We start from the raw sequence: 45,711 nt of genomic DNA, 5'->3' as shown, positions 1-45,711 counted from the left end.
GTGTTAATGTTCGGTAATAACTCGCCACGAGTTATTCTGAACATTAATACTGTTGCTCTAAAACAAAAAATGTAACTTTAAACTCTAAACCAAAAATCGCCTTGTTGCGCTAAGGCCTTGAATGCACCCTAACTCATTTTCACTAATCTTGCGAAAGTCCTACAATTTAAGAATGCCTGCAACATGAGGAAAAAAATCTGCAAAGTTAGAGAACACTACTTTTGCTTTTATGCGCAAGTGCGCATAATTTGAATTGAAAATTTGTTATACGCCAGGAACAAGAAAAAAAACAAGCGCTGAGCAGAGCGTGTGGCTCAGTTTGTTTTTGCATACAAAAAAAGTTATCCTACATTTGCCGAAATCTTTTTATGAAAACAATTTTCAGAACCTTATCCCTTATATCTCTATTCCTTATCCCTTTTTATTTTCTTTCTTCCTGCTGCAAGCCCGGAACCGGAGGCGATGCCACGCTGGTGGTTTTTCTGCAGCATCACACCAAGCCGATTATCAACCATGTTGGCTGGCCCGATACTGTTTTTGTTAAGTTCAAAGCGAAAGATTCTCCCGGCACAAGCCCCGGCAATTACGATACTTATTTTATTGGCGAACAAGGCGAAGACCATGTGCACTGCAAAGGATTGAAATGCGGAGATTATTTTCTCTTTGGCGCGGGTTATGACAGCATCAATCACGAGCGCGTTACGGGCGGGCTGCATGTGAAAATTAAACATAAAGAGCGCAAGCAGGAAACAGATGTTGATTTGCCTGTGTCAGAATAACAACTGCCTTCAGGAATTTTTTATCTTTAGCAAATAAATTTCTTTATGCGAAAAAGTTTTTCTCTTTCTGTTTTCCTCCTGATGGTTTTTTCATCTGTTATTTTTTTCACCTGCCGTAAGGATAAAGGGCTGCTTGATTATACTCCCTCCGGCTATCCGCAGGAAGTGGGAAAAATACTAATTGCCAAATGCGCCACGCAGGGCTGCCACAACAAACAAAGCAAAGACGTGTGTGCCGGGCTCTCGCTTGAAACATGGGACGATTTATTTGCAGGCGACCGCGGAGGCGCAGTATGCATTCCCTACAGCCACCAGTACAGCCCGTTGTTTTTATTTACCAACACCGATTCCACTCTTTCGCCTGTGAACAAACCCACCATGCCTTATAATCAACCGGCTCTTTCTGCCGAAGAACAAAGAACCCTTATGCAGTGGATTGACGCAGGCGCGCCCGATGCCAAAGGAAAAATCATGTGGAGCGATAATCCCAGCCGCAAAAAGTTTTATGTTACCAACCAGGGCTGCGATGTGGTAACGGTGTTTGATGCCGCCACGCTTTTGCAGATGCGGTATATTCCGGTAGGTTCTGCTGTTGATGCCGCACCGCACATGCTTAAACTTTCACCTGATAATAAATACTGGTATGTTTGCTTTGCTGCAGGAGGTGTATTGCAGAAATTCAGAACATCAGATGATTCTAAAGTCGGAGAAGCATTTATTACGAGTGGTCTTTGGAACACATTTGCTATTTCCAATGATTCCAAATATGCTTATGTAACGGATTGGAGTGCCAATGGCAGAGTAACACCGGTGAATTTATCCAACATGGCTCCGCTTGGTTCATGGTCGGGAATATTTGACACTCCGCACGGCACAGCAATAAATTCTAAGGGCGATACTCTTTATATAGGGGCAAGCCAGTCGAATTATATTTATAAAGTACCGATTAACGATCCGGGAAGCGAAATCAATATTTCTATTGACCAGCCCAATCCTCCATTTACGGTGGGTCCAAAACCTATTCAACCGCACGATATTATATGGTCGCCAGACAGCACGCTCTATTTTGTGTCGTGCGACAGTGCAAAGAGCGTGCGTGTTTTGCGAAGAAGCGATGATGTGCAGATAGCAACTATTCCAACGGGCGATTATCCTGTTGAGATGAGCTTATCAACCCATTCTTCTACTCCTTACCTTTTTGTCACTTGCATGAAAGATGCGCCTACTACTCAATATCCTTACAATGGCAGTGTAACTGTAATTAATTATCAAACCCTCTCCTTTATAAAAAATATTAAAGGAGTCAACATATCTGATCCGCATGGAATCGGAGTTGATGATGGAACTGGTTTGGTATATGTTGCAAATAGAAATTTATCAGGACCTTTGCCCCATCATACAACAACTTGCGGAGGAAAAATTGGATTTGTCAGTTTTATAGATCTGCACACACTTGAGTTGCTTCCGCAAAAGAGAGAAATCGCAAGAGACCCCTACTCCATTGCGGTGAGGCATTAAAAACTGCTCAATTTCTGCTTTCCGGAACGGTTGACCTGCTCCTCCGTTCACCTCTTTTTCTTTTACAAAATATTCTTTCCCTGCCAAACCCTGCCAAAAAGTCGCGGAAAGTGCAAAAATTGAAAGAGTGATTAAGACGGATGAAAGAGTTGTTCGGTCGGGTGAATTTTCCGTTCGTCCGGATGAAAGAGTTGTTCGGTCGGATGAAAGAGTTGTTCGGTCGGATGAATTTTCCGTTCGGTCGGATGAAAGAGTTGTTCGGTCGGGTGAATTTTCCGTTCGTCCGGATGAAAGAGTGGTTCGGTCGGATGAATTTTCCGTTCGGTCGGATGAAAGAGTGATTCTGCCGGGTGAATTTTCCGTTCGGTCGGATGAAAGAATGATTCTGCCTGCATGAACTCCCCCGTTCTCCTTTTCGATGGCGTTTGCAACTACTGCAACGCGTGGGTGAATTTCATTATCAGGCATGATACGGAAAAGAAGTTCCGCTTTGCCGCGCTGCAATCACAAGCGGGAAAAAAAATAATGCAGCAGTATAACATTCCTGCTGAAACCGACTCTGCCGCGCTCATTGATAACGGAAAGGTTTATACTAAGTCCTACCTGCTGAGAGAGTTTTAACAATTTACCCCGGAAGCAAATGATTATCAAAAGAAAAAAATAGTTTTAGTTGAAACCTTTCCGGAGCAAGTCCGTAAAAAAGAGGTTAGGTAAGTGAAAAATATATACCGCTAATCACTTTGCCGATGAAAAAAGTTTCTACTTCTTATTTATTTGCATTTGTCTTCGGAAGTTTTCTTTTCCCCGATTTTATTTTTTCTCAAACTGAAACGCAAAGCACGCATGATAATGTTGGTGGCGGCACCGGCACGCAAATAAGTGCGGCAACTGTTAGTTCAGGAACTACACAGGTTCCTATATATGGTTTGGGTTTTAATGTAACCTCAGGAAGTCCAAGTTTTTCGGCAGTCACATTTTCAACATCAGGTTCTTATGTTGCCACTGACATCGTCAACTTTAAATTCTGGGAGTGTAACTTCGATGTTTTCCCTTCAGGATCTCAGGTTCAGCGCGGCTCCACCATAACTACAACTCTGGGACCCGGTTCTCATACCTTCAGCGCATTGGGTATTAGTATAGCTACGGGTTCATCCCATGCCTTTTATATAACTGTAGATATTGCTGCAGGAGCTGTTAACGGTCATACTATCATCTGTAACCAAATCACTCAAGCCAATACAACCATTACCGGAACAAATACGTATGGAACAAATCTCGTAGGTGGCACACAGACGATTTCAGCACTTCCGATCGAAATGCTTTCCTTCACCGGAAAAAAATCAGAAACAGGAAATATTCTTGACTGGATAACCGCATCGGAAATCGGCAATGACTTCTTCACACTCGAACGCTCTGCCGATGGAATTTCATTTACAGAACTTACCAGAATAAAAGGAGCAGGCAACAGCAGCGCCTTTTTACATTACTCGGCAACTGATGCCAAGCCGTATCCGTCAATTACTTATTACCGGTTGAAACAAACCGATTTCAATGGCGACTTCACGTATTCATCTGTTATTTCCATTTCCGATAATTTGCATCCGCCTGATATTTTTATTTCGCCCAACCCTGCAGAAAATGAGTTGTTCCTGAATTTTTACAGCGATGAGGAAAAAGATATGCAGGTGGAAATATTCAATTTATTCGCGCAGCGTGTGGTAGCCCGGGCAGTTCATATTATTAAAGGAGAAGGATATTGGGTTTTTGATGTAGGCGCTCTTCCGCAGGGAGTGTATTTGTTCAACCTGAATTCTTCTTCTTTTAAAAAGCAAATTAAATTTATCAAACTCTGAATTTTTATTTGAGTAGTTTTACCTCTTCCTAATTTATATGATTCACAGCAGAAATTTATTTTTATTTTTCATCGCTCTTATTTCTGCTCATTGCTTTTCACAAAAACAAACTAACCAATGGCATTTCGGCACGCTGGCGGGAATTGATTTTAACAGCGGTGCACCAGTGGCTTTAACCGGAAGCGCGCTGAATACAAATGAAGGATGTTCTTCTGCTTCTGATGCGAGCGGCAATTTACTTTTCTATACGGATGGAGTGAGCGTTTGGGATAAAACAAATACGCAGATGCCCAATGGAAATAATCTTGACGGTGATATTTCTTCCACTGAGTCCGCATTGGTAGTACCTGTGCCGGGAAGCGCTACGCTCTATTATATTTTTACTGTGGATTATGTTGTCGGTCCAAAAGGATTTGAATATTCAATCGTTGATATGACACAGAACGCAGGCAAAGGAGATGTCACGACAAAAAATACTTTGATTCAAAATAATGTAACTGAAAAACAGGCGGCAGTTTATCATTGCAACGGCACCGACATCTGGGTGATGGTGCACGAATGGAATAATAATAAGTTTTACGCTTACCTTGTTACAAGTTCAGGAATTAACCTTCCTGTAATAAGCAGCGTGGGCACATTGCACAACGGAAGCAGCACAAACAATTCCATCGGGTACATGAAATTCAGCAATGACGGAAGCCGTGTTGCATGCGCGATTGGCTACAAAGACACGGTAGATGTTTTTGATTTCGATAACAAGACGGGAGTTGTTTCCAACCCTGTGAGTTTGTCATTCGGGATTAATCATGTGTATGGCGTGGAGTTCTCACCCGACAATTCAAAATTATATGTCAGTTATTATGAGATAGGAAATGCCGGATGGGTTTCGCAGTTTGATTTAACTGCGAGTAATGTTGCGGCTTCTCAAACTGTTTTGGGAACTTCGTTCGACCCGAATTATATTTATGCTCTTCAACTTGCTTCGGATGGAAAAATTTATTGTGCCACGGAAGTGACTCCGTGGATTGGTGTAATCAATTCTCCAAATACATTGGGAGCGGGATGCAATTATGTGGTGCAGGGGTTCAATGTTGACCCGAACGCTAACGGCTATTACTGCATGCTGGGTTTGCCGAATTTTATTGCCAGTTATTTTTACCCGGGCTTTCCTTCTATTCCCGCGTGCGCAGCATTAGTTGGAATTTTTTCCATCAGCGATACGGTGCTTTGCAAAAACGATTGCATCAGTTTCACCGACCAATCCACAGGAGGTCCGCCCACCAGTTGGCAATGGTCTTTTCCGGGAGCAAATACAACTTCCTCAACAGCGCAGGATCCAACTAACATTTGTTATTCCAGCGCAGGAACATATACTGCCACGCTTATTGTTTCTGACGGGACGACTACAGATACCGTCACGCATACAATCACCGTTCTGTCCGGACCAACAGCAAATGCCGGAACAAACGTAACAATTACAATTGGCTCTAACACTACATTGAACGCCACGGGCGGAGGAACGTATGCATGGAGCCCTTCGGCAGGATTAAGCTGCACCACCTGCCCCAACCCGGTTGCCAATCCAACCATCACTACAACTTATTCCGTGACTGTGACTGATAGCAATGGCTGCACTAACACCGATTCAGTTACCGTTTATGTTACAGCGAAAATAATTGCGGCATTCCAGGCGAGCGATACGCTGCTTTGCAAAAACCAATGCATCAGTTTCACAGATAATTCTTCCGGCACGCCTACTAACTGGCAATGGTCTTTCCCGGGAGCAAGCCCAGCCGCTTCAACTGCGCAGAATCCGTTGAACATTTGTTACTCTTCTGCGGGAAATTATACGGTCACATTAATTGCATCGAACACCCTATCCTCTGATACCATTATTCATTCGATTACGGTTGCACCCGGTCCAACTGCAAATGCCGGAACAGATATAACAATTACGATTGGCTCCAACACCACTCTCAACGCTTCGGGAGGCGGAACGTATTCATGGAATCCTTCAACGGGGCTAAGCTGCATAAACTGTCCTGATCCTATTGCTGCACCAAATCTTACCACAACTTATTTTGTCACAGTTACTGATGCTAACGGCTGCACTTCTGTGGCGCTGGTAACAGTGTTTGTTGAACCGCCTTCTGTAAGCTGCTTTGAACCTTCCGTTGCAGATGCGTTCTCTCCGAATGATGACGGAATGAACGATGTGCTTTATGTTCATGCAGCCGACCTCCAGAGTTTGTTCTTTGCCGTTTACGACCGCTGGGGAGAAAAGGTCTTTGAAACGGATAAACCGGCAAATGGATGGGATGGAAAATATAAAGGCAGAACACTTGACCCGGGAGTTTTTGTCTATTATCTGAAAGCGGTTTGCTCTTCGGGAGACAAAGAATATAACATGAAAGGAAATATTACTTTATTTAGGTAACAGAATACACACATGAAGATATCTTCGCAAAACGAAATGGTGCGAACAATACGAAAACAGGAAAACTGGAAAGTGAGAAAGTGTGCAGACGCACGTCTCTGGTTGCTCACTTTCTCATTCTCTCACCTGCTCACCTGCGCTTTTGCTCAGGATGTTCATTTCTCACAGTTCAACCTCTCCCCTCTCACGCTGAATCCCGCCCTTGCGTCTGTGGGATGTGATATGCGCGGCACGCTGAATTACAAAGACCAGTGGAAAAGCGTTACCACTCCCTTCCGCACCGCTGCTTTCTCCTATGAAATGGCATTCATGAAACGAAAATGGAAAAAAGGATACATAGGAGCAGGCATCTCCGATTTCAACGACAAGGCGGGAGATTCAAAAATGGGAACCAACCAGTTGAACCTTTCTCTTTCCAGCGTCATTAAATTAAATCAAAAGAATTTCTTTTCTGCAGGATTGGAGGCGGGCTTTGCACAGCGCCACGTCAGCACCGAAGGGCTTCACTGGGACAACCAGTTCATTGGAACTGCATTCGACCCTTCGCTTCCCTCGGGCGAAAATTTTTCTTCCACTAATATTTCCTATGGAGATTTTGCCGCTGGTCTTTTGTGGACATACGGAAAAGGAGAAATGTATTCCACTGCGAATGATGAAGTGAAAGCAAACATGGGCATATCGGCATTCCATGTATCGGCTCCGAACATATCTTTCTATGGCAATGACATTCGCCTCAGTCCGCGCATCGTATTTCACGGGGGCATGTCGTACGGAATTAAAAATTCGAACACGTCCATCGTTCCTTCTTATATGTTTGCGAAGCAGGGCGCACAGCAGGAATTCATCCTCGGCTCCATGGCGAGGTTCAGGTTAAAGGAAGATTCAAAATACACAGGGTTTGTCAAAGGTTCTGCCGTTTCATTCGGGGGATATTACAGGATGCAGGATGCCGTTATTATCTCATCCCTGATAGAGGTTGCGCAGTATGCCATCGGCATCAGTTATGATGTTAATACATCTCCGCTCACTGCGGCAAGTTCCGGCAAAGGCGGCTTGGAGCTTTCTCTCCGCTTTATTTCTCCCGGTCCGTTCTCTCATTCTGTACTGTCGGGACCTACGCCAAGTTTCGGGAAGTAGTTTTAGTTAAACCGTACTCTTTATTCTAATCTTATCTTTATACGATGAACTCCCCCGTTCTTCTTTTCGATGGCGTTTGCAATTACTGCAACGCGTGGGTGAATTTCGTCATCAGGCATGACAAGAAAAAGAAGTTCCGCTTTGCCGCGCTGCAATCAGAAGCGGGGAAAAAAATAATGCAGCAACACAATATTCCTGCTGAAACCGACTCTGCCGCGCTCATTGATAACGGAAAGGTTTATACTAAATCCTCCCTGCTGAGAGTGATGAAACATGTGGGCGGAATTTATTTCAGTGTTTATCTTTTAATTATCGTTCCAAAATTCATCCGCGATTTTGCGTATGATATAATCGCCCGCAACCGCTACAAGTGGTGGGGGAAAAAAAACGAGTGCATGATTCCAATGAAAGAGGTGCGGGAAAGGTTTTTATAATTTTATTCACACGCCCGTGTGGCTATCTTTTTTTGCCAAAATAAATAATCTCTCTATGTTTGCTTAACAAATACCTGTTAATGCCCGGTAAAAAAAATGTATTCGTCCTGCTCCTGCTGGCGCTTTTAGCAGAAGCAAAAATCTTTTCACAGCAAAAAGATTCTTCTAAAATAGAAATCAGCGGATATGTGGATGCGTATTATGCGTTCTATACTGATTCCGTGGGGACAGGAAATTTTCAAAAGTTCCCATCCGTTTCTCCGCGCAGCAATCATTTCGGATTGAATGTTGCCATGCTCACCGCAAAATATTCTGCAGAGAAAGTGCGCGGTGTCGCCACCGTTCATTTCGGAGATATTCCGCTCAGCGCCTGGTCGGCAAAATATAATTTCATCCAGGAAGCGAATGCAGGAATCCGTTTGCACAAAAAACTCTGGCTTGATGGAGGATTTTTCCGTACGCACTTCGGCACCGAAGCGCTTTTCCCCAGAGAGAATTACACGAGTTCGGTTACCGTGGGAACTTATTTCGAACCGTATTACGAAGCGGGCTTTCGTTTGAACTATAATCCGGATGAAAAACTTTCCATCTTTCTTTATGCGCTGAACGGCTATGGAATTTATGAAGACAACAACAAACAAAAATCTGCAGGGCTTCTCATCACGTATGTTTTCAGCGATAAATTTAATATTGGTTATAGCGGATATTACGGAGATGATTCGCCCGATAGCGTCTCATTATCCTATTTTCGGCAAGCGCATAATGTGTTTCTGAATTTTAAAGGCAAGAAATTTAAATACACGGTTGGCGGAGATGTTTGCTGGCAACAACATTCTTATCTTGCCGATAACACAAAACCGGCAACCATGTGGAGCGCGGTAAGCGTTTTAAGTTATCTGCCTGCAAATAAATTTCGCATTTACACGCGGCAGGAAATATTTAATGACCCGAATGGAATAGTGTCTGGCGCATTCAAAGATATAAACGGCAATCTCACAGGCTATAAACTTTGGGGAATAACGGCAGGCGTGGAATACAAACCCACAGATAATTCCTATATTCGCCTGGAAGGACGACAAATTGAAACCGATGCAGCGCAGGAGATTTTTCATTGGAAAGGAGAAGGAGAAGACAGCCGCACAGAAGTAATGCTCAACGTTGGAGTTTCGTTTTAGTTTAAGTTAATAAGTTATTCAAAAAATAAGCTAATAGGCAATGCAGACATTTGAAGAATTAGAAGTTTGGAAAACAGCAAGAGATTTAAGAAAGGATATTTCTCAATTCACAAAATCATTGCCTGCTGAAGAAAAATATAGTTTATGCTCCCAATTAAAAAGAGCATCAAGGTCAGTTACAGCAAACATTGCTGAAGGGTTCGGAAGATTCCACTATCAGGAAAATATTCAATTCTGCCGCCAATCACGAGGTTCTTTAATGGAGGTGCTGGATCATTTAATTTGTGCACGCGATGAAAACTACATGGATGAAACCATGTTAAGTAGTTTTAAAACAAAAATTCTTCTTTGCAATAAAATACTAAACGGATACATTTCTTATCTTAAAAAAGCAAAACAAAACGAAAAAAAACCCGCACTAACTGATTAACTTAATAACTCATTAACCAATAACTAAAATCTAAATCACATGTTTGACACAGGAACCACCGCTTTCATGCTCGTAGCCGCAGCGCTCGTCATGCTCATGACACCCGGTCTCGCTTTCTTTTACGGAGGGCTTGCCGGCAAAAAAAATGTAGTGGGCATCATGTACCAGAGTTTTGTTTCGCTCGGAATCACCACAGTGATGTGGTTCATCTGCGGCTATTCGCTCTGCTTCAGCGGAGATGCGCTCGGAGGAATCATCGGAAACCTCGACAAAGCGTTTATGCATAACGTGAATTTGAATTCTCCTTTTCCGGGGAATCCGAAAATGCCCGAGTTTGTTTTCATCGCGTATCAATTAATGTTTGCCATCATCACGCCCGCGCTTATCACAGGCGCATTCGCAAACAGAAAAACATTCAGAAGTTACCTCGTGTTTCTGATTCTATGGCAACTGCTCGTGTATTATCCCTTCGCGCACATGATTTGGGGCGGAGGGCTGCTCGCAAAATGGGGCGTACTTGATTTCGCAGGAGGAATTGTGGTGCATGTGAGTGCCGGTTTTGCCGCGCTTGCTTCGGTGTTTTACATCAAGCACCGCAGAGATAAACATTCCGCTAATCATAATATTCCCCTCATTGCAATCGGAACAGGGTTACTTTGGTTTGGCTGGTACGGATTCAATGCAGGAAGCGCGCTCGATGTAAATGCAATTACAGGACAAGCATTCATGAACACTCACTTTGCAGCAGCATTTGCGGCAGTAACGTGGATGATGATTGAATGGTTCATGGTGAAAAAACCAAAGATGGTCGGCTTCATGACAGGTGCCGTTGCAGGATTGGCAACCATCACTCCTGCCGCAGGATATGTTTCGCTCACTGCCGCCTGCGCCATCGGAGTTGCAGCAAGTTTAGTTTGCTATATGGCAGTGATGCTGAAAAATAAAATGAACTGGGACGATGCGCTCGATGTTTGGGGCGTTCATGGAATGGGCGGCATGACAGGAATTATTTTACTGGGAGTGTTCGGCTCAAAGTTTATAAATGCTACCGGAGCAGACGGTTTGCTGCATGGCGGAACAGAATTCTTCACTCACCAGTTGATTGCGGTATTCGGCTGTGCCGTGTATGCCTTTGTGCTCACCTACTTAATGCTGGGCGCAATCAATCTTCTTACAAAAGTGAGAGTATCGGAATCCCATGAAGATGCCGGGCTGGATGAATCGCTTCACGGAGAAAAAGCATACGCGGAAGGAGCGTTTTAAAAAAAGAGGCGAAAACCAAGAAGAATGGAAGAATGGGTTTCCCCCAACATTCCATTATTATTCCAACCTTCTATCTTCTGCTTTCTTTTATGGCATAGTGTTTGCTGCATACAGATGTATTTGTCAAACACAACTTGGAATGAAAAAAATTTACACTTCATTCGTTCTTCTCTTCCCTCTTCTTCTGCTCAGCGGCTGCACAAGCACAAACAGCATTGGCTATTATGAGTATGATGACGATTTGTATAACACCGGCAGAACCTATCATCTCCGCAACGAAAATGATTCTCTTGCGCAGGACAGCGCCTATCCCTACTCGCCTCCTTACCGCGCGCAGTACCACATTTTTTACCACTGGAATTATTCTCCGTACTATTCCTGCTGCTCTCCTTTTGGCTGCTATCACGGCTGGTGGTGGCATTGCTGGCACTCACCGTATTATTACGATGGTCCGTATTATGGTCATCATTGGAACAACATGTATTACGGCCACCGCAGGGAATTCGCTTTGCACCGCAAGCGCATGGACACTCCGCACAGCAAGCCGTTTTCCGCGCGCGGTGGCTTCGGCTCCACCGGAAGAGGGCATTCTTTTTCTTCCGCCTCATGATTCGTGAAAAACTGATTCCGCGTCCACACTGGCAGCAGCAAGTGGAAGAACTCGGCTTCAGTTTTCATACGCTGAACGGAATTCCTTACTGGGATGAATCGGCTTGCTATAAATTTACTGCGGAGCAAATAATTTTTCTGGAAGCATCCTCAAAAGAAATTTATTCTCTTTGCCTGAAAGCGGTACGGAAGATTCTTGATGAAAACTTATTTGAACACTTCCACATTCCCGAAGAATATATTTACCTGGTGAAAAAAAGCTGGGAAGAAAATTTTCCTTCCATCTACGGGCGGTTTGATTTATGGTGGAACGGAAACCTGCGCGAGCCGCCAAAACTTTTAGAGTTCAATGCCGACACGCCTACTTCTCTCTTTGAAGCAAGCATTGTGCAATGGCAGTGGCAAAAGGAATTGCATCCGCAAAAAGACCAGTTCAACAGCATTCACGAAAAACTGATTGCGCAATGGAAGCGGCTGAAGAAAAAATTTCATGCGCAGCCGCTCTACTTTTCCTGCCTCGATGAATTTCCCGAAGATTATGTTACCGCCAGTTACCTGCAAGATTGCGCCAGCGAAGCGGGAATAGAAACGGAATTTATTTCCCTGCCTGAAATCGGCTGGAACGGAAATTATTTTACCGATACATTCGAGAATAGGATTTACAACCTTTTCAAACTTTATCCGTGGGAATGGCTGGTGAACGAGGACTTTGGAATTCACTTGCACGAAAGCGACACCGTTTGGCTTGAGCCGATGTGGAAAATGCTGCTGAGCAACAAAGCCATTCTTGCGCTTCTCTGGAAATTATTTCCCCGTCATCCCAATCTTCTCGAATGTTATTTCGATGAGCCGCACTCCATGAAAAACTTTGTCATCAAACCCCTGCTCTCGCGCGAAGGAGCGAACATAAAGATTGTGGAGAACGGAAATCTTCTCGAAGAAACGGCTGGCGATTACGGAGAAGAAGGATTTATTTACCAGCAACTCTGCAAACTTCCCGAACATGACGGTAACTTTCCGGTGATTGGCTCGTGGGTAATCGGAGGAAAGCCCGCAGGAATCGGCATCAGGGAAGCATCATCGCTTGTCACCAATAATACCAGCAGGTTTCTTCCGCACTATTTTATTTAGAAGAATTATTTTTTATCGGGCAGAAAGTCCAGCACAATGGAGTTCATGCAATACCTGTTATGGGTTGGCGGAGGACCATCATCAAAAATATGCCCGAGATGCGAGTTGCATCTTCCGCATAAAACTTCCGTGCGTTCCATTCCGAAGGAAGAATCTTTTTTATACACCGTGCTGTTCTTGCGGATGGATTCAAAAAAACTGGGCCAGCCGCATCCGCTCGCAAACTTTGAATCGGAACGGAAGAGCGGGTTGCCGCATACTGCGCAATAGTAAGTGCCGATGCCTTCGTAGTTCCAGTATTTTCCTGTGAAGGCGCGTTCGGTATTTGCTTCGCGCGCCACCGCATACACATCGGGCGAAAGAATTTTTTTCCATTCGGCATTTGAAACATTTAAGGGAGTTGTATCGGAATGCGAGTAGTATGGATTATTTGCATGCTGCGGGTCAGCCGGTTTTTTTTCTTCGTTGCTCATGTTTTTATCAGAGTTAGTTTGACAACTTACATTTAAAAAAATTGAAGTGAACAGAAACAAAAAAAATATTATTGTTTTCTTTTCGCAGGTTCGTACAATTTCGCTTTTCGAAGATTTCATTTTCCTCCTATTAATTTTTTTATTTCATTCAGTTTCATCAGTGCTTCCACCGGAGTTAGCGTATTAATATCGGTTTTCAGAATTTCATCTTTGATTTGTTCCAGCACCGGGTCGTTCAGTTGAAAAAAAGAAAGTTGAAAATCGTTTGTGGTTTGTTGTTTGTCGTTTGTAGTTTTCACTTCTGACTTCTCACTTCTGACTTCTAACTTTTCTAAAATCTCATTTGCTCTCTCCACTACTCGCTTCGGCACGCCCGCCATTTTCGCTACGTGAATTCCAAAACTATGCTCGGTTCCTCCGGGAATTAATTTTCGGAGAAATAAAACTTTGTTTCCAACTTCTTTCACCGCCACATGAAAGTTTTTTATGCGCGGCATTGTCTTTTCCATTTCGTTCAACTCGTGGTAATGCGTGGCGAATAAAACTTTGGGATGGGTTGGATGATGATGTAAAAATTCTGCAATCGCCCATGCAATTGAAATTCCATCATACGTGCTCGTGCCTCTTCCGATTTCATCAAGCAGAATCAAACTGCGTTCGGAAAGATTATTCAGAATGCTTGCCGTTTCATTCATCTCCACCATGAAGGTGGATTCACCGAGCGAAAGATTATCCGAAGCGCCCACGCGCGTAAAAATTTTATCCACGATTCCGATGTCAGCATGTTGTGCCGGAACAAAACTTCCCATCTGCGCAAGAATTACGATAAGCGCGGTTTGCCGAAGCAAAGCAGATTTGCCGGACATATTCGGACCGGTGATAATAATTATTTGCTGATGTTCGTTATCGAGATAAATATCGTTGGCAATGTATTCTTCACCCACCGGCAATTGCGTTTCAATCACCGGATGTCTTCCCGCTTTTATATCAATGATTTTTGAATCGTTGCTATGCGGGCGCGTGTAATTATTTTTCTGCGCGAGTTTTGCGAAGGAAAGAAGACAATCCAATCTCGCGATGAGCGAAGCATTCAGTTGAATGGGCGGAATAAAATCAACAAGAGAAAGAACAAGGTCGTTAAACAATTGTGTTTCTAAAGCAAGGATTTTTTCTTCCGCGCCAAGAATTTTTTCTTCGTATTGTTTTAATTCCTCGGTGATATAACGTTCGCAGTTGCTCAGTGTTTGTTTGCGAATCCAATCGGAAGGAACTTTATTCTTATTCGCATTAGTAACTTCCAGATAATATCCGAATACATTATTGAATGCAACTTTTAATGAACCGATTTTCGTTCGTTCGCTTTCCCGCTGCTGAATTTCCAATAAATAATTTTTTCCGGACGACATTATTTTCCGCAGTTCATACAGTTCAGCAGAAATTCCATCGGCAATCACTTTTCCTTTTCCAACTGCATGCGGAGGATCGGGAACAAGTGAACGTTCAATTCTTTCGCTGATAGTGTGGCAAGGATTTAATTGTTCAGCGATTGATTGTAAAACTTTATTCTGCTGAATAATTTTCTTTATCTCATCCGTAGCAAAAAGAGCGCGTTTCAATTGCACGACTTCCCTCGGAGAAATTCTTCCGGTGGCAACTTTTGAAATCAATCTTTCCAAGTCACCGATGAGATGAATTTGTTTTGAAACTGCTTCTGCGAGTTCAGAATTTTTCAGAAAGAGTTCAACACTATTTAATCGCTCCTCAATCGGCTGCCTTTCTTTCAGCGGCATGCTGAGCCAGCGCTTCATCATGCGCGAGCCCATAGGCGAAATGGTGATGTCAAGAACTTCGATTAAAGTTTTTGCTCTCTCATTCGGGCTCCAGAATAATTCAAGATTGCGGATTGTAAATTTATCAAGCCAGACAAAATGTTCTTCTTCTATTCGTGAAATGGATTGAATGTGCTGAACGCGGTCGTGCTGCGTGGCGGCAAGATAATGCAGCGCAGCGCCTGCTGCGACAATTCCAAAATCAAAATTTTCTATTCCAAATCCTTTGAGCGAAGAAGTGGCAAAATGTTTCAGCAAAGTTTCATTGGAAAATTCAGAAGTGAAAACCCAATCGTCTAATCCATAGGTGTAAAATTTCTCTCCGAAAAATTCAGCAAACTGTTTCTTCTTATTTTTCTGAAAAAGAATTTCGCTCGGTTTGAAGTTCTGTAAAAGTTTTTCAATGTAATCAATCGTTCCCTGCGCCACTAAAAATTCTCCGGTGGAAACATCCAGAAAAGAAATGCCTCCGTTTTTATTATCGAAATGAACTGATGCAAGAAAATTATTCGCCTTGTGGTCGAGAATTTTATCGTTGTAAGAAACTCCGGGCGTAACGAGTTCCGTTATTCCGCGCTTCACAATTTTCTTTGCGAACTTGGGATCTTCAAGCTGATCACATATTGCAACGCGATGTCCGGCACGAACAAGTTTCGGCAAATAAGTATCGAGCGCGTGATGAGGAAATCCAGCAAGTTCCACTTCCGAAGCAGCACCGTTTCTTCTTTTCGTGAGCGTGATTCCAAGTGCGGAAGAAGTTTGAATAGCATCTTCTCCAAAAGTTTCATAAAAATCTCCAATGCGGAAAAGTAAAATTGCATCAGGATATTTTGATTTGATGCTCGCATACTGCTGCATGAGCGGAGTTTCAGAATCGCTCGCGCTTCCAACTTTTGCAGGACGATATTTGTATAGAGTAGACAAGGTACGTATAACTGATTTTTTCGAATATGCGAATATACTGATGTACGGATAACAAATCAATTTCAAATCTGCGAATAAATATTAACAATACCAGATGCTAAATCCATGTGAATGATTCTTGCTATCATTCGTAGATTCGCAGAAGATTCGTTACCCGCATCATGAAGAAACTAACCAACGCTGAACTGGGAAGAAAATCTCCGGAAGAATTTCGCTCTGCAAAAAAACTTCCGGTAATAATTGTATTGGATAATGTGCGAAGCGCGTATAATGTCGGTTCCGTTTTCCGCACGGCTGATGCATTTCCTGTGGAAGCAATTTATCTCTGCGGAATCACTTGTCATCCTCCGCATAAAGAAATTGCAAAGACAGCGCTGGGCGCAGAAGAAACAGTGAAGTGGAAATATTTTAAAACAACTACGGAAGCAATAAAGGAAATAAAAGAAATAAAATATAAAATCTATGCTGTTGAACAAGCTGAGAAAAGTATTAAACTAAGTCAGTGGTCAGTGGTCAGTAGTCAGTTGCCAACTAACAACGGGCAACTAACAACTGACAGCAAACTCGCTTTAATTTTTGGCCACGAAGTAAACGGAGTTCAGCAGGAAATAATTGATTTATGCGATGGCTGCATTGAAATTCCTCAGGAAGGAACTAAACACTCTCTGAATATTGCAGTAAGCGTGGGAGTTGTGCTCTGGGAATTTTTCAGGGAAAGAAAAAATTATTTCTGAGTTGCTTCTTCCAATGGAATTTTTTTTCCTTCCTTAAAAGCAATGATGCGCGCTGTCGGAAAAAAGCCGAGAATATCCTCTTTCATTTTTTCCGCTTCCCTGGAAGTGGCATATTCTCCTATATAATATTTATAAAGTTCATCCTCAAAATATTCTTTCGCATTTACTATTCCCTTTAACAAGGAAGAATTTTTAGGAATCTGTTCGCTGGACGATAATACTTCCACAGAAAATATTACAGAAGGTTTTTTAGGTGTATCGGCTTTTACATCTGCATTTTTTACTGTGTCCGGAAAAACTTCTGTTTTTGTTTCTTCGGTTTTTTCAAAGACCTGAACCTTGCCCTGCTTCTTCAGCAACTGATAATTGCTGTAAAGTTTTTTTACATCGTTATTTATTTTTGCAGTATAGTTATAATCGTAATCAAATTTTTTTGTGAAGGTATTGAAGAATATTTTTGCCACCGGCTCCTTCAGCAGCGAAACATCCAGCCCTTCTATTTCTTCAAACAAATCAACTGAAAATTCAAAATAATAATCTCCTTTTTCAAGCGACTTAGGCATGGCGGCATCCACCGTAATAATTTTTGTAACGTATCCGTATTTGGAAATTTTAACTGTATAAAATTTTTGCAGCGGCAATTGAAATGCCACCCACCCCGAAGCATCGGATTCAATTTTCTGCAATAAGGCGGAAGAGTTTTCAGCATACACTCGGACAAAAGATTTATCCAATGTTTTTTTTTCGAACATGACCTTTCCTTTCATGTCGAGAGAAAATTTATGCAGAGAATCTCCCCGGTGAAAACCAAATACAGCAGCAGGAAAAAAAAGCAGGAAGAACAAAAAACTATTTATAGGCAAGTGTTTCACCGGAAAATTATTCAGGGAACAAAAATAAAATAAAAAAGCCCTCTGAATTTTAATTATGAGAAAGGAAAATTATTTTCTGAACTCAATGGCTTCTCTGGCAGGAATTCTTTTCCCGTCTTTGAATACAATTATAAATGCATCTGCTTTCGGAATCTGCGGACGGATGCTGTCAAGCATTTTTTTTGCGTCTTCGTAATTGCTGAATTCTCCTATGTAATATTTGTACAGGTTGTCTGATTTATCTTTATAATCTTTTACATTTTTAAATTGCCTGAACAGTTTCCCGTTTTTTGAAGCCGGCTGCGTAACTGCCAACACCTGCACTGAAAATATAATTTTTGAAAAATGATATTTCTCTGCCGTATCAGCAACCATCATGCGGGATGTATCTGCCACCAATGTATCTGGAATACGAGGAGCGATGGGAGTTGCTGCTGTATCCGGCTGCGAAACTTTTGCCTGAATTCCTTTGCCTTCTTTTTTCAGAAGAAAATATTTGCGATACATTTCTTTTACCCGTTCATTTATTTTAGCAGTGTAGTTGTAATCGTAATCAAATTTTTTTGTAAACGTGTTAAAGAAAATTTTGGCTATGGGATGCTTGAGAACAGAAACATCCAGTTCCGGAATTTCTTCAAACAAGTCAATGGAAAATCCGAAAAAATAATTTCCTTTGCTTGTCTTGGGAACATGCGTGTCAATGGTGATAATTTTAGTTACATAACCGGGCTTGGTAAACTTCACCACAAAAAATCTTTTCAGCGGAATAGCAAATGCCACCCAGCCCTTTACATCGGATGTAATTTGTGTTACGATGGTGGAAGTGGTATCATCGTATACATACACAGTGGTGGAATCAAGATTTTGTTTTCCGAATTTAATCTGCCCTTTGAGGTCGAGGGAAAATTTTTGCGCGCTGTCCTGCGCTTGTGAGAAAACTTTTGAAAACGAAAACAGAAAAAGAAGAATAAAAATCTTTTTCAAGACATAAATTTTTTATTTACACAAAATTAGGAGAATGATAAATAAAAAAACCCTCCGTAGTGGAGGGTTTTTAACACGCTTTAGTTAACAGAACTTTTATCCTACCAGCGCTTTGAAGTCAGCGTTATCGCGGAACTTAAAAAATTCCAAATCCTCTTTCGCTTTGCTCTTGAAGGAAGCATCTTTGTTAATTGCAATCTTTAGATTGTTGATGAGCAAATCTGCTTTTCCCTGGCGTGCGCCAACAATTGCTTTCAGGTAATAGGAAAGCGCGTCTTCTTTTTCCATGCTGGCATCAAGGGTGGTGAGCGCGCCATCTCCGTTTCCGGCAAGAACTTTTGCAAGCGCGGCATTGAAAGAATTTTCTGCACCAAAGTTTCCAAGGGCATCGGTATATTTTCCATCGCGGATGTTTACGATTCCTTTGTTGTGATTCACTTCCATTCCTGAACCGGCTTTGTTATACATTTCCATAGCCGCTTTCCGGTCACCACTCCAGCGTTTCAGAATTCCCGCATTGTCCATCACTTCATTTCCCTGGTTCATTCCTTTCGCTTTATCAATGGCAGTTTGCGCATCGGAAGGTTTGTTGAGCATGATGTTACAATAGGCAACGTTGTTGGATGGCCTCCAGTCATCGGAGCCATACATGCGGTCGGCATTTTTGTAAATGTTCAGTTTTGTGTTGATGTCGGTTGAAAGAGTTGCTGCATAAAGAATTTCTTCTTTCGCCAAACTATCGGGGGTGGTGGAAGCGAGTTTAGAAATTTCTTCATCGCTCCGGCTTTGCTGTTCGCAGTTCCATGTCATCACGCTTCTGCGGAGTTTGGGAAGAATCTGTTCGCGGATTTCGTTGTAAGTGGCAGAAAGATTTTTGATTTCCTTCTCGCGCTTTTCTCCGTCAGGATACATTTCCAGAACGCGCAGCACAAGTTCTTTATCTTTTATTCCCGATGCCTGCATAGCGGTTTTGAATCCATCCCAATCTTCTGCGGTGGTTACAACGGTATAGAAAGTTTCCGCATCGGCACCGGGAAGCGTTTGTGTTTTATCTTTTTGTTTTCCTTTTGCAAGATTCATGTAATACTTTGAAGTGGATTTCGCGCGGTCTTTAGCAAGGTGGTCGTTAAGCGAAAGTTCTCCATCGGGAGAAGCATAAGCAGAAATATTTGCATTCTTGAAAACAAATCTTTTCGCCACACGTTTTTCTTCAATGAATTTTTGAGTAGCCGTCATGCTTTCGCCTTTCACTTCGGAAGAGCGGATGTCAGACATATTCACCAGAAAGAAAATCTGAGTTTGCTGAGTTACAGGATAGGTTTTCTGAAAATTATCTTTGCCGAGCAAAGGTTTTTCATCGTTCTTCACCAGAAGAGGAGTAATAATTGTTCCGTCTCCAACTTTTTTCTCAGGAAAATCTTTTTCCTTGCTTTTTTGCTTGCCTTTAATTTTCAAAACGAGGTCGCAGTTTTTCATTTCGGGCATGTAAGCAGTTCTGTCGGTGTAAGAAAAACTTCCGCCATCTTTAAACACAACAGTGGTTCCGCTTCCCTCGGTTACTTTTTCTCCTTTTACGGTTACGGGTTTCAGTGCTTTTTCTCCGCCATTCCATTTAAGAGTTGGGGTGATGGTGAGTTCAACTTTTTTTGCAAAATATTTCGGGTCATATTTTCCGCTAACATTCACCGCAACAGTATCTCCATGCATTTCAAGCGGGTTAGGTTTCACTTCATACTTTACCATTTTATCATATTTCTTCATCATGGAACCCAAGCCGGCACACGAGGCAAGACCTGCAACAGCGAGCATTGACAAAGCAATGTTTTGTAATTGGTTTTTCATATTGAATGAATTGGTTTTGGTTTCAGGGGATTGATTTTTGTAAGAATTGAGACAAAAGTAATTATTTTTTGAACAAAGCAAATTTTTTTATCAGTAGGTCTTGTTAACAACTCAATGTTCGTTCTATCCTAGAAACCAGGGTTTCAATAGGATCTTTTTCAAGCAAGTTGAAGGAGTGGCAATCTAAAATTAAAACCCGTTTTCTGTTCTTTCCTCTAATGTAAGATTCATATCCTTTTTGAATTTTATTAAGATAATTGAATGAAATTTTTTTCTCGTAAGTTCTTCCGCGCTTCTGAATATTTTTTCTGAGTTGATTTAGATTTTGGTGAAGATAAATCAAAAGATTGGGTTGTGGAATCAATGGCTGAATGATTTCAAAAAACTTTTTATAAATCAGAAAATCTTCTTTTGAAAGATTTGCTTTTGCAAAGATGAGGCATTTGTCAATGTTGTAATCGGAAATCAGGATTTGAGATTTGAGATTTGAGATTTGAGATTTCATTTGTTCAAACCTTTCCGCCAGAAACCAGAGTTCAACCGGCAACGCATGCTGTTTGGGGTTTTTATAAAACTTTTCGAGATGAGGATTTTGTTCGAACTTTTCCAAAAGTAATGAAGCGTTTAATTCCTTCGCAAGAATTTTTGCCAGCGTGGTTTTTCCTGCGCCAATGTTTCCTTCTATGGAAATAAAAAAAGGAAGTCGTTTCATTTTATGATTGGGAGGATTTTTACTTCAAGGTTGTCCTTGCATTCTCGCAAAAGAGATTTGATAGATTTTTTTAAAACAGGATGAATAAAATCTGCGGCAATTTCCGCCAGCGGAACAAGCGCAAATCTTCTTTCGTGCAAATGCGGATGTGGAACGGTGAGGTTTTTTGTTCGAATGATTTCATCATTGAAAAACAAAATATCAATATCAATAATCCGCGCCTCCCATTTTTTATTCCGCTCCCTTCCCATTTTTTTTTCAATGGAAAGAATTGCTTCCAAAAGTTTTTCAGCCGGTAAATTTGTTTCGACAGAAATTACCTGGTTCAGAAAATCATTTTGACTTTCTTTTCCCCATGCGGCTGTATTATATAAGGAAGATTCAGAAATTATCTTGCCAATATTTTTTTTAACCTGCGCTTTCGCATCAAGCAAATAATTTTCTCTTTCTCCAAGATTGCTTCCCAGCAGAAGGTATGCCTTGTTCATAAATCTTCGAAAAACTAATTGATACGAAATTACGAAACAGGTGCAGACAGTAGGGAAATTGTTCAAATCATTTGCCCGTTATTCATTGCTGACTGCCAATTGTTTTTTAATAAGTTTGCAACTCAAATAATAAATATTCATTAATCATTCATCAATGAAAAACTTCTGGGGTTCATTTCTAGGCACGCTGCTTGGCGTTTTCGTTACTTTTCTTTTTATTTTTTTGGTAATTGTAGCCGTATTTGTTAAATCGGTTTCGACTATTGCAACGCACGAAGAAAAACCGCTGCGGATAAAATCCAATTCCATTCTTCACCTGAAATTTGATTCTGAAATCCGCGAGCGCGCGCCAAAAAACCCTTTTGAAGATTTTGATTTTGGCGGCATGGATAGAATGCCTATTGGCTTGAACACCATTCTCGCCAACATTGAAAAAGCAAAAGAAGATAACAACATTAAAGGAATTTATCTCGACATTTCGTCCATTCCCGCAGGCATTGCCACGCTCGAAGAAATCCGAAATGCATTAATAGAATTCAAAGCGTCCCCGAAGGGGCAGGCAAAAAAATTTATTGTCGCATACAGCGAAGGATATTCTCAGGGCGCGTATTATCTTGCAACCGTTGCCGATAAAATTTATCTCAACCCCGAAGGAATGGTTGACTTCAAAGGATTGAGCCGGCAAATCATGTTCTTCAAAAAAATGCTGGACAAACTGGAAGTGGATGTGCAGATTTACCGTCACGGAAAATTCAAAAGCGCCACCGAGCCGTACTTCCTCGATAAAATGAGCAAAGAGAACCGCGAGCAAACGGAAACGTATCTGAAGTCAATCTGGAAGTATGTGGAAGAAGGAATTTCCAAAGAGCGGAATATTTCCGTGGAAGAACTGAACCGCTATGCAAACAACATGCTGATTACCGATGGAAAAAGCGCGCTCACTTATAAATTAGTTGACCAACTCATTTACAAAGATGAAATGCTCGACATACTAAAAAAACTTTCGGGCGCTTCTTCGCTTGACAAAGTAAATTACGTGGAGTTCAGAAAATATTCCCGCGTTCCGAAGAAGAGTGAAACTTTCAGCAGCAATAAAATTGCAGTGGTGTACGCGCAAGGCGATATTATGGGTGGAGAAGGAGAGGAAACTTCCATCGGCTCCGAGCGGCTCTCAAAAGCAATCCGCCAGGCGCGCACGGATGAAAATGTGAAAGCCATTGTGCTCCGCATAAATTCTCCGGGCGGAAGTTCACTTGCTTCCGATGTAATCTGGCGCGAAGTTGCGCTCGCCAAAAAAGCAAAACCCGTGGTGGTTTCCATGGGAGATGTTGCCGCTTCGGGCGGATATTATATTTCCTGCGCGGCCGATGCAATTGTCGCTCATCCCAATACTATCACCGGTTCCATAGGAGTTTTCGGAGTTGTGCCGAATGGAAAAGGTTTGTTTGAAAATAAATTCGGAATTACCATTGACACCGTGAACACAAACAAACATGCCGACATTATGTCTTTTTACCGTCCTGTAAAAAAAGAAGAAGGCGAAGTGATTCAGAAGTGGATTGAAAATGTTTACACCGATTTCATCACGAAAGTTGGCGAAGGAAGAAATATGACCAGCGCGCAAGTGGACAGCATTGGGCAGGGAAGAGTGTGGAGCGGCATTGACGGAAAAAGAATTGGGCTGGTGGATGAATTTGGCGGAATGAAAGATGCCATTGCGCTTGCCGCGAAGAAAGCCAACCTGAAAAAATATGAAATCATGGAACTGCCCAAACAAAAAGACCCGTTCTCAGAAATCTTCGGAAATATTTTAGACGAAGAAGAATCTTATGTACGAATCCCGAATATGCTGCGAATCTGCGAATGGTTATTTGGATTTTCCTATTCGTTTAATCCCATCAGCCATCAGCCATCAACCATTAACCATCAACTCGAAACTATTTTCAAATACCAGGGCGTGCAAATGAGATTGCCCTATGATGTGGTGATTTACTAACTCTCTTCCTTAATTTCAAAACCCATTTGCTTTAAATCATTCCAGTAATCGGGATACGATTTATTTACAATGGCGGGGTTTTCAATTTTCACTTCATCGTATACAAGCGCCAGCGGGGCAAACGCCATTGCCATGCGGTGGTCTGAGTACGTTTTAAATTCCAACTCGGAAGAAACGCCTTCGCTTTTTTTATTTTTATCCGGGAAATTAATTTCAAGTGCGGCTTCTCCGGTTTCTTTCGCCTCCACTCCTGTTTTTTTCAGTTCATTCTTCAATGCCTGAATGCGGTCGGTTTCCTTTAAGCGAAGCGTATGCAGGCCGTTCAACTGCATGGGAATTTTTAAAACCGAAGCGGTGACGGCAGCCGTTTGTGCAATGTCAGGATAATCGGAGAAATCAAATCCCAAAAGTTCAGGTATATAATTTGTTTTTGAAAGTTTGACTCCCTCTTCGGTAAATTCCGTGCTCACACCAAAAAACCGGAACAACTCTGCCACCACCGAGTCGCCCTGAATAGATTTTCTTCTCAGTCCTTTAATCGTCAGGTTGGCATCTTTTGCAATGGCAGCCATTTCATACCAGTAGGAAGCAGAACTCCAGTCGCCCTCCACGTGATAATCCCATCCCTGGTATTCCTGGTGAGGAATGGAAATAATATTTCCTTCCCATGTAAATTTTATTCCGAAGTGTTCGAGCACTTTCAGCGTCATCATAATATAGGAACGCGAAACAATTCTTCCTTTGAGATGAATGTTCAACCCTTTTTCCAAACTTGGCGCAATGAGCAGCAGCGCGGTGATGAACTGGCTGCTCACGCCCGCATCCATGTCAATGTTTCCGCCTTTTAATTTTTTGCCTTCAATTTTTATTGGAGGGCATCCTTCTGTTCCGAGATAAGAAATTTTTGCTCCGAGTTTGACGAGCGCATCCACCAATGGTTTGATGGGGCGCTGGTTCATTCTGTCGGAGCCGGAAAGAATTCTTGTTCCCTCGCGCGATGCAAAAAATGCAGTGAGAAAACGCATGGTGGTTCCTCCGGGACCGGTGTAATAACTTACTTCTACATTTAATTTCTTCAGCGTGTTCGCGTGCTCGCCTGAAGTTTCATTTTTTAAAATCTCCGCAAGAATTTGTGTGTCGAGTGAATCGGCAAGATTGGTGGTGCGAAAACGCTGCGTGCTCAATGCCTGCACAAGAAGCACGCGGTTGCTTTCACTTTTTGAAGCGGTTAGATAAATTGTTCCCTGAAGACGTTTGTCGGGCTTGGAAACTTTATAATTCACAATGAGGATTATGAAATTCGAGTACTAAACTACAAACAATTTTTAGTTGGTGAAACAAAGGAAAGAAAACTATTCACAAAGAGAATTGAAAAACTTTATTGCTTCTTCTATCAGTTCTTCAGAACAGGAATTGTTTATTTCCGCTTTACCGATGGACGAAAGAAGAGTGAAATTAATTTCTGAATCTATCCCGATTACATCGGGATGCAAAGCCATATTCTTTTTGTCCTGTTTCATCAGCGAAATTAATTGTTTTGAAGATTGTTTAATTGCTTTCGTCTTGAAAAGAGGAATTATGAATGAAGTGATTTCATGAAGTTCTTCAGATGATAATCCTAAAACTTTTCTGGAGATGTAAGATTCGCATATCATTCCTATGGCAATGGCTTCCCCGTGAAGCAATGGCTTCTTGGTTTTGAGTGATGCTGTTTCGATGGCGTGACCCATCGTATGCCCGAAGTTTAATACTTTGCGTAATCCTTTTTCGTAAGGGTCAGCAGTAACAATTTTATTTTTGATTTCGATGGAATGTGTAATCGTTTCGGCTGTCATGCTGAGCGGAGCCGAAGCGTCTTTTAATTTCTGCCAATAATTTTTATCTGCAATCAAACCATGCTTTATCACTTCCGCGAATCCTGAAATCAATTCTCTTTTGCTTAGAGTTTTCAGAAAATCAGGATTAATGAAAACTGCTTTGGGAAATGAAAATGTTCCGATTTGATTTTTATAGCCGAGAAAATCAATTCCTGTTTTTCCGCCAACCGATGCGTCAACTTGCGAGAGAAGAGTTGTTGGAATATTTATGAAATCAATTCTTCTTTTATAAGTTGAAGCGCAGAATCCTCCTATGTCAGTAATCACTCCTCCGCCAAGATTTATCATTATAGATTTTCTGTCAGCATTTTGTTTTGATAATTCTTTCCAGATTTTTTCGCAAGTGCGGAGTGTTTTGTTTTTCTCACCACTTTTAATTTGAATGACTGCCGACTGCCGACTGCCGACTGCCGACTTGATATATTTCAGGCAATATTTCTTTGTGTTCTCATCAACTAAAACAAAAATCTGAGAATGATTTCCAAAAAACTTTTCTAATTCAGAAATTGATTCGCTTCCTATATGTATATTGTATTTTTCCGCTTGAATGATTTTCATTCTGCAAATTTACTATTTGGCTGTTGCGCTTTGATGATTTTCCATCACCGTTTTCTGGTGGTGAATGGATTCCTGATGAATGCTTTCAAAAATCTTCATAACAAAATCTTCTGTGAGTTGTTTTTCGGTTCCCTGTTTTGTTCGCTTCTCCACAATTTCATTCCATCGCACATTTTGTAAAATCGTAACTCCATTTTGTTTTTTGTATTCTCCGATAGAACGGGAAATCCCCATTCTCTCTGCAAGAAGAGAAATTAATTTTGTATCGAGTTCATCAATCCTGTCGCGAAAATCTTCTAGCGAACTAAGAAATTTTCTGTCTTCTACTGTGGAAAGTCGCACCACTAATTTCTCCATGAGTTTTCCAAGTTCATCGGGTGTTATTTGTTGTTTGGCATCACTCAACGCAGAATTCGGATTGCAATGCGTTTCAATCATCAGCCCTTCGTAATCCAAATCAATTGCCGTTTGCGAAACATTGAAAAGCAATTCGCGGTTTCCGCAAATGTGGCTCGGATCGCAAATCATCGGTATCTCCGGCATTCTTCGCTTGAGTTCAATCGGAAGTTCCCACATCGGTTTGTTCCTGTACTGAGATTTATCCGCAGAAGAAAATCCTCTGTGTATCGCACCGATTTTTGTGATGCCTGCTTTTTGAATTCGTTCAATCGCTCCCATCCATAAATCCAAATCAGCGTTCACAGGATTTTTTATCAGCACAGGAACATTCACTCCTTTCAACGCATCTGCAATTTCCTGCACGCTGAACGGATTCACCGTTGTGCGCGCGCCAATCCAGAGAAAATCAATTCCCATCCGAAGCGCTTCGTAAACGTGCTTCACATTCGCAACTTCCACTGCGGTTGGTAAACCTGTTTCTGCTTTTACTTTTTTCAGCCATTCAAGCCCGATGCTGCCGATTCCTTCGAACTGTCCCGGTCGTGTTCTCGGTTTCCAGATTCCCGCGCGGAAAATATTTACTTTCCCCAGCGCAGCAATTTGTCTCGCTGTGGTGAGAACTTGTTCTTCGGTTTCTGCGCTGCAAGGTCCTGCAATCACTAATGGATTTGCGAGCGTGAGCCCGAGGACGTTTCTGATTTTACTTGTTGCTTCCATTTTTTATAGTGTTATATGATTCTAATATATTTTAAAGCGTAATGCCAATATACAAATGCGTACTAATGATACCAATCATACAAATAACCGCCATACTAATATTTGTATTTATTCGTATCATTAGTTTCATTGGTATCAATTCGCATATTAGCATTATACTGAAATTTATTTTTTATCCAATACTTTTCTTATAACATTTGCCTTCTCCATTATTTCGTGCGTGGCTTTTGTATTTTTTTTGTCTATATGATTTTTGAATTTTTCCAGATGTTTGATATATGTGCCGAGCGCTTTGGAAACATATTTTGAATTCTGCTCGAAGATGGGAGCCCACATATCGGGAGAACTTTTTGCGAGACGAACGGTTGATGCAAATCCAGAACCGGCAAGATTAAAAATCGTGGAAGCGTTTTTTTCCATCTCCAGAACGGTTGTCGCAAGCGCGAAAGAAGAAATATGCGAAATGTGCGAAACGTACGCAACGTGCATATCGTGTTCTTCGGGCTTCATGAAAAGTAATTTCATATTCAGCGTTTCGTAAAGTTCCGAAACTCTTTCCACCACCCACAGCGCGCTGTCATCGGCACAGAGAATGCAAACTTTATTATCAAAAAGATTTTTTATTGCGGCTGTTGGTCCCGAATATTCTGTTCCTGCGATGGGATGTGTTGCAACAAATTGCCCTCTCTTCGGATGTTTTTTAATTGCTTTACATATTTCCTGTTTCGTGGAGCCGACATCCATCACAACCGTATTTTCTCCTATGTGATTTAGAATATGCGGAAGAAGGTTCGCAGTTTCAGTTACGGGAATAGAAAGAATAACAACATCCGATTGCAAAGATTCATTAAGTGATTTTATTTCACCTGCAATTCCAAGCTTCAATGCTTGCTTGCAATGCTCAGCGTTGTTGTCAACTCCAATCACGTGCGTGCAAAAACCTCTCGTTTTCAAATCGAGCGCCATTGAACCGCCTATGAGTCCGAGACCGATTACAGTTATTTTCATACAGCCAATCGTTTGGATTGTTTCTGAAATTCTTTTACTCGCTTTATTGCTTCTTCAATTGTTTTCACTTCAGTGCAAAGAGAAACGCGCACATAACCTTCTCCATTCTTTCCGAAAATAAATCCCGGTGTGATGAAAACATTTGCTTCCTGCAGAATCTTTTCTACAAATGATTCTGAACTTTTTCCTGATTTTATTTTCGCCCACACAAACATTCCAACTTGATGAATGGAATAATCGCATTTGAGAATGTCGAGCAGTTCCCAAACTTTTTCTCTCCTGCGCTTATATTCTTCGTTGCGCTTGTTATGCCACAGCGAAGAATTGCTCAGAGCTTCAATGGATGCTTTTTGTATCGGTAAAAACATTCCTGAATCTACATTGCTTTTCACTTTCAGAATTGTATCAATGTAATTTTTCTTTCCTGCAATCCATCCCACGCGCCAGCCCGCCATGTTAAATGATTTGCTGAGTGAGTTCAGTTCAATCGCAACATCTTTCGCTCCTTCGTAACTGAGAATACTTTTCGGCTTTCCGTTGTTCAGCACCATGCTGTAAGGATTATCGTGACAGAGAAGGATTTTATTTTTCTTTGCGAAGGCAATTAACTTTTCAAAACTTTCATCGCTTGCTTCCGCGCCCGTGGGCATGTTCGGATAATTCAGCCAAAGAATTTTAAGTTTGGAGTTTGGAGTTTGGAGTTTGGAGTTTAGTTCATTAATATCCGGTTGCCAATCATTTTTTTCTTTGAGGTTGTAATAAATAATATTGGCTCCGCACATTTTTGAAACGGAAGAATAAGTCGGATAGCCGGGGTCGGGAATGAGAACTGAATCTCCTTCATCGAGAAATGAAAGCGAGATATGCGTAATGCCTTCCTTAGAACCGAGCAAAGGAAGAATTTCTGTTTCGCTGTCAAGCTTTGTATTGTAAGTTTCGCTGTAAAACTTTGCAATAGCTTTTCTTAATTCCGGAATTCCTTTGTACGATTGGTAGCCGTGGCTCTTCGGATTTTTTGCCGAGCGTATTAATTCTTCAATCGTATTTTCAGACGGCATCATATCGGGGCTTCCTATTCCGAGATTGATAATTTTTTTCCCGCCAGCTTCCATTTCTCTTATCTGCGAAAGCTTCTGCGAGAAATAATATTCCTGCACATCATTTAATCTCTTGCTGTGTTTTATTATCATGTTTGTCAATTTAATTTCCTGGTAACGAAGTTACGAATCTCAATAACGAATTTTACGAATGATTTGTGATATTCGTAACCAAATTCGTTACTTCGTTACCAGTTGCTTCATTACCATCAGTTTTATTTCCCCGCTTATACTCGCCAAGAATTTTAAATTCATTCAGCGAAGGCATAATTTCTTCGAGCGCTTTTTTGTAGTTGGAATAATTTTCAAATTCCATATCCACGTGAATGTAGTATTCCCATTCTTTACCAATTACCGGCAAAGATTGAATCTTTGAAAGATTAATATCATAAGCCGCAAGTTTCGTCAGCACTTTTGCAAGAGAACCTTTTTTATTTGAAACGTTGAAGCAAGCGGTTGCTTTGTCAGCCCTCACCCCATCCCTCTCCCATTGGGAGAGGGAGCCAGGGAGAGGGCAAGTGATTACTAAGAAGCGCGTGAAATTCTTTTTATGCGTTTCAATTCCTTCGGAAAGAATTTGCAGGTTGTACATTTTGGCAACGTGAATGCCGGCAATGGCTCCCATTGCTTTTAACTTATTTTCAAAAATCCATTTTGCGCGGGAGGCGGTGTCATCGGCTTCTATGAGTTTAATGTGCTGATGCTTCTCAAAAAAATTCTGGCACTGCATTATTGCCATCGGGTGGGAATGAACTTCTTTTATGTCTTCAATGGTTTGCCCCTTCAGCGCCAAAAGATTTTGCTGAATGTGCAGATAAACTTCTCCAATAATTTTTACGCCCGATTCTCTCAGCATTGCATAGTTAGGCAGAATGGTTCCGGCAACGGTGTTTTCAATTGCAGTAATTCCGAAAGCGGCTTCTCCGTTTATTACACTGTCAAATACATTTTTGAAAGTAACGCACTCCATTATTTGAATGTTATCGCCAAAATGTTTTATGCCTGCAAGTTCGTGGAACGAACCGCGGGCTCCTTGTATTGCAACTTTTATTTTCTTTTCTTTATTCATCTTTTTCTCCCTTCAGGGACGGGGCAAACAAAAAACCCCTCGCGATTTCTCGGGAGGGGCTGTTATGCCTTTGATAAAATGATTTTATCCCTCCCTTTTCGAAGCAGGATAAAACCAAAAATATGTTTGTGTTAATTTCATTCCAGGCAAAGGTAGAAAGTTTTTTGAGCGGGCAAAAAATTTATATTCGCAAACCATTTATGCCAGTCTCCTTCGATAACACTGAAATTGCTTTTTCATCTCAGACCGATTCTGATCTCAGGCGTTCGTATTGGCTTTTCGAATTGGTGAGCAGTCCAATGGTAGTGAGCATCGGCAAGTGGCTTACAGATATCGCGCTTGCGATTCACTTCCCAATTAAATGGATTATCAAGCCCACCATCTTCCGCCAGTTTTGCGGAGGAGAAACGGTGGCGGAATCAAAAAAAGCAGTCGAACAACTTGGGAAGTTCAATATAAAATCCATTCTTGATTATTCGGTGGAAGGCAACCACAGTGAAAAAGATTTTGATCAGTGCGCGGATGAAATTATTTCCATCATCAACGAGGGAAAAAAAAATAAGAACATCGGCTTTTCTGTTTTCAAACCAACAGGCGTGGCAAGGTTTGCGCTTCTCGAAAAAGTCAGCGAAGGAAAATCTGTTCTGACAGAAATCGAGAAAAGAGAATTTGACCGCGTGCACGAACGCTTCAATCGAATATGCAAAGCATCTTTTAACGCAGGCATTCCTGTTTTTGTAGATGCCGAAGAAAGCTGGATTCAAAAAGCCGTAGATAATCTAGTAAACGAAATGATGTCTTTATATAATAAGGAAAAGGCAATTGTGTACAATACTTTTCAGATGTACCGCAGAGACCGCCTCGAATATTTGATAGATTGTTTTCTGCAAGCGAAAAGCAAAAATTATTTTCTCGGAGCAAAACTCGTGCGTGGCGCCTATATGGAAAAAGAAAGAGCGCGCGCGGAGAAAATGAATTATCCCTCGCCCATCAACGATTCAAAAGATGCCACTGATTCTTTTTATGATGGCGCGCTTCGCTTCTGCATGGAGCATTTGGACAGAATTTCTTTTTGCTGTGCCTCGCACAATGAAAAAAGTTCAATGCTTGTGGTGAACCAGATGAAAGAAAAAAATTTTCCGAACAATCATCCGAATATTTTTTTCTCGCAACTCCTCGGCATGAGCAACCATATTTCTTATAATCTTGCTTCTGAAGGATACAATGTTTCCAAGTATGTTCCTTACGGACCTGTGCGTGATGTTATTCCATATCTCATCAGGCGCGCACAGGAAAACACTTCGGTGAAAGGGCAAACTTCAAGAGAGTTGAGTTTGATTTTGAAAGAGAGGGAAAGAAGGCGACACTAATTTCACGAAGGAACACTAATTGCATTCACACGAATCTTTTTTTGAATCGAGATTAATTGCCGTCACCACTTTTGTTGTGAGCGTATCGCACGAAGAAAAAACGATTCGTTCATTTTTACCTGCGGAAGTTTTTCCATCAAACGCATAAGAAGGACAAGGTGAATCATGCGGATGGCTTTCAGAAAAATTCACGCTTCCTTTTTTCAGAATTTCTTTTACTTCTTCTTCGGTGATGTTCCGGCATTTCATTCTGCATTTGGCGTGTTCCGAATAAATCAAATTTCCTTTGAGCATCTGCTCTTTGATTCTGTTTTCAGGAAGCCAATAACTTCTGTTTTTTCCACGGAGAAGAATAAAATAAACCAAGACGCATCCAATCAGAAAACCAAAAAGGTAAAGGCGTATTCTTTTTCCGGTGGTCATTAGTTCTACTAAATACTAATCTGTACGAATGTACTAATTGTTGCCTGTTTTGATTGGTATATTGGTACGAATTGGTATTTGGTAGGAATTAAAACGCGGCCAGCAAAAGATTGATATCCTTCGAAGGAATTCTGAAAATATCTCCTAGGTGTTTGTTGGTGAGCATTCCGTTGTAGATATAAATTCCTTTTCGGAAACCTAAATCCTGTTTCAGCATGCGGTCAACGCTTCCGTATTCGGCAATGTTCATCAGGAGCGGACCGAAAATAGTGCTGAACGCATACGATGCCGTGCGCGAAACACGCGAAGCCACATTCGGAACGCAGTAATGAATTACTCCGTGCTTGCGGAAAACCGGCTGCGTGTGATTTGTTACCTGCGAAGTTTCAAAACATCCGCCTTCGTCAATGCTGATGTCTACAATCACCGAACCGTTCTTCATTTCTTTCACCATTTCTTCCGAAACAACAAGAGGAGTTCTTCCCTTTGTTGCGCGGATGGCTCCGATGGCAACATCAGCAGTGCGCAAATGTTTTTGCAAAACTTTCGGCTGAATCACGGAGGTAAAAATTCTTCTGCCGAGCGCATTTTGGATTCTTCTTAATTTATAAAGAGAGTTGTCAAAAACTTTTACCGATGCGCCCAATCCAATTGCAGCGCGTGCGGCAAATTCTCCCACCGTTCCTGCGCCAAGAATTACAACTTCCGTAGGAGAAATTCCTGAAATGCCACCGAGAATTAATCCGGGACCATTGTTCACGTTGCTTAAATATTCTGCGGCAATGAGAATGGATGCGCCTCCGGCAATTTCTCCCATGGCACGGATGACAGGAAAAATTCCTTCCTTGTCCTGAATCCATCCGTAAGCAATGGCTGTTATTTTTTTATTCATCAGCGCACGCACAAACGTATCGGACTGAATGGAGAGTTGAAGCGTGGAAAGCAAAATCTGGTATTGTTTCATCATCTCTATTTCTTTTGCAGAGGGCGGAGCAACTTTTAAAATAATATCTGCCTTGTAAATTTCCTCGGCTGAATAAGCAATCTTTGCGCCCGCTTCGGAATAATCAGTATCGGAAAAGTTAGATGCTTTGCCTGCGTTGGTTTCAACAACTACCCTGTGCCCGTTATTCACCAGCACGCCCACTGCATCGGGCACCAGCGCCACGCGGTTTTCCTGAAAAGAAATTTCGCGGGGAATTCCTATGTACAAACTGCTTTTCTTTGTGCCTACTTCGAGCATTTCTTCCTGCGGAAGCAGCACGCTGATGGGTATGTTTTTAGAAGGAGTAGATTTTTCTTTCATAGTTAAATTTCACGGATGCGAACGGATAATCGAAGATACGAATCAAATCTCAAATAACAAGCATCAAATAACAAATAAGCACCAATTTCTAAATCCGAAATTCGAAACAGTTTTGAATTTGGAAATTGGTTCTTGGGATTTAGTTGGAGTTTGTTTTTTGTAATTTGGAATTTATTCTACTCAATAGTTATGATGCGTTCTCCTCCTTTAAGTGCAATTCTGATTTTGATTACATCGTTAGGCAAGAGATGTTCCATTTTCTCCGGCCACTCGGTGAAACAATAATTTCCGCTGAAGAGATATTCTTCGTAACCGATGTCGAAAATTTCATTTTCATTTTTCAAACGATACAAATCAAAATGAAATATTTTTTCCCCTTCTGAAGTTTGGTATTCGTTCACCAGTGCAAAGGTGGGACTGCTTCCTGAATCTGTTACGCCTAACTGCCTGCAGATTTCTTTTATTAATGTGGTTTTTCCTGCGCCCAATTCTCCATAGAAGCAAAAAATCTTTTTATCCTGAGCAAAATCTAAAATTGATTTTGAAACTTGCGGAAGTTCAGAGATATTTTTTAGAAAAATAGTTTGCATCTCCTGTGTTAGTACGGGAGAAATTGAAAATCCAAATCAGTAGAACTTTCGTATGCTTCTCCTATTTCTTTCAATTCTTCATCGTCTTCTTCAAAAAACCAGATGACTCTAACCGCATTTCCTTTCTCGCGAATTGCGTCAAGAACTTTGAAAACATCGGAAAAACATTTGCGCGAAGATGAATTGAAGTATTCCATTTTAAAGGAACATTCTGTTTGGGAGGCAGGACTCAGCGCATATTGCTCAAGCCATTTTATAATTGGTATAAAAAATTTCTTGGCATCTTCGGGAAGAGACCTTCCTTCAAAAATAAATTTCCCTGTTTCGGCAACGAGAGAAACTGAGAGCAGGTGTTCGGTGGGTTCTATAATCAGTGGTTCCATTTATTCATAGAAAAAAAGCAACTGTTTGGAATTACTAAGATACTTTTTTCTCAGAACCTGCAAATCTTGTCTTTACTGAAGGGGAGAATTAAATTATTTCGCAGTCAGCGTTACAAACGGAATAATCATTTCCTCCAGCGAAATTCCTCCGTGCTGAATAGTGTTGCGGTAATACTGCACGTAGTGATTGTAGTTGTTCGGGTAAGCAAAAAATTTATCCTGCTTCGCAAAAATATAAGTTGTACTCACATTTATTCTCGGGAGAAAAGCATCGTCCGGATTTTTTATTTCCAGCACATCGCGTTTTTCGTAACTCAAACTTTTTCCCTGCTTGTAGCGAAGATTTGTGGATGTGTTTCTGTCTCCCACCACTTTTGACGGCTCGGTTACGCGAATGCTTCCATGGTCGGTGGTGATGATGAGCGTTCCTTTTTTGCTGGCGATTTGTTTAAGTATATCGTGAAGCGGTGAATGCTCGAACCACGAAAGCGTGAGCGAGCGGTAAGCTGATTCGTGCGGTGCAAGTTCGCGGATGATTTCCATTTCGGTGCGCGCGTGCGAGAGCATATCCACAAAATTATAAACGATGACGTTTAATTTATTTTGCATCAGGTTAGAAATATTATCCGCCAGTTTTTTCCCTTCGTTGATGTTCAGAATTTTATGATAAGAATGTTTCACATCCTTTCCCCAGCGTTTTAATTGCGCTGCCATAAACTCGGCTTCAAACTGGTTCTTGCTTCCTTCATCTTCTTCGTTGCGCCATAAATCAGGACGAAGTTTTTCAATTTCGCTTGGCATCAAGCCCGCGAACAAGGCATTGCGCGCGAATTGTGTTACGGTAGGAAGAATGCTGTAGTAAAGCGATTCTTCCTGCACGTTGAAGAGTTCTGAAATTCTCGGCTGAATTATTTTCCATTGGTCATAGCGCAAATTGTCAATCACTACCAGAAAAACATTTTCCTTTTTCTCAAGAAGAGGAACTAATTTATTTTTCAGAACGGTGTGCGATTGAAGCGGAGGATTATTTTTTCCGTGAAGCCATTCAATATAATTTGCGTCAATAAATTTACTGAATGCAGAATTCGCTTCCGACTTTTGCATAGAAAGCATATCCGACATGCTTTCGTCACCTGATTTTTCGAGTTCAAGTTCCCAGAAAACTAATTTCTTGTAAACTTCTTTCCACGCTTCTGAATCCAGATGACCGCTGAAAGACATTCCAATCTGGCGGAACTCCTGCATGTAACCCGAACTTGTTTTCTCCGATACAAGCCGTTTGTTCTCCAGAATTTTTTTCAGCGAAATAAGAATTTGATTTGGATTCACCGGTTTGATTAAGTAGTCAGAAATTTTTGAACCGATGGCATTTTCCATAATCGCTTCTTCTTCGCTTTTGGTAATCATCACCACCGGCAAATCAGCGCGCGAGTTTTTTATGCGCGTGAGCGTTTCAATTCCGCTGAGCCCGGGCATTTGTTCATCGAGGAAAACAATATCGAACGGTTCGGCTTTTATCATTCCAATTGCTTCATCACCGCTCTTGGCGGTTTTTACTTCGTAACCTTTTTCCTGCAGGAAAAGAATGTGTGGCTTCAGCAAATCAATTTCATCGTCCGCCCAGAGAATGTTTACCTTGTTCATAATGTAAAGTTAGTTAATAATGATTTCCGGAACGATGATGTTGCGGGAATATTGGAAGAATGGAAGATTGGATGTTCGGTGCTCCCTCCTTCCAACATTCCAGTATTCCATCCTTCCATTCTGTTATCTTTGCGATTCGAATTTCTATTGTAAATCATGCCATCAAAGAAGCAGATAATTTTCAATGATCCCATTTACGGTTTCATTACTGTTCCCGATCCGTTGATTCATAAAATAATAAACCACCCTTATTTTTTACGGTTGCAGCGGATTCGGCAATTGGGTTTGACGAGTTTGGTTTATCCTGGTGCTTTGCATACACGCTTTCAGCACGCGATGGGTGCAATGCACCTCACTTCGAAAGCGATTGAAACACTTCGTTCAAAGGAAATCGAAATTACAAAAGAAGAAGAGCGCGGAGTTTTGATTGCTGTTTTACTTCATGATATCGGACACGGACCTTTTTCGCACGCGCTGGAAAATAGTATTGTAGAAAATATTTCTCACGAGGATATTTCAAAATTATTTCTGGAAAAACTGAACAAAGAATTCGAAGGAGAACTTTCTGTGGCGAAAGAAATTTTCACGAACACTTATAAAAAGAAATTTCTTCACCAGTTAGTTTCCTCGCAATTGGATATGGATAGATTGGATTATTTAAACCGCGACAGTTTTTTCACAGGCGTTACCGAAGGTGTAATCAGTTCCGACCGCATTATAAAAATGCTGAACGTGAAAAATGATGAGTTAGTTGTGGAAGCGAAGGGAATTTATTCCGTAGAAAAATTTATTATCGCAAGGCGATTGATGTACTGGGAAGTGTATTTGCATAAAACTGTTTTGAGCGCGGAGTTTTTGCTCGTGAAAATTCTTCAGCGGGCAAAAGAACTGACAGGAAAAAAGAAAAAACTTTTCTGCACTCCTGCTTTTGAAACTTTCCTTTATAACACAATTAATAAAAAAAATATTTCTTTACATCTCGATGATTTTTCTTTGCTCGATGATTCGGATATTTTTGCGACTTTGAAAGCATGGATGAACTGTGATGATTTTATTCTATCAACTCTTTGCGATATGCTCGTGAACCGCAAACTTTATAAAGTGATTATCCAAAACGAACCGTTTGATGAAAAACAAGTAAGCGAGTTGAAAAAGAAAGTTCAGAAAAAATATAAGTTAAGTGAAAAAGAAACGGAATACTTTGTCTTTTCACATGCAGTGACGAATGATGCTTACCGCCCGGATAAAATCCGAATTAATATTCTTTACAAAGACGGAAAGATTGCCGACATTGCCAAAGCCAGCGACCAGGAATATATTTCTGCGTTGCAGAAAACCGTGAAGAAATATTTTTTGTGTTTTCCGAAGGAATTTACTTAGAATTACATTTTTTCTCTTAATAATTCCTCTCTTTATTCTTGCTCATAGCAATTATATTTCTCTAAATTTGTCCAACTCTTAGAAATGGAATATAAAGCCAGCCAAATCGCACAGTTGCTTAATGGCAAAGTAGAAGGAAACCCCGATGCTGTGGTTAACTCGCTTTCAAAAATTGAAGAAGGAAAATCCGGCTCGCTTTCGTTTCTCAGCAATCCCGCTTACAATTCTTATTTATATACTACGGATGCAACGGTGGTAATAGTGAACAAAGATTTTTCTGCCGAACAGCCACTCAAAAAAACCTGCACGCTTATCCGCGTGGAAGATTCGCGCGTGGCGTTTGGAAAACTTTTGGAAATGTATCAGCAGGTGAAAAATAATAAAACCGGCATTGAGCAGTTTGCAACCATTGCAAAATCGGCAACGCTTGGAAAAGATATTTACATAGGAGCATCGGCATACGTAGGCGAGAATGTGAAAATTGGAAATAATGTGAAACTCTATCCAAATGTTTTTGTCGGAGATAATTCCGTGATTGGAGATAACACAACTGTTTATTCCGGAGTAAAAATTTATTCCGACACTCACATTGGAAAGCACTGCACCATTCATGCGGGCGTTGTAATCGGTAGTGATGGTTTTGGTTTCGCATCAAACAATGACAATTATAAAATTGTTCATCTCGGAAATGTAATTATCGAAGATAATGTGGAGATTGGTTCCAACACTACGATTGATAAAGCAACGCTTGGTTCCACTATTATCCGCAAAGGCGCTAAGCTCGACAACTTAATTCAAATCGGACACAACGCGGAGATTGGAGAGAACACAATCATTGTTGCGCAAACCGGAGTTGCCGGCTCAACAAAAGTCGGCAGGAACTGCATCATTGGCGGACAGGTTGGAATTGTGGGGCACATCACCATTGCTGACGGAACTAAAATTGCCGCACAATCCGGAATTGGAAATACCATCAAGGAAGAAAATACAACTGTTCAGGGTTCGCCTGCTTTTTCCATAGGAGAATATAAGAGGTCATATGTTCTGTTTAAGAATTTACCTGATATACAAAAAACCATTCAGGAATTGCAAAAGATTGTTTCAAATGCTAATATACAAATTGATACTAATGAAACGAATAATACAAATGACAATACGAATGGAGAAGAAAAATTAATTTATCCTGAACTTTCTTATTCTATTGTTGGGATTTGTTACGATGTACATAATAAAGTAGGAAGATACTCCCGTGAGAAACAGTATTGCGATGCGATTGAAGACAAACTAAAAGAAGTTAATATTCCATATATCCGGGAATATCCTATTGGAAAATCAGGGAATAGAGTTGATTTTTTAATAGATGATAAAATTGTTTTAGAAGCAAAAACAAAAGATGTTGTGACTAAAGAAGATTACTTTCAGTCACAGCGATATCTTCAAAGTGCAGATAAAAGATTGTGTTTACTTGTAAATTTCAGAGCAGAATATGTAAGACCGGTTCGTATTGTGCAGATAGAAACGGACGTGAGAAAGAAGTTTTTGTAATATTTGCTTTTTGTATTTATTTGTATAGTTGTTATTAGTAGGATTAGTTTCATTGGCATCCATTCGTATATTCGCATTTTAATAATGAAACAACGCACCATCAAAACTCCAGTTACCGTATCAGGAGTAGGGCTTCATACCGGAGAAAAAGTTTCTCTCACCTTCAAACCCGCTTCTGAAAATCACTGGTATAAATTTCAGCGGGTGGATTTGCCGAACAAACCCATCATTGATGCAGATGCGGATAATGTTATATCCACCGACCACGGAACAACGCTCGAGCAAAACGGAGCGCGAGTTCACACAACAGAACACGTTCTTGCCGCGCTGGTGGGAATGGAAATAGATAATTGCCTCATTGAAGTTACCGGCCCTGAAATTCCAATCATGAACGGAAGTTCCATGCCTTTCATCGAAGCGCTGGAAAAAGCAGGCGCGGTAGAACAAAATGCAGAGCGTGTTTACTTCGAACTGAAATCAATTCTCACGTACGAAGATAATGCAAAGCACGTGGAAATGCTCGCAGTTCCGCAGGAAGAATTTCGTTTAACAGTGATGGTGGATTATAATTCAGAAGTTCTCGGAACGCAGCACGCACATATATATAAGGTAGGCGAATTCAAAACTGAAATTGCAAAATGCAGAACTTTTGTTTTCCTTCACGAACTCGAAACGCTTCTTCAGCATAATTTAATCAAGGGCGGAGATCTGGATAACGCGATTGTGCTTGTGGATAAACCTGTGCCCGATGCAGACCTTGCCCATCTTCGAAAAGTTTTTAATAAACCAAATGTGGAAGTGAAGGGAAAAGGAATTTTAAATAATACCACTCTTCATTTTTACAATGAGCCAGCGCGCCACAAACTTTTAGATATTGTTGGTGACCTATCTCTGGTTGGAGCGCCAATTAAAGCGCATATTCTTGCCGCCCGCCCGGGTCATGCTGGAAATGTTTCCTTCGCGAAAAAAATAAAAGAGCTGATTAAAAAAGAAAAAGAAGCAGAAACATTCAAGTCGGCATCCGTTGCACCGCTCGTCCGAAAAACGGAAGTTCCGAAGTTTGATGTGAACAAAGTTTTATTCGACATCAATGAGATTATGAAAATACTTCCGCACCGCGAACCCTTTCTACTCATAGATAAAATTCTTGAACTCACTCCCACGCACGTAGTGGGCGTGAAAAATGTTTCGATGAACGAAGATTTTTTCCGCGGTCATTTTCCCGGAAACCCCGTAATGCCCGGAGTTCTTCTGGTGGAAGCCATGGCGCAAACAGGAGGAGTGCTTGTTCTGAAAACAGTTCCCGACCCCGAAAATTATCTCACTTACTTTTTGAAAATTGAAGAAGCAAAATTCAAGAACAAAGTGCTGCCGGGCGATACGGTGGTTTTTGACCTTCATCTTCTTGAGCCCATCCGCAGGGGACTTTGCCGCATGAGCGGTATTGCGTATGTGAATGACAAGCCGGTGATGGAAGCCATTATGCTCGCGCAGATAATCAGAGTGAAGAGCGCTCCTTCGGCTGCTGCTGTTCCTGTGAACTCCAATTAAAATCTAATGCCAATATACTAATTGATACTAATGAAACAAATAATACAAATGAATACTAATAACTTATTCGCATATTAGTATGATTAGTTTCATTAGTACGCATTTGTATATTCGCATTTCATAGTTCACTCCAATTAAAATCTAATGCCAATATACAAATGCGTACTAATGAAACGAATAATACGAATGACACTGGCTCATTTGTATATTAGTATTTTGAATTAGTATCATTGGTATACATTAGTATATTAGCATCATATTTTTTATGATTTCTCCCAATTCATCTGTACATAAAGACGCCAAACTCGGAAAGAACGTAACCGTTTCTCCTTTCGCTGTAATTAATTCCAATGTGGAAGTTGGCGAAGGAACCTGGATTGGCCCGCATGTTACGCTGATGGAAGGAGCCCGCATCGGGAAGAACTGCCGCATTTTTCCCGGTGCAGTGATTTCCGCCATTCCGCAGGATTTAAAATTCACCGGTGAAGAAACCACCGTTGAAATTGGCGATGGCACCACCATTCGCGAGTTTGTTACCGTGAACCGCGGAACAAAAGACCGGATGAAAACTTCTGTCGGAAGCAATTGTTTGCTGATGGCGTATGTGCACATAGCGCACGATTGTGAAATAGGTAACAATGTAATTCTCGCTAACTCGGTAAATCTGGCAGGACATATTAACATTGATGACTGGGCAATTCTTGAAGGGCTTGTTGCAGTTCAGCAATTTGTTCGTGTGGGAGCGCATTCGTTTGTAACCGGTGGTTCGCTCGTCCGGAAAAATGTTCCGCCCTTTGTGAAAGCCGCACGCGAGCCGCTTTCTTATATCGGAGTAAACTCGGTGGGCTTGAGGCGGAGAGGTTTTTCTCCCGAACGTATTTTACAGATTGAAGATATTTACCGCACCATTTATGTGCGCGGCTATAATGTTTCCAACGCGCTGAACATTGTGGAGCACGAAGCCCCTTCTTCTTCCGAAAAGGAACTCATCGTAAAGTTTATCCGCGAATCGAAGGATGGAATTATCAGGGGAATTACTGCGTGATTACTATTTTCTTGTTGGCAGTTCCTCGCTCTGTTTTTAGTTGTAAAAAATAAATTCCACTGGGCGCTTCGCGCAAATCAATTTCGGATTTGTTTGAATTTATTATAGAGGAATAAATTTTTTCTCCCTGCATATTATAAATAGAAATTTCTCCTTTTGTTATTTCAGAACTCAAATTGAATTTTCCGTTTGTTGGATTTGGATAAACTGAAATTAAATTATCAAGATTGATTTCATTTACGCTTAATGCGCCTGCGTCATACATATAAAAATCCTGAAAGCGACTACCCGTATTTGAATTTTCCCCTGTGCCCAGATATCCTTTGTTGCCTATAGAAAATCCGATGGCAGAACCTCGTGCGGTTCCGGGAAAAGAAGCCATCATCGTCCATGAATCCAAACTCGGGTCGTACATCCAAAAATCCGAATAATAATTAGTCGTATATAATCCAGTGCCTATAAATCCTTTTGTGCCAATGGAAAATCCCACTGTGTTAGTTCTGAAACCGCCTCCGAAGTTCGCTTTCTGCGCCCATGAATTTGTGTTAGGATTATATTGCCAGAAATCCTCCAGCGCAGTGTTTCCGCCACCGGGACCAATGTATCCCATTCCATTTATAGAAAAGCCCCTTGCATCGCTCCGGCCCGGACCTGTAAAATTTGCTTTTGCAGTCCATGTATTACCGGAAGGATTGTATTGATAGAATTCAGTTGTAAAATTATAACTTGTGTCTTCGCCCAGACCCGCGTATCCTAAATTGGCTATTGAAAATCCAACCAGACCTATTCTTGAATTTCCCGGATAGTTCGCTTTCTGCGTCCATGTATTTCCGGTAGGATCATATTCCCACAAATCCTTAAACTTTGTGCTGATGTTTTCTCCCATTCCAATGTATCCTTTTGTAGCAGTGGAAAAACTAATGGCTTCATATCTTGCAAGCGAACCGCTTGTGCCGATGTCCGCCATCTGCGTCCATGTGTCTCCCGTAGGATCATATTGCCATAAATCTCTTTTGTAGGTATTGCTGATGTCCCATCCTGTGCCGACATATCCTTTTGTACCGATGGAAAAAGCAACAGCATTAGTCCGGTAGGTATCGCCAAAGTTGGCTTTTTGCGTCCATGTGTTTTGCTGCGCATTTGCAATTGTTCCTGCAAGAGCAAATAAAATAATTGTGTAAAGTTTTTTCATCGTGATTTATTTGTTTAAACAAAAATAAAAAATCCCGCCTTGCAAAAAGCAAAACGGGGATTTTTTTTCCTCACCCCATCACAATCGCATACCGTATGCTCCAGGGTCCGCTCTTTTCGTTGTGGTGAATGTCGAACCATCTAAAGAAGATGTATAAAGTTCCGCCTGTTCCGTTCATGTTGAACTCTGAAAAGTCCTTTCGGAAAAGCGCTTTGGTGGAAATATCCTGACGCGGACAATCGCGCGGAGTGGCGGGCGGAGTTGAGGGTTGCGGGTTCGGAGTTGCAGAAGGAGCGGCAAGCGGATTGGCAATAAACATAAAAGCCATCTGCACCACCTTGTCTTGTGGCGTGCCTCCTTTGGTGGAGTGTTCTTCGAGCGTGCAGTGAAATTCTTCCACGCAACTGCCCAAATTTTTATAGGTGGCAAAGCACTGCTGAACGGTTTGCGATGCAGCCGTTTTGGTGGCGTCTGCCACAGGCAGAATGCCAATGCTGGTACGCTGCGCCACCGTGAGTTCGGTGTGATATAAAACATACGCCTTGTTGAAAGGGCGGAAGGTTTCTTTCAGAAATTTTTTCTTATCGTCATTAAACTGCTTTACATCGCTGGTGTTGCGGTTATTTTTCACCTTCACCTTGTTCCAGTCGGCAGTGAGGGCGGTGATTTTCGGCACTATCACTCCGTTCCAGCGGTTCACCATGCGGGGATAAAACCAGGGTTCTCCATCGGGCGCGTTGTTGCCAATGAGGGATTGAACTTGGGTTTGATAATTGCCGAGCCAATCCATGAAAGGCGCGTCTTTGGTTGGAATGGTGCTTTTTGATTTTTTTGTTGCTGCCATGGTAATTAAGGATTAAGGATTTATGATTAAGGATTTAGCATTAAAACAGAGGAAAATAAAATTTAAACAGGGGCGAACAGCCCATGAGGTTGCAACTTCTTGCCGTGAGGTTGCAACTTCTTTGCGTGAGGTTGCAACTTCTTTGCGTGAGGTTGCAACTTTTTCCCATGAGGTTGCAGTTTCTTTCCGCGAGGTTGCAACTTCTTTCCGCGAGGTTGCAATTTCTTTCCGCGAGGTTGCAACTTCTTCCCGCGAGGTTGCAACTTCTTCCCGCGAGGTTGCAACTTCTTCCCGCGAGGTTGCAATTTCTTCCCGCGAGGTTGCAACTTTAGTTCGGGAAAAGACCTGAATAATCGGTAAGCGGCTCTGCTTTCGTCTTCCCCTCCTGACGAGGCGTTTCAAAGCATTGAAAATAAACTTTGCTGCCTCGGCAAGGAGGCGCAATCGGGGGTGTATTTTATTCATTGAACAAAGCCGGATTAAATACAGCAATATGTTTCTTGCGTAATTTTTTCAGATAAGAGTCGATAGTTGCGCAGGTGACATTTATTTTTCCGTTCTCTAGTTTTGATACATACCTGCCTTCAACATCTAATATATCTCCGAATTCTTCCTGAGACAATCCTTTCGCTTTTCTCAACCGCCTAAGAAACTTTCCGAAACATTTGCTTGCTGTTTGCATTGCCTGCGCTGAAAATTTTTTTGCAGGTAAAGTGAACACAATTAATTCAGATAACGGCAACCCCAATGGGGATACAAGAAAAGAGGAAGGAGAAAAGTTTATTTATACAAACCGATTCAAATTATATTGAAACAAATCAGGTTTGCGAAACTTGATTTCACCGATGAACCCTGCTAAATACCAATTCATACCAATATACCAATCCAAAACAGGCAGCAATTAGTACATTAGTAAAGATTGGTATTTAGTAGGAGTAATTATGATTTTCTGAAACCTAACTACCTTCGGTATATATTACCCGATTGGACATCTTAGAATCTTAAATTTCAGTGAAAAGTTTTTTTGCTTTTTCAGTTTTCATAGTTCATCTTTGTCTATTCTTTAAAATCACCCCCATGAAAAAAGTATTTATTCTTTGCGCTCTGTTCTTTTCCTGCTGCTTTGCGCAAGCGCAGTACACCATTACTCAAAAAGCAAATGTTCCCTCTACCAGCCGCCACCACGCAGCCGGTTTTGACATTAACGGCATGGGCTATTTGGGAACCGGCATGGATGATAACGGAAACAACCTGAATGACTGGTGGCTCTATAACCCCGCCACCGATGCATGGACTCAGAAAAATAATATTCCCATGGCTGCCCGCAGTTATTGCGGAAGTTTTTCCATAGGCGGCAAGGGCTATATCACCTGCGGAAATACTTCTTCGAGTTATCTGAGTTCCCTCTGGGAATATGACCCAGCGGCTGATTCGTGGACGCAGAAAACCTCTTTTCCGGGCGCAGCCCGAAGGCATCCGTGCATGGCGGTAATCAATGGCGAAGCATACGTGGGCTGCGGTGACGGCTCTGGCGGAAATTACAATGACTTTTACAAGTACAATCCCACCACCGATTCATGGACGGCTATTACACCTTTCATGGGAACAAAACGGCATCACCCCGTAGCGGTGGCGCTCAACGGAAAAATGTATGTGGGCTGCGGGCATGATTTGAACGGAGTCAAGTGCAATGATTTTTATTGCTACGACCCTGCCGGAAATTCATGGTCGCAGATTGCAAGCATTCCCGGCATCGGGCGCATTGCTCCCTTCGGCATTGTGCTCAACAATACAATGGTGGTGGGCTGGGGAGCCGATGAAGGCACCACCAACTATTCCGATTATTTCAGTTACAATGAAACAGCAAACACATGGAATTCCTACAACTTCACAGCAAATGTTCCGCTCTTTGCTTCCGTGTTTTTTACAATTAACGGAAAAGGATACGTGGGCTCAGGAACGTATGCGGGCTGGTGTGAAAATGAATTTTATGAATTCACCGATGCATCTACCAGCGTTGAAACATTAAACAACAACGTTGCAGTAACTGTTTTTCCGAATCCTTCTAACGGTCAGTTTACAGTTTATGGTTT

General features: G+C 41.5%; 43 protein-coding genes. 21 read left to right on the top strand and 22 right to left on the bottom strand.

Annotation, left to right across the window (positions count from 1 at the left end; all coding sequences use genetic code 11):
- The first annotated feature begins 368 nt into the window (after positions 1-368).
- The gene (locus HY063_05570; GenBank protein MBI3501246.1) at positions 369-779 is read left to right on the top strand and encodes a hypothetical protein; all 411 of its coding nucleotides are present in this window, start codon (positions 369-371) and stop codon (positions 777-779) included.
- A gap of 45 nt (positions 780-824) precedes the next feature.
- Positions 825-2,297, top strand: a complete 1,473-nt coding sequence (locus HY063_05565; protein ID MBI3501245.1) for a hypothetical protein — start codon at positions 825-827, stop codon at positions 2,295-2,297.
- 131 nt (positions 2,298-2,428) lie between these two features.
- On the opposite strand, the gene HY063_05560 is transcribed toward HY063_05565, so the two are convergent.
- Entirely contained in the window at positions 2,429-2,692 is a 264-nt protein-coding gene (locus tag HY063_05560; protein MBI3501244.1) for a hypothetical protein, read from the bottom strand.
- Between HY063_05560 and HY063_05555 the strand changes: the two genes are divergently transcribed.
- The 10 genes from HY063_05555 (at position 2,691) to HY063_05510 (ending at position 12,766) form a co-directional block, all read left to right on the top strand.
- Positions 2,691-2,918, top strand: a complete 228-nt coding sequence (locus tag HY063_05555) for a DUF393 domain-containing protein (protein ID MBI3501243.1) — start codon at positions 2,691-2,693, stop codon at positions 2,916-2,918. The two genes, HY063_05560 and HY063_05555, sit on opposite strands and share 2 nt — an antisense overlap.
- 125 nt (positions 2,919-3,043) lie before the next feature.
- Entirely contained in the window at positions 3,044-4,150 is a 1,107-nt protein-coding gene (locus HY063_05550; protein ID MBI3501242.1) for a T9SS type A sorting domain-containing protein, read from the top strand.
- A gap of 37 nt (positions 4,151-4,187) precedes the next feature.
- Positions 4,188-6,587 carry a gliding motility-associated C-terminal domain-containing protein gene (locus HY063_05545; protein ID MBI3501241.1) on the top strand — a complete coding sequence of 800 codons (2,400 nt, stop codon included), beginning with the start codon at positions 4,188-4,190 and terminating at the stop codon, positions 6,585-6,587.
- A gap of 72 nt (positions 6,588-6,659) precedes the next feature.
- Complete coding sequence (locus tag HY063_05540) at positions 6,660-7,724, top strand: PorP/SprF family type IX secretion system membrane protein (GenBank protein ID MBI3501240.1); 1,065 nt, start codon at positions 6,660-6,662, stop codon at positions 7,722-7,724.
- Between the two features lie 44 nt (positions 7,725-7,768).
- Positions 7,769-8,158 carry a thiol-disulfide oxidoreductase DCC family protein gene (locus HY063_05535; protein MBI3501239.1) on the top strand — a complete coding sequence of 130 codons (390 nt, stop codon included), beginning with the start codon at positions 7,769-7,771 and terminating at the stop codon, positions 8,156-8,158.
- Between the two features lie 80 nt (positions 8,159-8,238).
- Positions 8,239-9,333 (top strand): outer membrane beta-barrel protein, encoded by a 1,095-nt coding sequence (locus HY063_05530; protein ID MBI3501238.1) that lies wholly within the window; start codon positions 8,239-8,241, stop codon positions 9,331-9,333.
- 40 nt (positions 9,334-9,373) lie between these two features.
- On the top strand, positions 9,374-9,763 hold the full coding sequence (locus tag HY063_05525; protein MBI3501237.1) for a four helix bundle protein: 390 nt from the start codon (positions 9,374-9,376) through the stop codon (positions 9,761-9,763).
- Positions 9,764-9,802: 39 nt separating this feature from the next.
- Entirely contained in the window at positions 9,803-11,026 is a 1,224-nt protein-coding gene (locus HY063_05520; GenBank protein ID MBI3501236.1) for an ammonium transporter, read from the top strand.
- A gap of 139 nt (positions 11,027-11,165) precedes the next feature.
- Positions 11,166-11,636 carry a hypothetical protein gene (locus tag HY063_05515; GenBank protein MBI3501235.1) on the top strand — a complete coding sequence of 157 codons (471 nt, stop codon included), beginning with the start codon at positions 11,166-11,168 and terminating at the stop codon, positions 11,634-11,636.
- The gene (locus HY063_05510; GenBank protein MBI3501234.1) at positions 11,633-12,766 is read left to right on the top strand and encodes a glutathionylspermidine synthase family protein; all 1,134 of its coding nucleotides are present in this window, start codon (positions 11,633-11,635) and stop codon (positions 12,764-12,766) included. The genes HY063_05515 and HY063_05510 overlap by 4 nt, the downstream gene beginning before the upstream one ends.
- Before the next feature lie 5 nt (positions 12,767-12,771).
- Here the strand turns inward: HY063_05510 and msrB are convergent, their stop codons facing one another.
- Together msrB and mutS are read right to left on the bottom strand one after the other, a co-directional pair.
- On the bottom strand, positions 12,772-13,239 hold the full coding sequence (gene msrB, locus HY063_05505) for a peptide-methionine (R)-S-oxide reductase MsrB (GenBank protein ID MBI3501233.1): 468 nt from the start codon (positions 13,237-13,239) through the stop codon (positions 12,772-12,774).
- 116 nt (positions 13,240-13,355) lie between these two features.
- Entirely contained in the window at positions 13,356-15,926 is a 2,571-nt protein-coding gene (mutS, locus tag HY063_05500) for a DNA mismatch repair protein MutS (protein MBI3501232.1), read from the bottom strand.
- 227 nt (positions 15,927-16,153) lie between these two features.
- Here mutS and HY063_05495 point away from each other — a divergent pair, with 227 nt between their 5' ends.
- Entirely contained in the window at positions 16,154-16,726 is a 573-nt protein-coding gene (locus tag HY063_05495) for an RNA methyltransferase (protein MBI3501231.1), read from the top strand.
- Here the strand turns inward: HY063_05495 and HY063_05490 are convergent.
- The 5 genes from HY063_05490 to folK all read right to left on the bottom strand — a co-directional run bounded on the left by HY063_05490 (position 16,717) and on the right by folK (position 21,624).
- Positions 16,717-17,493 carry a hypothetical protein gene (locus HY063_05490; GenBank protein MBI3501230.1) on the bottom strand — a complete coding sequence of 259 codons (777 nt, stop codon included), beginning with the start codon at positions 17,491-17,493 and terminating at the stop codon, positions 16,717-16,719. The genes HY063_05495 and HY063_05490 overlap by 10 nt on opposite strands.
- Positions 17,494-17,667: 174 nt before the next feature.
- A complete protein-coding gene (locus tag HY063_05485; protein ID MBI3501229.1) occupies positions 17,668-18,582 on the bottom strand; it encodes a hypothetical protein in 915 nt (304 codons plus the stop codon).
- Between the two features lie 96 nt (positions 18,583-18,678).
- On the bottom strand, positions 18,679-20,424 hold the full coding sequence (locus HY063_05480; GenBank protein ID MBI3501228.1) for a hypothetical protein: 1,746 nt from the start codon (positions 20,422-20,424) through the stop codon (positions 18,679-18,681).
- A gap of 103 nt (positions 20,425-20,527) precedes the next feature.
- A complete protein-coding gene (locus HY063_05475; protein ID MBI3501227.1) occupies positions 20,528-21,136 on the bottom strand; it encodes a deoxynucleoside kinase in 609 nt (202 codons plus the stop codon).
- Positions 21,133-21,624 carry a 2-amino-4-hydroxy-6-hydroxymethyldihydropteridine diphosphokinase gene (folK, locus tag HY063_05470; protein MBI3501226.1) on the bottom strand — a complete coding sequence of 164 codons (492 nt, stop codon included), beginning with the start codon at positions 21,622-21,624 and terminating at the stop codon, positions 21,133-21,135. The genes HY063_05475 and folK overlap by 4 nt, the downstream gene beginning before the upstream one ends.
- A gap of 154 nt (positions 21,625-21,778) precedes the next feature.
- On the opposite strand from folK, the gene sppA reads away from it, so the two are divergent.
- The gene (gene sppA / locus HY063_05465; GenBank protein ID MBI3501225.1) at positions 21,779-23,620 is read left to right on the top strand and encodes a signal peptide peptidase SppA; all 1,842 of its coding nucleotides are present in this window, start codon (positions 21,779-21,781) and stop codon (positions 23,618-23,620) included.
- Here the strand turns inward: sppA and aroA are convergent.
- From aroA to HY063_05435, 6 genes are all read right to left on the bottom strand, one after another.
- On the bottom strand, positions 23,617-24,903 hold the full coding sequence (gene aroA / locus HY063_05460) for a 3-phosphoshikimate 1-carboxyvinyltransferase (protein ID MBI3501224.1): 1,287 nt from the start codon (positions 24,901-24,903) through the stop codon (positions 23,617-23,619). The genes sppA and aroA overlap by 4 nt on opposite strands.
- Positions 24,904-24,972: 69 nt before the next feature.
- On the bottom strand, positions 24,973-26,055 hold the full coding sequence (gene aroB / locus HY063_05455; protein MBI3501223.1) for a 3-dehydroquinate synthase: 1,083 nt from the start codon (positions 26,053-26,055) through the stop codon (positions 24,973-24,975).
- A gap of 12 nt (positions 26,056-26,067) precedes the next feature.
- Complete coding sequence (locus HY063_05450) at positions 26,068-27,171, bottom strand: bifunctional 3-deoxy-7-phosphoheptulonate synthase/chorismate mutase type II (protein ID MBI3501222.1); 1,104 nt, start codon at positions 27,169-27,171, stop codon at positions 26,068-26,070.
- A 165-nt stretch (positions 27,172-27,336) separates the two neighbouring features.
- Positions 27,337-28,179: a prephenate dehydrogenase gene (locus HY063_05445; GenBank protein ID MBI3501221.1), complete on the bottom strand. Its 843-nt coding sequence runs from the start codon at positions 28,177-28,179 to the stop codon at positions 27,337-27,339.
- The gene (locus HY063_05440; GenBank protein ID MBI3501220.1) at positions 28,176-29,369 is read right to left on the bottom strand and encodes an aminotransferase class I/II-fold pyridoxal phosphate-dependent enzyme; all 1,194 of its coding nucleotides are present in this window, start codon (positions 29,367-29,369) and stop codon (positions 28,176-28,178) included. The genes HY063_05445 and HY063_05440 overlap by 4 nt, the downstream gene beginning before the upstream one ends.
- A 52-nt stretch (positions 29,370-29,421) precedes the next feature.
- Complete coding sequence (locus HY063_05435; protein MBI3501219.1) at positions 29,422-30,345, bottom strand: prephenate dehydratase; 924 nt, start codon at positions 30,343-30,345, stop codon at positions 29,422-29,424.
- Positions 30,346-30,545: 200 nt separating this feature from the next.
- Here HY063_05435 and HY063_05430 point away from each other — a divergent pair, with 200 nt between their 5' ends.
- Positions 30,546-31,715 carry a proline dehydrogenase family protein gene (locus tag HY063_05430; GenBank protein ID MBI3501218.1) on the top strand — a complete coding sequence of 390 codons (1,170 nt, stop codon included), beginning with the start codon at positions 30,546-30,548 and terminating at the stop codon, positions 31,713-31,715.
- A gap of 15 nt (positions 31,716-31,730) precedes the next feature.
- On the opposite strand, the gene HY063_05425 is transcribed toward HY063_05430, so the two are convergent.
- The 5 genes from HY063_05425 to HY063_05405 all read right to left on the bottom strand — a co-directional run bounded on the left by HY063_05425 (position 31,731) and on the right by HY063_05405 (position 36,061).
- Positions 31,731-32,138, bottom strand: coding sequence for a DUF4258 domain-containing protein (locus HY063_05425; GenBank protein MBI3501217.1), 408 nt, complete (start codon positions 32,136-32,138; stop codon positions 31,731-31,733).
- A gap of 88 nt (positions 32,139-32,226) precedes the next feature.
- Positions 32,227-33,444, bottom strand: a complete 1,218-nt coding sequence (locus HY063_05420; protein MBI3501216.1) for an alanine dehydrogenase — start codon at positions 33,442-33,444, stop codon at positions 32,227-32,229.
- A gap of 176 nt (positions 33,445-33,620) precedes the next feature.
- Entirely contained in the window at positions 33,621-34,034 is a 414-nt protein-coding gene (gene tsaE / locus HY063_05415; protein MBI3501215.1) for a tRNA (adenosine(37)-N6)-threonylcarbamoyltransferase complex ATPase subunit type 1 TsaE, read from the bottom strand.
- Positions 34,035-34,042: 8 nt separating this feature from the next.
- Positions 34,043-34,417, bottom strand: a complete 375-nt coding sequence (locus HY063_05410) for a DUF1987 domain-containing protein (GenBank protein ID MBI3501214.1) — start codon at positions 34,415-34,417, stop codon at positions 34,043-34,045.
- 93 nt (positions 34,418-34,510) lie between these two features.
- Positions 34,511-36,061, bottom strand: a complete 1,551-nt coding sequence (locus HY063_05405) for a PglZ domain-containing protein (GenBank protein ID MBI3501213.1) — start codon at positions 36,059-36,061, stop codon at positions 34,511-34,513.
- A gap of 156 nt (positions 36,062-36,217) precedes the next feature.
- On the opposite strand from HY063_05405, the gene HY063_05400 reads away from it, so the two are divergent.
- The 4 genes from HY063_05400 (at position 36,218) to lpxA (ending at position 41,582) form a co-directional block, all read left to right on the top strand.
- The gene (locus HY063_05400; GenBank protein MBI3501212.1) at positions 36,218-37,441 is read left to right on the top strand and encodes an HD domain-containing protein; all 1,224 of its coding nucleotides are present in this window, start codon (positions 36,218-36,220) and stop codon (positions 37,439-37,441) included.
- A gap of 84 nt (positions 37,442-37,525) precedes the next feature.
- On the top strand, positions 37,526-38,986 hold the full coding sequence (gene lpxD, locus HY063_05395; protein ID MBI3501211.1) for a UDP-3-O-(3-hydroxymyristoyl)glucosamine N-acyltransferase: 1,461 nt from the start codon (positions 37,526-37,528) through the stop codon (positions 38,984-38,986).
- 84 nt (positions 38,987-39,070) lie between these two features.
- Positions 39,071-40,537 carry a bifunctional UDP-3-O-[3-hydroxymyristoyl] N-acetylglucosamine deacetylase/3-hydroxyacyl-ACP dehydratase gene (locus tag HY063_05390; protein MBI3501210.1) on the top strand — a complete coding sequence of 489 codons (1,467 nt, stop codon included), beginning with the start codon at positions 39,071-39,073 and terminating at the stop codon, positions 40,535-40,537.
- A 265-nt stretch (positions 40,538-40,802) separates the two neighbouring features.
- The gene (lpxA, locus tag HY063_05385; protein MBI3501209.1) at positions 40,803-41,582 is read left to right on the top strand and encodes an acyl-ACP--UDP-N-acetylglucosamine O-acyltransferase; all 780 of its coding nucleotides are present in this window, start codon (positions 40,803-40,805) and stop codon (positions 41,580-41,582) included.
- Here lpxA and HY063_05380 read toward each other — a convergent pair.
- Both HY063_05380 and HY063_05375 read right to left on the bottom strand, forming a co-directional pair.
- A complete protein-coding gene (locus HY063_05380) occupies positions 41,572-42,774 on the bottom strand; it encodes a T9SS type A sorting domain-containing protein (GenBank protein ID MBI3501208.1) in 1,203 nt (400 codons plus the stop codon). The two genes, lpxA and HY063_05380, sit on opposite strands and share 11 nt — an antisense overlap.
- Positions 42,775-42,844: 70 nt before the next feature.
- Positions 42,845-43,618 (bottom strand): hypothetical protein, encoded by a 774-nt coding sequence (locus HY063_05375; protein ID MBI3501207.1) that lies wholly within the window; start codon positions 43,616-43,618, stop codon positions 42,845-42,847.
- A 22-nt stretch (positions 43,619-43,640) separates the two neighbouring features.
- Between HY063_05375 and HY063_05370 the strand changes: the two genes are divergently transcribed.
- Positions 43,641-43,967 (top strand): methyl-accepting chemotaxis protein, encoded by a 327-nt coding sequence (locus HY063_05370; protein MBI3501206.1) that lies wholly within the window; start codon positions 43,641-43,643, stop codon positions 43,965-43,967.
- Positions 43,968-44,075: 108 nt separating this feature from the next.
- Here the strand turns inward: HY063_05370 and HY063_05365 are convergent, their stop codons facing one another.
- A complete protein-coding gene (locus tag HY063_05365) occupies positions 44,076-44,339 on the bottom strand; it encodes a helix-turn-helix transcriptional regulator (GenBank protein ID MBI3501205.1) in 264 nt (87 codons plus the stop codon).
- A gap of 356 nt (positions 44,340-44,695) precedes the next feature.
- Here HY063_05365 and HY063_05360 point away from each other — a divergent pair.
- Positions 44,696-45,711 (top strand): hypothetical protein (locus HY063_05360; protein MBI3501204.1); only part of this gene is annotated, 1,016 nt, incomplete at its 3' end.

This window comes from Bacteroidota bacterium, from assembly GCA_016195025.1.
Taxonomy (GTDB): Bacteria; Bacteroidota; Bacteroidia; order Palsa-948; family Palsa-948; genus Palsa-948.
Note: the sequence above shows the minus strand (reverse complement) of the source record. Positions and strands in the feature narration are given on the sequence as shown.

Coding starts and splice junctions, on each gene's coding strand:
- HY063_05550 (MBI3501242.1), top strand. CDS start 3,044: ATGAAAAAAGTTTCTACTTCTTATTTATTTGCATTTGTCTTCGGAAGT.
- HY063_05440 (MBI3501220.1), bottom strand. CDS start 29,369: ATGATAATAAAACACAGCAAGAGATTAAATGATGTGCAGGAATATTAT.
- HY063_05515 (MBI3501235.1), top strand. CDS start 11,166: ATGAAAAAAATTTACACTTCATTCGTTCTTCTCTTCCCTCTTCTTCTG.
- tsaE (MBI3501215.1), bottom strand. CDS start 34,034: ATGCAAACTATTTTTCTAAAAAATATCTCTGAACTTCCGCAAGTTTCA.
- aroB (MBI3501223.1), bottom strand. CDS start 26,055: ATGAAAATCATTCAAGCGGAAAAATACAATATACATATAGGAAGCGAA.
- HY063_05565 (MBI3501245.1), top strand. CDS start 825: ATGCGAAAAAGTTTTTCTCTTTCTGTTTTCCTCCTGATGGTTTTTTCA.
- HY063_05555 (MBI3501243.1), top strand. CDS start 2,691: ATGAACTCCCCCGTTCTCCTTTTCGATGGCGTTTGCAACTACTGCAAC.
- HY063_05525 (MBI3501237.1), top strand. CDS start 9,374: ATGCAGACATTTGAAGAATTAGAAGTTTGGAAAACAGCAAGAGATTTA.
- msrB (MBI3501233.1), bottom strand. CDS start 13,239: ATGAGCAACGAAGAAAAAAAACCGGCTGACCCGCAGCATGCAAATAAT.
- HY063_05430 (MBI3501218.1), top strand. CDS start 30,546: ATGCCAGTCTCCTTCGATAACACTGAAATTGCTTTTTCATCTCAGACC.
- HY063_05520 (MBI3501236.1), top strand. CDS start 9,803: ATGTTTGACACAGGAACCACCGCTTTCATGCTCGTAGCCGCAGCGCTC.
- HY063_05425 (MBI3501217.1), bottom strand. CDS start 32,138: ATGACCACCGGAAAAAGAATACGCCTTTACCTTTTTGGTTTTCTGATT.
- sppA (MBI3501225.1), top strand. CDS start 21,779: ATGAAAAACTTCTGGGGTTCATTTCTAGGCACGCTGCTTGGCGTTTTC.
- folK (MBI3501226.1), bottom strand. CDS start 21,624: ATGAACAAGGCATACCTTCTGCTGGGAAGCAATCTTGGAGAAAGAGAA.
- HY063_05510 (MBI3501234.1), top strand. CDS start 11,633: ATGATTCGTGAAAAACTGATTCCGCGTCCACACTGGCAGCAGCAAGTG.
- lpxD (MBI3501211.1), top strand. CDS start 37,526: ATGGAATATAAAGCCAGCCAAATCGCACAGTTGCTTAATGGCAAAGTA.
- HY063_05570 (MBI3501246.1), top strand. CDS start 369: ATGAAAACAATTTTCAGAACCTTATCCCTTATATCTCTATTCCTTATC.
- HY063_05435 (MBI3501219.1), bottom strand. CDS start 30,345: ATGAATAAAGAAAAGAAAATAAAAGTTGCAATACAAGGAGCCCGCGGT.
- lpxA (MBI3501209.1), top strand. CDS start 40,803: ATGATTTCTCCCAATTCATCTGTACATAAAGACGCCAAACTCGGAAAG.
- HY063_05410 (MBI3501214.1), bottom strand. CDS start 34,417: ATGGAACCACTGATTATAGAACCCACCGAACACCTGCTCTCAGTTTCT.
- HY063_05400 (MBI3501212.1), top strand. CDS start 36,218: ATGCCATCAAAGAAGCAGATAATTTTCAATGATCCCATTTACGGTTTC.
- HY063_05420 (MBI3501216.1), bottom strand. CDS start 33,444: ATGAAAGAAAAATCTACTCCTTCTAAAAACATACCCATCAGCGTGCTG.
- HY063_05390 (MBI3501210.1), top strand. CDS start 39,071: ATGAAACAACGCACCATCAAAACTCCAGTTACCGTATCAGGAGTAGGG.
- HY063_05495 (MBI3501231.1), top strand. CDS start 16,154: ATGAAGAAACTAACCAACGCTGAACTGGGAAGAAAATCTCCGGAAGAA.
- HY063_05535 (MBI3501239.1), top strand. CDS start 7,769: ATGAACTCCCCCGTTCTTCTTTTCGATGGCGTTTGCAATTACTGCAAC.
- HY063_05375 (MBI3501207.1), bottom strand. CDS start 43,618: ATGGCAGCAACAAAAAAATCAAAAAGCACCATTCCAACCAAAGACGCG.
- HY063_05490 (MBI3501230.1), bottom strand. CDS start 17,493: ATGAAAGGAAAGGTCATGTTCGAAAAAAAAACATTGGATAAATCTTTT.
- HY063_05405 (MBI3501213.1), bottom strand. CDS start 36,061: ATGAACAAGGTAAACATTCTCTGGGCGGACGATGAAATTGATTTGCTG.
- HY063_05450 (MBI3501222.1), bottom strand. CDS start 27,171: ATGGAAGCAACAAGTAAAATCAGAAACGTCCTCGGGCTCACGCTCGCA.
- HY063_05530 (MBI3501238.1), top strand. CDS start 8,239: ATGCCCGGTAAAAAAAATGTATTCGTCCTGCTCCTGCTGGCGCTTTTA.
- HY063_05380 (MBI3501208.1), bottom strand. CDS start 42,774: ATGAAAAAACTTTACACAATTATTTTATTTGCTCTTGCAGGAACAATT.
- HY063_05545 (MBI3501241.1), top strand. CDS start 4,188: ATGATTCACAGCAGAAATTTATTTTTATTTTTCATCGCTCTTATTTCT.
- HY063_05560 (MBI3501244.1), bottom strand. CDS start 2,692: ATGCAGGCAGAATCATTCTTTCATCCGACCGAACGGAAAATTCACCCG.
- HY063_05475 (MBI3501227.1), bottom strand. CDS start 21,136: ATGAAACGACTTCCTTTTTTTATTTCCATAGAAGGAAACATTGGCGCA.
- HY063_05370 (MBI3501206.1), top strand. CDS start 43,641: ATGATTAAGGATTTAGCATTAAAACAGAGGAAAATAAAATTTAAACAG.
- mutS (MBI3501232.1), bottom strand. CDS start 15,926: ATGCAGCAGTATGCGAGCATCAAATCAAAATATCCTGATGCAATTTTA.
- HY063_05480 (MBI3501228.1), bottom strand. CDS start 20,424: ATGAAAAACCAATTACAAAACATTGCTTTGTCAATGCTCGCTGTTGCA.
- HY063_05445 (MBI3501221.1), bottom strand. CDS start 28,179: ATGAAAATAACTGTAATCGGTCTCGGACTCATAGGCGGTTCAATGGCG.